The organism is Staphylococcus xylosus, from assembly GCF_002732165.1.
Classification (GTDB): domain Bacteria; phylum Bacillota; class Bacilli; order Staphylococcales; family Staphylococcaceae; genus Staphylococcus; species Staphylococcus xylosus.
Genome location: NZ_MRZO01000002.1, coordinates 346030 through 403700, shown reverse-complemented (window position 1 = coordinate 403700; position 57671 = coordinate 346030). Strand labels below are relative to the sequence as shown.

51 protein-coding genes and 1 pseudogene (2 of these 52 only partly in view) are annotated in these 57671 nt (G+C 32.3%); 24 read left to right on the top strand and 28 right to left on the bottom strand.

Features of this window, described 5'->3' with window-relative positions; translation table 11 throughout:
• Positions 1–3195 carry the 5' portion of a GA-like domain-containing protein gene (locus tag BTM19_RS05105; RefSeq protein WP_099265770.1) on the bottom strand. It extends 1983 nt beyond the left edge of the window, so 3195 of the gene's 5178 nt are visible here — the first part of the coding sequence; it begins with the start codon at positions 3193–3195; the stop codon falls past the left edge of the window.
• A 319-nt stretch (positions 3196–3514) separates the two neighbouring features.
• Between BTM19_RS05105 and BTM19_RS05100 the strand changes: the two genes are divergently transcribed.
• Positions 3515–4336 (top strand): helix-turn-helix transcriptional regulator, encoded by an 822-nt coding sequence (locus BTM19_RS05100; protein WP_029378553.1) that lies wholly within the window; start codon positions 3515–3517, stop codon positions 4334–4336.
• 91 nt (positions 4337–4427) lie between these two features.
• Here the strand turns inward: BTM19_RS05100 and BTM19_RS05095 are convergent, their stop codons facing one another.
• The 3 genes from BTM19_RS05095 to BTM19_RS05085 all read right to left on the bottom strand — a co-directional run bounded on the left by BTM19_RS05095 (position 4428) and on the right by BTM19_RS05085 (position 7205).
• Positions 4428–4994: a DUF4064 domain-containing protein gene (locus BTM19_RS05095; RefSeq protein WP_038679257.1), complete on the bottom strand. Its 567-nt coding sequence runs from the start codon at positions 4992–4994 to the stop codon at positions 4428–4430.
• Positions 4995–5296: 302 nt separating this feature from the next.
• On the bottom strand, positions 5297–5749 hold the full coding sequence (locus tag BTM19_RS05090; RefSeq protein WP_029378555.1) for a MarR family winged helix-turn-helix transcriptional regulator: 453 nt from the start codon (positions 5747–5749) through the stop codon (positions 5297–5299).
• 22 nt (positions 5750–5771) lie between these two features.
• Positions 5772–7205 (bottom strand): YhgE/Pip family protein, encoded by a 1434-nt coding sequence (locus BTM19_RS05085; protein ID WP_058625904.1) that lies wholly within the window; start codon positions 7203–7205, stop codon positions 5772–5774.
• 604 nt (positions 7206–7809) lie between these two features.
• On the opposite strand from BTM19_RS05085, the gene xylR reads away from it, so the two are divergent.
• The 4 genes from xylR (at position 7810) to xylE (ending at position 13459) form a co-directional block, all read left to right on the top strand.
• Complete coding sequence (gene xylR / locus BTM19_RS05080) at positions 7810–8961, top strand: transcriptional repressor XylR (protein WP_029378557.1); 1152 nt, start codon at positions 7810–7812, stop codon at positions 8959–8961.
• A gap of 210 nt (positions 8962–9171) precedes the next feature.
• Positions 9172–10494, top strand: coding sequence for a xylose isomerase (xylA, locus tag BTM19_RS05075; protein ID WP_029378558.1), 1323 nt, complete (start codon positions 9172–9174; stop codon positions 10492–10494).
• Between the two features lie 5 nt (positions 10495–10499).
• Positions 10500–11990, top strand: coding sequence for a xylulokinase (gene xylB, locus BTM19_RS05070; RefSeq protein WP_029378559.1), 1491 nt, complete (start codon positions 10500–10502; stop codon positions 11988–11990).
• Positions 11991–12010: 20 nt separating this feature from the next.
• Positions 12011–13459 (top strand): D-xylose transporter XylE, encoded by a 1449-nt coding sequence (gene xylE / locus BTM19_RS05065; RefSeq protein ID WP_029378560.1) that lies wholly within the window; start codon positions 12011–12013, stop codon positions 13457–13459.
• A 70-nt stretch (positions 13460–13529) separates the two neighbouring features.
• Here the strand turns inward: xylE and BTM19_RS05060 are convergent, their stop codons facing one another.
• Positions 13530–14081: a phenolic acid decarboxylase gene (locus tag BTM19_RS05060; RefSeq protein ID WP_029378561.1), complete on the bottom strand. Its 552-nt coding sequence runs from the start codon at positions 14079–14081 to the stop codon at positions 13530–13532.
• Between the two features lie 93 nt (positions 14082–14174).
• Here BTM19_RS05060 and BTM19_RS05055 point away from each other — a divergent pair, with 93 nt between their 5' ends.
• Positions 14175–14720 (top strand): PadR family transcriptional regulator, encoded by a 546-nt coding sequence (locus tag BTM19_RS05055; protein WP_029378562.1) that lies wholly within the window; start codon positions 14175–14177, stop codon positions 14718–14720.
• A 67-nt stretch (positions 14721–14787) separates the two neighbouring features.
• On the opposite strand, the gene BTM19_RS05050 is transcribed toward BTM19_RS05055, so the two are convergent.
• Together BTM19_RS05050 and BTM19_RS05045 are read right to left on the bottom strand one after the other, a co-directional pair.
• Positions 14788–15882: an ABC transporter permease gene (locus BTM19_RS05050; protein ID WP_029378563.1), complete on the bottom strand. Its 1095-nt coding sequence runs from the start codon at positions 15880–15882 to the stop codon at positions 14788–14790.
• Positions 15879–16607 carry an ABC transporter ATP-binding protein gene (locus BTM19_RS05045; protein ID WP_029378564.1) on the bottom strand — a complete coding sequence of 243 codons (729 nt, stop codon included), beginning with the start codon at positions 16605–16607 and terminating at the stop codon, positions 15879–15881. Before BTM19_RS05045 ends, BTM19_RS05050 begins: the two co-directional genes overlap by 4 nt.
• Positions 16608–17088: 481 nt before the next feature.
• On the opposite strand from BTM19_RS05045, the gene BTM19_RS05040 reads away from it, so the two are divergent.
• Positions 17089–17220 carry a beta-class phenol-soluble modulin gene (locus tag BTM19_RS05040; RefSeq protein WP_029378565.1) on the top strand — a complete coding sequence of 44 codons (132 nt, stop codon included), beginning with the start codon at positions 17089–17091 and terminating at the stop codon, positions 17218–17220.
• 102 nt (positions 17221–17322) lie between these two features.
• Here BTM19_RS05040 and BTM19_RS05035 read toward each other — a convergent pair whose 3' ends face one another.
• The 6 genes and pseudogenes from BTM19_RS05035 to BTM19_RS05010 all read right to left on the bottom strand — a co-directional run bounded on the left by BTM19_RS05035 (position 17323) and on the right by BTM19_RS05010 (position 24407).
• Positions 17323–18726 carry a sugar porter family MFS transporter gene (locus tag BTM19_RS05035; RefSeq protein ID WP_029378566.1) on the bottom strand — a complete coding sequence of 468 codons (1404 nt, stop codon included), beginning with the start codon at positions 18724–18726 and terminating at the stop codon, positions 17323–17325.
• A 70-nt stretch (positions 18727–18796) separates the two neighbouring features.
• A pseudogene (gene araA / locus BTM19_RS05030) lies at positions 18797–20217 on the bottom strand (L-arabinose isomerase).
• Positions 20218–20229: 12 nt separating this feature from the next.
• Positions 20230–20925: an L-ribulose-5-phosphate 4-epimerase gene (locus tag BTM19_RS05025; RefSeq protein ID WP_029378568.1), complete on the bottom strand. Its 696-nt coding sequence runs from the start codon at positions 20923–20925 to the stop codon at positions 20230–20232.
• On the bottom strand, positions 20903–22525 hold the full coding sequence (locus tag BTM19_RS05020; protein ID WP_029378569.1) for a xylulokinase: 1623 nt from the start codon (positions 22523–22525) through the stop codon (positions 20903–20905). Before BTM19_RS05020 ends, BTM19_RS05025 begins: the two co-directional genes overlap by 23 nt.
• 139 nt (positions 22526–22664) lie before the next feature.
• Entirely contained in the window at positions 22665–23744 is a 1080-nt protein-coding gene (locus tag BTM19_RS05015; protein ID WP_029378570.1) for a GntR family transcriptional regulator, read from the bottom strand.
• A 192-nt stretch (positions 23745–23936) separates the two neighbouring features.
• A complete protein-coding gene (locus tag BTM19_RS05010) occupies positions 23937–24407 on the bottom strand; it encodes a peptide-methionine (S)-S-oxide reductase (RefSeq protein WP_029378571.1) in 471 nt (156 codons plus the stop codon).
• Between the two features lie 427 nt (positions 24408–24834).
• Between BTM19_RS05010 and trhO the strand changes: the two genes are divergently transcribed.
• Positions 24835–25788, top strand: coding sequence for an oxygen-dependent tRNA uridine(34) hydroxylase TrhO (trhO, locus tag BTM19_RS05005; protein ID WP_029378572.1), 954 nt, complete (start codon positions 24835–24837; stop codon positions 25786–25788).
• A 343-nt stretch (positions 25789–26131) separates the two neighbouring features.
• On the opposite strand, the gene BTM19_RS05000 is transcribed toward trhO, so the two are convergent.
• The 10 genes from BTM19_RS05000 to BTM19_RS04955 all read right to left on the bottom strand — a co-directional run bounded on the left by BTM19_RS05000 (position 26132) and on the right by BTM19_RS04955 (position 34620).
• A complete protein-coding gene (locus tag BTM19_RS05000; protein WP_029378573.1) occupies positions 26132–26710 on the bottom strand; it encodes a dihydrofolate reductase family protein in 579 nt (192 codons plus the stop codon).
• A gap of 211 nt (positions 26711–26921) precedes the next feature.
• The gene (locus tag BTM19_RS04995; RefSeq protein ID WP_099265764.1) at positions 26922–27650 is read right to left on the bottom strand and encodes a transglycosylase family protein; all 729 of its coding nucleotides are present in this window, start codon (positions 27648–27650) and stop codon (positions 26922–26924) included.
• A gap of 621 nt (positions 27651–28271) precedes the next feature.
• The gene (locus BTM19_RS04990; protein WP_029378575.1) at positions 28272–28973 is read right to left on the bottom strand and encodes a transglycosylase family protein; all 702 of its coding nucleotides are present in this window, start codon (positions 28971–28973) and stop codon (positions 28272–28274) included.
• 406 nt (positions 28974–29379) lie between these two features.
• Complete coding sequence (locus tag BTM19_RS04985) at positions 29380–30417, bottom strand: HAMP domain-containing sensor histidine kinase (RefSeq protein ID WP_029378576.1); 1038 nt, start codon at positions 30415–30417, stop codon at positions 29380–29382.
• Positions 30418–31101, bottom strand: coding sequence for a response regulator transcription factor (locus BTM19_RS04980; protein ID WP_029378577.1), 684 nt, complete (start codon positions 31099–31101; stop codon positions 30418–30420).
• Positions 31076–31528, bottom strand: coding sequence for a DoxX family protein (locus BTM19_RS04975; protein WP_225486929.1), 453 nt, complete (start codon positions 31526–31528; stop codon positions 31076–31078). Before BTM19_RS04975 ends, BTM19_RS04980 begins: the two co-directional genes overlap by 26 nt.
• A gap of 84 nt (positions 31529–31612) precedes the next feature.
• Positions 31613–32056, bottom strand: coding sequence for a DM13 domain-containing protein (locus tag BTM19_RS04970; protein WP_029378579.1), 444 nt, complete (start codon positions 32054–32056; stop codon positions 31613–31615).
• A 338-nt stretch (positions 32057–32394) separates the two neighbouring features.
• On the bottom strand, positions 32395–32904 hold the full coding sequence (locus tag BTM19_RS04965) for a YfiT family bacillithiol transferase (protein ID WP_029378580.1): 510 nt from the start codon (positions 32902–32904) through the stop codon (positions 32395–32397).
• Positions 32905–32993: 89 nt separating this feature from the next.
• Positions 32994–33437, bottom strand: coding sequence for a VOC family protein (locus BTM19_RS04960; protein WP_029378581.1), 444 nt, complete (start codon positions 33435–33437; stop codon positions 32994–32996).
• Positions 33438–33546: 109 nt separating this feature from the next.
• The gene (locus BTM19_RS04955) at positions 33547–34620 is read right to left on the bottom strand and encodes a M20 family metallopeptidase (RefSeq protein ID WP_038679271.1); all 1074 of its coding nucleotides are present in this window, start codon (positions 34618–34620) and stop codon (positions 33547–33549) included.
• Positions 34621–34843: 223 nt separating this feature from the next.
• Here BTM19_RS04955 and BTM19_RS04950 point away from each other — a divergent pair, with 223 nt between their 5' ends.
• From BTM19_RS04950 to BTM19_RS04940, 3 genes are read left to right on the top strand one after another with little or no spacing between them, the layout of a single operon-like run.
• Positions 34844–36292, top strand: coding sequence for an NAD-dependent succinate-semialdehyde dehydrogenase (locus tag BTM19_RS04950; RefSeq protein WP_029378583.1), 1449 nt, complete (start codon positions 34844–34846; stop codon positions 36290–36292).
• A 13-nt stretch (positions 36293–36305) separates the two neighbouring features.
• Complete coding sequence (locus BTM19_RS04945) at positions 36306–37697, top strand: glutamine synthetase family protein (protein WP_029378584.1); 1392 nt, start codon at positions 36306–36308, stop codon at positions 37695–37697.
• 37 nt (positions 37698–37734) lie between these two features.
• On the top strand, positions 37735–38502 hold the full coding sequence (locus tag BTM19_RS04940) for an SDR family NAD(P)-dependent oxidoreductase (protein ID WP_029378585.1): 768 nt from the start codon (positions 37735–37737) through the stop codon (positions 38500–38502).
• 312 nt (positions 38503–38814) lie between these two features.
• On the opposite strand, the gene eutH is transcribed toward BTM19_RS04940, so the two are convergent.
• The 3 genes from eutH to BTM19_RS04925 form a co-directional block, all read right to left on the bottom strand.
• Positions 38815–40053, bottom strand: a complete 1239-nt coding sequence (eutH, locus tag BTM19_RS04935) for an ethanolamine utilization protein EutH (protein WP_038679273.1) — start codon at positions 40051–40053, stop codon at positions 38815–38817.
• 97 nt (positions 40054–40150) lie between these two features.
• Positions 40151–40717: an ANTAR domain-containing response regulator gene (locus BTM19_RS04930; RefSeq protein ID WP_029378587.1), complete on the bottom strand. Its 567-nt coding sequence runs from the start codon at positions 40715–40717 to the stop codon at positions 40151–40153.
• 1 nt (position 40718) lies between these two features.
• Positions 40719–42137: a sensor histidine kinase gene (locus BTM19_RS04925; protein WP_265588639.1), complete on the bottom strand. Its 1419-nt coding sequence runs from the start codon at positions 42135–42137 to the stop codon at positions 40719–40721.
• A gap of 373 nt (positions 42138–42510) precedes the next feature.
• Here BTM19_RS04925 and icaA point away from each other — a divergent pair, with 373 nt between their 5' ends.
• From icaA to BTM19_RS04865, 11 genes are all read left to right on the top strand, one after another.
• Positions 42511–43740, top strand: coding sequence for a poly-beta-1,6 N-acetyl-D-glucosamine synthase IcaA (gene icaA, locus BTM19_RS04920; protein ID WP_099265763.1), 1230 nt, complete (start codon positions 42511–42513; stop codon positions 43738–43740).
• Between the two features lie 268 nt (positions 43741–44008).
• On the top strand, positions 44009–44860 hold the full coding sequence (gene icaB / locus BTM19_RS04910) for an intercellular adhesin biosynthesis polysaccharide N-deacetylase (RefSeq protein ID WP_231495842.1): 852 nt from the start codon (positions 44009–44011) through the stop codon (positions 44858–44860).
• Positions 44853–45920, top strand: a complete 1068-nt coding sequence (gene icaC, locus BTM19_RS04905; RefSeq protein ID WP_029378591.1) for a polysaccharide intercellular adhesin biosynthesis/export protein IcaC — start codon at positions 44853–44855, stop codon at positions 45918–45920. Before icaB ends, icaC begins: the two co-directional genes overlap by 8 nt.
• Positions 45921–46469: 549 nt before the next feature.
• Positions 46470–47045 (top strand): TetR/AcrR family transcriptional regulator, encoded by a 576-nt coding sequence (locus BTM19_RS04900; protein ID WP_029378592.1) that lies wholly within the window; start codon positions 46470–46472, stop codon positions 47043–47045.
• Positions 47046–47464: 419 nt separating this feature from the next.
• Positions 47465–49585 (top strand): BglG family transcription antiterminator, encoded by a 2121-nt coding sequence (locus tag BTM19_RS04895; protein ID WP_051283175.1) that lies wholly within the window; start codon positions 47465–47467, stop codon positions 49583–49585.
• Between the two features lie 19 nt (positions 49586–49604).
• A complete protein-coding gene (locus BTM19_RS04890; RefSeq protein WP_029378594.1) occupies positions 49605–50072 on the top strand; it encodes a PTS sugar transporter subunit IIA in 468 nt (155 codons plus the stop codon).
• A 75-nt stretch (positions 50073–50147) separates the two neighbouring features.
• Positions 50148–50426, top strand: a complete 279-nt coding sequence (locus BTM19_RS04885; protein WP_029378595.1) for a PTS sugar transporter subunit IIB — start codon at positions 50148–50150, stop codon at positions 50424–50426.
• A 126-nt stretch (positions 50427–50552) separates the two neighbouring features.
• A complete protein-coding gene (locus BTM19_RS04880; RefSeq protein ID WP_029378596.1) occupies positions 50553–51812 on the top strand; it encodes a PTS galactitol transporter subunit IIC in 1260 nt (419 codons plus the stop codon).
• A 20-nt stretch (positions 51813–51832) separates the two neighbouring features.
• Positions 51833–52864: a zinc-binding dehydrogenase gene (locus BTM19_RS04875; RefSeq protein WP_038679275.1), complete on the top strand. Its 1032-nt coding sequence runs from the start codon at positions 51833–51835 to the stop codon at positions 52862–52864.
• A 51-nt stretch (positions 52865–52915) separates the two neighbouring features.
• On the top strand, positions 52916–53071 hold the full coding sequence (locus BTM19_RS13050) for a hypothetical protein (RefSeq protein WP_099265762.1): 156 nt from the start codon (positions 52916–52918) through the stop codon (positions 53069–53071).
• 36 nt (positions 53072–53107) lie between these two features.
• Positions 53108–54145, top strand: coding sequence for a galactitol-1-phosphate 5-dehydrogenase (locus tag BTM19_RS04865; protein ID WP_029378598.1), 1038 nt, complete (start codon positions 53108–53110; stop codon positions 54143–54145).
• 193 nt (positions 54146–54338) lie between these two features.
• On the opposite strand, the gene BTM19_RS04860 is transcribed toward BTM19_RS04865, so the two are convergent.
• Both BTM19_RS04860 and fadH read right to left on the bottom strand, forming a co-directional pair.
• Positions 54339–55178 carry a YitT family protein gene (locus BTM19_RS04860; RefSeq protein WP_029378599.1) on the bottom strand — a complete coding sequence of 280 codons (840 nt, stop codon included), beginning with the start codon at positions 55176–55178 and terminating at the stop codon, positions 54339–54341.
• A gap of 330 nt (positions 55179–55508) precedes the next feature.
• Positions 55509–56279 carry a 2,4-dienoyl-CoA reductase gene (gene fadH / locus BTM19_RS04855; protein ID WP_172606465.1) on the bottom strand — a complete coding sequence of 257 codons (771 nt, stop codon included), beginning with the start codon at positions 56277–56279 and terminating at the stop codon, positions 55509–55511.
• A gap of 263 nt (positions 56280–56542) precedes the next feature.
• On the opposite strand from fadH, the gene BTM19_RS04850 reads away from it, so the two are divergent.
• Entirely contained in the window at positions 56543–56845 is a 303-nt protein-coding gene (locus BTM19_RS04850; RefSeq protein WP_029378601.1) for a PadR family transcriptional regulator, read from the top strand.
• 19 nt (positions 56846–56864) lie between these two features.
• Positions 56865–57671 carry the 5' portion of a chromate efflux transporter gene (gene chrA, locus BTM19_RS04845; RefSeq protein ID WP_029378602.1) on the top strand. The gene runs 348 nt beyond the window's last position, so only the first 807 of its 1155 coding nucleotides appear in the window; the start codon lies at positions 56865–56867; its stop codon lies beyond the right edge, outside the window.

Below are 57671 nucleotides of genomic sequence, written 5' to 3'. Positions count from 1 at the left end.
TACTAATTTTTGTGCTTCTCTTTTTACTTTTTCAGCTAATACTATCAATTCTTCTATTTCTTCTCTTTCTGTTAGTGTAATTAGGCCATCTTGTTGATATTCTGATAATTTTACTTTCGCTGCTTGATATGATGCTTCGGCTTCAGTTACTTTACTTTCTGCTTGAGCTTTCGCTTGGTCTACATCGTCTGCGATACCGTTGCCATCGGCATCATTTACTGCTGGCACTTGGATACCTGTTAAGTTATTTAGACGTGTTACTAAGTCGTTCTTTAATCCATCTGGCAATGCATCCACTAATCCTTGTGCTTCAGCTTTCTTACTTTGTGCTGTCGCCGCCAAACTATCTAAGTCTGCTTTCTCTGATGCTGTAATTAATCCATCTTGTTGGTACTCTGTTAATTTTGTTTTTGCCGCTTGATCCGCTGCTTCGGCTTCAGACACTTTACTTTCTGCTTGAGCTTTCGCTTGGTCTACATCATCTGCGATACCATTGCCATCGGCATCATTTACTGCTGGCACTTGGATACCTGTTAAGTTATTCAGACGTGTTGCTAAGTCATTCTTTAATCCATCTGGCAATGCATCCACTAATCCTTGTGCTTCAGTTTTCTTACTTTGTGCCGTTGTCACTAAGTTATCTAAGTCTGCTTTCTCTGATGCTGTGATTAATCCATCTTGTTGGTACTCTGTTAATTTTGTTTTTGCCGCTTGATCCGCTGCTTCGGCTTCAGACACTTTACTTTCTGCTTGAGCTTTTGCTTGGTCTACATCATCTGCGATGCCGTTGCCATCGGCATCATTTACTGCTGGCACTTGGATACCTGTTAAATTATTTAGACGTGTTACTAAGTCGTTCTTTAATCCATCTGGCAATGCATCCACTAATCCTTGTGCTTCAGTTTTCTTACTTTGTGCCGTTGTCGCTAAGTTTTCTAAGTCTGCTTTCTCTGATGCTGTGATTAATCCATCTTGTTGGTACTCTGTTAATTTTGTTTTCGCGGCTTGATCCGCTGCTTCGGCTTCAGTCACTTTGTTTTCTGCTCGAGCTTTCGCTTGGTCTACATCGTCTGCGATACCATTGCCGTCGGCATCATTTACTTCTGGTATAGAAATAGTTGGCAAACTATCTATTCTGTTTTGGAACGGTGCTTTTTTGCTATCAGGTAATAAATTAATTTTATCTTGAGCTTCAGCTTTTTTATTATTTGCGCTATTTACTAATTCAGTTAACGTATTATTTTCATTATTACTAAATATTCCATCCGTCAATGCCGTTACTACCATATTTGAGGCATTTCTATTTTTCTCTTCTGCTTCATTCACAAGGGTCTCTACATCTTGTAATAAGTTTTTAACCTGTAATCTTTCTCTTAATGCATTATTAATATTTGTTGTTACAGTATCCACAACATCTTGTGGCGTATTCTCGTTTCCCACTGTATTTTCGCCAACTTCAAGTGCTAATATAATTGCTTGATCTTCTTCTATATTATTATCAAATGGTCCTTGGTTTTTTGCGTTACTTATTGCATTTTGTAACTCTGTCACGTTCGCTCGTCTAACCAATGATTTAATCGCATAATCTAAGCGATTTGTTGCTGAAATTATATCTGGTATGGTATTTATCTCAGGATCATAACTATCACGAATAACAATTGAAGTATAGTCTAATTCTCTCTGTAAGAAATTGATACTAGCAGGCGTATATAAGCTCTCATCTAATAATTTAGTATTTTCAACCAAACTAATTAATGTATCTAATTTTTCTTTTTTCTCTATAAATATTTTATCTATAATTACTGTATTAGCATTTAAGTCTGCTGAATCCACAATTTCTCCAGAGCTATTTAAAGCCTGTGCAAATACAGTACCGTTATAGCTAACATTGATATTAACAAAATTAATATTACTATTTGCCTTTCTTATTGCGCTTTTAATTTCTTCTTTTTCATTATCACTAACAGCCCAAGTATTATCTACACCAATCTTTTCAAAAGGAGGTTTTAAAGTAAAACCAAAATCAATATCTGAACTAGTTATGGTTGTATTATTAACATCGTCACTATCTGAAGGTGTGAAGTTTCTAGTATCTCCGAAATTTATAATACCTCTATCAAATCCTTTATTGTCACTCAAAATGATGTTATTAGCACTTATAATCATTTCATTTCTTCTACCTAAATTCATCGTGCCTTGTTTAGGTATAATATTGCCCTTCTTAGCTTCCTCAAGCCATTTATATACATCGTCTCCAAACAAAGGGCTGTTTAAATCTTGTATTTTAAAACTCTGTCTTTGTTCTTTAGTAAAATCAAAGTTAGATATTAACCAAAGCATTGTAGCTTTCTTACGCGCCCTATTTTCATTATCGCCGTAACCGTTTGTTATCAAAAATCTTTCTTGGCTAGATAACCCTCCAATCACCGGATACCACTGATAAGTCATTGTTCCATCACTAGAGACATCTGTATTCATTTGATTAGCATTTTTGTTATAATCATCGTTTGTTAAATTATTATCATTCGATGGATTCACGACATTTCTTTTTCTTCTTACTTTTTGTCGATTTTCATTTTGACTTATTACTACTTTGTTAGTATCATCTGTTCCATCTACTTTTAAATTATCTTCCTTATTAATGAGTTCAGTTTCATGATAGTTTGAAACTTCTCCTGTCTTAGAATCTTTAATTTGATTGTTATTTTTGTTACTGTGTTCCTCAACTTGATTGTCTTTATTTTCTTGTATAACTTGCTTTGGCGACTCACCAGAATTTATTTGATCATTTAATTGCTTATCTGCTTTATTGACCTCTTTCTCTTGAGTATCATTTTTTGAATTACCTTTTTCTAATAAAGGTGCTGAAATTGGCAGTTCTGTAACTAGTGATACCTCTTTTTTCAGTTCACTTTTTTGGTTTTCTGGATTATTATTTTGATTTTCAATCGTACTATTAGCTTTATTATCTTCTTTCTCTTGAACTGCTGTGTCTATATTACTTATTCTTTCTTTATTAGTATGTATTTCATTTTCAACTATTTCAGAAGCTTTATTATCAACTTCTGAAGCGTAACTTAAGGAACCGGTATTCATAAAAACAACCGATCCAATGATAATTGATGCTGCACCTATATGGTACTTTCTGATAGAATATCTTTGTTTTTCATTAAATAAAGAATTCACTTTTTTCATTCTTATATTTAATCCTCCTTCTTCAATTTGAAAATTATTTCCATGTTTTATTTCTTTATTAATCAAAAGATATCATAAGCTTCCATGATAGAATTCAAATCAAAAACCAGAGTAAAATAATGGTATTTCTAAGCAAAAAACATGAGAAAAGACTGACTAAATCGAATGTTTTTATATTATTAAGTTATTTTTATTTAACTTTAGTTTATTAATTGACCATAATATAAATTAGTTGTAATATTTTCAATATAATATATGCTTTTGTGGCTGAAATTAATTCAAGAATTCATTCCACTATAAAAAAGTCGGAGGGAGCATAGTGAATTACAACCTAGTTATTTATAAACAACACGACAAAATCAACTATTTAAATACACCTAACTTCGCAAATTTATATTTAGTTATCGCAGGTGAAGTCTCTTTTCAAAAATTGGCTTCAACGTATACGTTCCAACAAGGTGAAGTTTTTATAGTTTATGACTTCGAAGAAAATTTAATAATTAGTAGGCAAGCTATCATTGCCTGTATTTCTATAAACAACATAACCTATCACCGCTTTTCATTAGTCTATCGGGAAGGTGCTTCAGACAACTATCCACCACCAAAAAAGATAACTGAAACTTATATTGAGACACTTAAAGGGATTCTAGAGGAAGATTTTTTTAATGCAGATATTGGGGTAATAAAACTTATTAACTACCTCAATCATTCAAAAGATAATTTGTATGTAAATATGTCATACTCACATAACTTAATTAAAAATGTTGTTGAATATATCAATACAAATTATAAAAAGCCTTTATCTTTATCTTATATTTCAAAGAAATTTTTTGTGAACAGTAGTTACCTCTCACGTGAATTTTCAAAGAAAATGAATATATCTTTATTAAAGTATATTAAAAAAGTGAAGATTTATAGTTTGTCGAGGGAACTTTTATTACATGGTAATTGGGAATCTACCTGGAGAGAATATGGATTTCGTTCTTACAATACTTATTTACGTGATTTCAAAAATATAATGCACATGTCACCTAAAGAATTTATCAATCAAAATTCTATTAATCAGGTAAATGAAACAATTGAGCAGCATGAGTTATACAAATATTTACAACAAATATTAGATTTAATAAAATCTGAATAATTTCAAATCTTATCTTGTATATAAAAAAACACCAAGTTTCGCATACATTAAGGCGACTTGGTGTTTAAAATGATGTTATTACAATTGTAATTTAGTACTTATATTTATTCTCTTCATCTGATTTTGTATATTCATCTTTTATAGCTTCTTTTTCGTTTTCTTTTTGCTCTTCTGATAAAACAAAAGAATTATTGTGTTCATTGACTTGTGAACCATCTTTAATATATGGATTTATATCCTCATCATTGTCTTTACTATAAACAGGCGCTTTTGGCTTTCTCACTAATAACATGATACCCGCAACAATCCACAGTACAGCATTAATCCAATTACCTAATAAAGAAATCACACCTGCAATAATTAGTAAAACACCTGCTATTTTAGCTTTTTTACCAATTAAGAATGCTGCTATCAATGCAATAATTAAGATTATAATACCTATTACTAAACCTGTAGTTACAATTCCGCTTAATGAACTAAAGAATGCATTAGCATCACCATACGTAAGGCTAGACTCTTCTTGCATCATTTGATTAATAAAAGTATCTTTGATTTCATTATTTCCTAACATCGGAATTAAAATAGCCAATAATATTACAGCAATTAATTGTAGCGTAATGCCAATCCACGTTAGAACGCGTTCTATTGTTCTTTTCATAACAATGTTCCTCCTATTTATATAATTAAATTTATTAAAACAATAATCTTTACCAACATAATATAAAAAATACTTAATTACAATGTTAATTATACTAATTGCGAATATCTAAGTCCACATTATATAAATATTAACTTTTTTCAAATTATAGTTATACATCTTTTAATATTAGCTAGAAAATTTAGAGCACCAGACAGAGAATCTGCTTGCTTATAATGATTTGCTGTATTAATTTTTCGACAAGCATATTTATAAAAAAGGTCCGAAACATTTCTCCATGTCTCGAACCTTTATTTTGTAATTTATTTGTGTTCTCTAAAAGCATTATCAATATGTGTAAGTTGATCTACGAAATGATGAACTTCTTCGGCTGTAAATTTATTTCCAAGGCGATCTTTCACTGCTTCTGTCATAACAGACGTTGCTTTCTTCAAAAATGCTTCACCTTCATCACTCAATTTAATGAGTTTGATACGTTTGTTATCTGAATGTGCACGTTGCACATATCCCATCTCTTCTAATTTCGCTATACGCTTTGATGCAGCCGTTTTAAAAATGTTTTGTAAACGAGCTAATTCATTAATCGTTACCTTACCTTCTGTTTTTATAATTCTCATTGCTTCAATTTGTTCTCTTGAAAGCAAATTACTTAGCCCGGTCTCTTTAACGATATCTACAATCTCTTTATTTAAATGCAACATTACTATTTGAAATTTAATAATCGCTTCTTCAATTGTCTTATCTACATTTTCCAAATAAGCCACCTCCGAATAACACTTATTTAAACTCTATTGAGAAAGGTACTCTTTGTCTCTTGTTAAACCATAATATTACTATATATTGTAAAATAATCATTACTGCAATAATGCCAATGAGTAAGGCTACAACAAAACCAAAGTTAAAATGTCCCGCATGAGTAAAGATTGCTTCTCTGTATCCTTGTATTGCATATGACATTGGTGAGAATGGGTGGATCCATCTAAAGAATTGTGCTGATAATTCTATTGGGAACATCCCTTCACTTGAACTTAATTGTAGTATTAGTAAAACCATCGATATAAAGAGCCCAATTCTATCTAGCAACAGGCTTAAGAACGTAGTGATGGTAATTGCTGCGATGGCCCACAATAATCCTACTAAGATAAATTTGCCAATATTATCGATAGACATGTTCAGAGCAAATATCGCCCAACTACTCATTAAGAGTGCTGATATTGTACCTTGTACAAGATACAGTAATAGTTTGCCGAATACTTGTTTGATTGATGTTATCTCTTTACTTAACACTTTTCTTAAAGGATAAATTGCGCTAAATGAAACTGCGCCTACAAATAAGCTAACACTTGCCATATATGGGACGATTGTTTCACCATATTTATCTGCTTCTGTAGCATTATTTTCATTCACTTTCGTCACATTATTTAGAGCTTTTTCGTTGTCTCCTTCAAATGCAACTCCCTCTTGTTGAGAAACTGATTGGTCAATTTTTTCTTTTAATTGATTATTATTTTGTTGTAATTGAGTTAAACCATCTGTAACTTGTTGATTTCCTGAAATCAACTGTTGTGCAGGCTGTCCTACTGCAGGTTCTAGCTGTTTCAAACCATCTGTAACTTGTTGATTTCCATCAATAAGCTGAGATTCAGCGCCTGACATTTTGCCTAAAGCTTCAGAAGTATCTTGGAAGCCAGATTTTGATTTTTTAGCACTATCAAATAATTGGTCTAAATAATTAGAACGGATATTTTCTTTGATTGAGTCTGTCACTGTATTAATTGCTTTCTGAGCTGATTGACTACCAGTATAACTTGAACCTGGATTTACTTGTGTTTCTAAATTTATTTTTTTAGGGTTTTTATCTAATAATGTTGTTGCGTTACTTGATGCATCTTCAGGGATAATGATTGTTCCAACACTTTTACCTCTTTCAAGTTGGTCATATGCTTCTTTTTTAGAAACTTCTTGGAAGTCAAACTTATCATTATCTTTTAATTTGTCTACTACATCATCACCGATTGTGACTTTTTCACCATTCAACTTTGCGGTCTTGTCTTGGTTAACAATAGAAATCTTTAATTGATCTGTCTTATCATAAGGATTCCACATAGAACCAACAAATAATGCTACATATAGCAACGGGATAGCTGCGATGGCTATAAGCGCTATAATTAACATTTTGTTTCTAAAAATAAATTTAAATTCATTAAACATCTTTTCTTACCTTCCTTTTTACAATTGTACACCGTGTGTACTATTAGATTTTTGAAAACCGAAACATGCTAAAATGCTTATTCCGGAGGCGTTTATAGCTATTCAAATTTATGGGGATATATAAATTTCTAGAATAGTACACCCCTTATACATTTTTATATCATACTCGCTTCAAAAACAGTTGTCAATCAAGTTACTATATTTAAATAAATTATACTATTGTGAAATCGATAATTTATTATATCTATTTTATTTCCATTACATAACAATCAGTTCGTAAATCAATTTTGAATTTATGCTTAGCCACTTAAATTCACGTGAATATAATTATGAGAAATCGAATCATAATTATTGTTTATTCTGTAATTTTATCGACTTGCTTCATTTAGTTATTAATTTTTATGGTACATTAATTAATCTATGCTCATTCGGCATTCTACGACTATAACTTAAATTTATATTTTCTACTTTATAATATATAATTGATTATAGAATAATGTTGCTCATATCGTTTGCCAACATCTAGTACTCAAATCACACTATGTTACACTTGGTAATATTAACCGAACTTCCCCTGTCCAAATTAGATAAGAGGTAATAATAAATGGAAAATAATTTTATAGTAAATGAAAATGAGAAGCGTGTATTAAAACAAATTTTCAATAACAGTAATATTTCACGAACACAAATATCGAAGAATTTAGAACTTAATAAAGCTACTATTTCTAACATTCTGAACAACTTAAAACATAAGAGTTTAGTTAATGAAGTAGGAGAAGGCAATAGTACTAAAAGTGGTGGACGAAAGCCTATTTTACTCGAAATTAACCAAAAATATGGCTACTATATTTCTATGGATTTAACATATGATTACGTTGAATTAATGTACAACTACTTTGATGCTGCTATATTAAAGCAAGATTCCTATGAATTAAATGATAAAAATGTAAGCAGTATATTACAAATTTTAAAATCTAATATAAACGTCTCAGAAAAATATGATACGTTACATGGGTTACTTGGTATATCTATATCCATACATGGTATCGTTGACGATGAGCAAAACATAATCAATCTTCCTTTTCATAAAAATGAGAAACGTACATTTACTGATGAATTAAAGTCATTCACAAATGTTCCTGTCGTTATAGAAAATGAAGCAAATTTATCAGCGCTATATGAAAAAAGTTTATATATTAATTCAAACATAAATAATTTGATTACTTTAAGTATTCACAAGGGTATTGGCGCTGGCATCATAATAAATAAAAAACTTTATCGTGGCTCAAATGGAGAGGCTGGAGAGATAGGTAAGACATTGGTTTTGGAATCTATAAATAACAATGACAACGAATATTACAAAATTGAAGATATATGCTCTCAAGACGCTTTAATACAGAAAATAAATAATAAATTGGGCATCACACTGACGTTTACAGAACTAATCCAATATTACAACGATGGAAATTCAATTGTTGCTCATGAAATTAAACAATTTATTAATAGAATGACAGTTCTGATTCATAATTTGAATACACAATTTAACCCAGACGCTATTTATATTAACTGTCCTTTAATTAATGAATTACCAAATATTTTAAATGAAATTAAAGAGCAATTCTCCTATTTTTCTCAAGGCAGTCCATTTCAATTACATTTAACCACTAATGTAAAACAAGCTACTTTATTGGGTGGCACTTTAGCAATAATGCAAAAAACATTAAATATAAATAACATTCAAATGAATATTAAATAATTACAGCAGTCTGAGTTATAAAATAGATATCTCGGACCGTCTATTCTTCCTTATTTGAGTGGGTCAATGAGATCTTTCGAGCTAAATTGATTTCTGACCCACTCTTTTTTATTTTTTAGTAAGCGTTTACAAAAAATGAACGATGTGCTATATTACCTCTAAAGTTAGTTTGTTTATTAAATTAACCAACTAAAATGTAGGAGGAATATTATGTCTTATTTTGATATCAATAAAGTAAATTACGAAGGTCCTAAGTCAAATAACGCTTTTAGTTTTAAGTATTACAATCCTGAAGAAAAACTTGGTAATCACTCTATGTCAGAACTTTTAAGATTCAGTGTCGCTTATTGGCACACTTTTACTGCTGACCTTTCCGATCCATTCGGTGTGGGTGCTGCGGAACGTGATTGGGATTCATTAGACGAGATGGAAAAAGCAAAAGCAAGAGTAGACGCAATTTTTGAATTTATGGAAAAAACACGTATTGATTACTTTTGTTTTCACGATGTAGACATTGCTCCAGAAGGCGCGTCTTTAAAAGAATCTAATGAAAATTTAGATATCATTGTAGAACTTATTAAAGAAAAAATGGATCAAACTGGTAAGAAATTGCTTTGGAATACAACCAACAACTTTACTCACGAGCGTTTTGTTCATGGTGCAGCCACGTCTTCAAATGCTGAAGTATTTGCATATGCAGCTGCAAAAGTAAAAAAATCATTAGAAATTGCTAAAAAACTTGGTTCTGAAAACTTTGTTTTTTGGGGCGGTCGTGAAGGATATGAAAGTTTATTAAATACTAATATGAAATTAGAGTTAGATAACTTAGCTACTTTCTTTAAAATGGCAAAAAGTTACGCAGATGAAATTGGCTATACGGGTCAATTTTTAATAGAACCAAAACCTAAAGAACCTACCACACATCAATATGATACTGATGTTGCAACTGCACACGCTTTCTTACAAAAATATGATTTAGATAAAGACTTTAAATTTAATATTGAAGCTAACCACGCGACGCTGGCTGGCCACACATTCCAACATGAATTAAGATATGCACGTGATAACAATATGTTGGGTTCAGTAGATGCTAACCAAGGACATCCCCTTTTAGGATGGGATACAGATGAATTTCCAACTGATGTATACGATACTACGTTAGCAATGTACGAAATACTTAAAAATGGCGGGTTGGCTCCAGGGGGATTAAACTTTGATGCTAAACCTAGAAGAACATCATTTAAACAAGAAGATTTAATTTTAACTCACATTGCGGGTATGGATACTTTCGCATTAGGCCTACGAGTTGCTTATAAGATGATTGAAGATAATTTCTTTGAAAATATTATGGATGAAAAATACAAATCATTTAATGAAGGCATTGGTAAGAAAATAGTTGAAGGAGAGACTTCATTTAAAGAATTAGAAGATTATGCTTTCAATATTAATACAATTAATAATACCTCTGATCATTTAGAAGTTATTAAATCACAAATTAATCAATATATCTTAAATATTAATAATAAGGATTGATAAAAATGGCCTATGTAATTGGTATAGATATTGGCACGAGTGCTTTAAAAACGCTCGTAGTAAATAAAAGTGGCGACGTTGTAGAATCTTACAGCGTCTCTTATAATACGGCACACCCTAAGTCAGGATACAGCGAAATTGATCCTGAAATTTGGTATGAAGCAACCTTGGAGAGTCTAAAACATATATTAAATCATTACACTCATAATGATATATCTGGCATTAGTTTTTCTGGACAAATGCATGGTCTAGTAGTCATTGATCAAGAGGGCAATCCAATTAGACCAGCCATTTTATGGAATGATACAAGAACTTCTCAAGAAGTTGAAGACATTAAACAAAACCTAGGACTTAATTCATTATTACAATTAACACAAAACACTGTTTTAGAAGGATTCACTTTACCTAAGCTTATGTGGTTAAAGAATAATGAGCAAGACAACTACAAGCGTATCTCTAAGTTTATGTTGCCTAAAGACTACATAGTGTATAAATTGACAGGTAATGTTTACACAGAACCTTCAGACGCTGCAGGTACAATCATGTTTAGTGTAAAAGATGAAAATTGGTCCACAGAATTATTGCATCGTTTAAATATTGATCCATCCATTTGCCCAGAAATTATTGCTTCACATCAAAAAAGTGGACAATTAACTGAAAAAGTAAAGAATTCTTTAGGTATTGATTCGAACATTAATGTGTACCAAGGTGGCGCAGATAATGCTTGTGGCGCTTTAGGTTCAGGTATTACCGACGAACAAAAGCAACTCGTAAGTATCGGAACTTCAGGCGTAGCATTGTCTATTGAAAATCGTACTGATTATGAAAATGATGGAAACGTACATTACTTTAACCATTGTGTTCCAAACCAAAAATACATTATGGGTGTGACTTTATCTGCTGGGTATAGCCTCGAATGGCTTAAGCAACTTATCTCTGCTGATGAAAATTTCACTACTTTTTTAAAAGATATTAATCAATCAGAAATTGGTGCTAATGGATTAATGTACACGCCTTATTTATTAGGTGAACGTACGCCACATAACGATGCTTCAGTACGAGGTAGTTTCATCGGTTTAGATGCAAATACGACACAGCTCGATATGAAACGTGCTGTTATCGAAGGCATTACTTACTCGATTAATGAAAGTATTCAAATTATGAAAAATAATGCTATTAACATTAATGAAATTGTATCAATTGGTGGTGGTGCTAAAAATAATCAATGGCTTCAAATTCAAGCAGATATTTTCAATACAACTATTACTACACGAATAGAAGAACAAGGTCCAGCTTATGGTGCAGCTATGATAGCAGCTATGGGAGAACAATGGTTTAATACTTTCAACGAAATGAGCGAAGCATGGATAGCATACCATCAAAAAGTATATCCCATTGAAACAAACACAAAATCTTATCAAGACTTATTTAATATTTATAAAACAATTTATGACGCTACGCAGCCAGTAACTCAAAAACTTAATAAATTTAAGTGATCTATCAAGGGGATGGATATATGTCAACTTATAATAATAAAAAATTTATTTTTAAAATAGCTTTAATCGCAACGCTCGGTGGTTTATTATTCGGCTATGACACAGCAGTTATTTCTGGAGCAGAACAATCTCTACAACAATATTTGACGAAAGATTATGGCAGTTTCATTCATGGCATCACTGTGTCTAGTGCGCTAATCGGCTGTATTATTGGCGGTCTATTGTCTTCAAGTTTTTCAAGTCGCTTAGGTAGAAAAAAATCATTACAAGTAGCTGCCATCTTATTTATCGTTTCTGCAATTTTGTCAGGATGTCCTGAATTTTTATTTTTCAATTCAACTGAACCAAACCTTGGTCTACTCATAGCATTTAATCTTTACCGTATTATTGGCGGTATCGGCGTAGGATTAGCTTCTGCAATTTCTCCTATGTACATTAGTGAAATAGCCCCTTCGTCAATTAGAGGTAAACTCGTTTCATGGAATCAATTTGCCATTATATTCGGTATGTTAGTAGTGTATTTTGTCAATTATGGTATTACATATGGCCAACCCCAAAGTTGGATTCAAGATATTGGATGGCGTTATATGTTTATTACTGAAGCGATTCCCGCAATAGCATTTTTCTTTTTATTATTTTTAGTACCTGAAACACCTAGGTTCTTATCATTAAGTAATAAAAATACAGAAGCCCTCTCGGTGCTTAATAGAATTTATTCTTCTAAGAATCATGCTCAAAATGTACTAAATGACATTTTAGCTACTAAAAATAAGTTAACAGATGTGAAAGCGCCACTTTTCAGTTTTGGTAAGACTGTTATTATAGTAGGTATTTTATTATCTGTTTTCCAACAATTTATTGGAATCAATGTTGCTTTATATTACGCACCTCGTATTTTTGAAAATTTAGGTTCAGGTAGCAACACATCTATGATACAAACCGTTGTCATGGGATTAGTAAACGTGATCTTCACAATCATCGCTATATTATATGTAGACAAATTTGGACGAAAACCTTTACTAATAATTGGATCAACTGGTATGGCAATCGGCATGATTGGTATGAGTGTCTTAGCTGCAAACGGTGCATTTGGTGTTATAACTTTAATATTTTTAGTCCTATATACTGCTTCATTTATGATGAGTTGGGGACCTATTATTTGGGTATTATTATCAGAAATCTTCCCTAATAGAATTAGAAGTAGTGCTATGGCAATAGCTGTGGCAGTACAATGGTTAGCTAACTTTACGATCACATCTACTTATCCAACTATGATGGATGTTAGCGGCGCCATGACTTATGGTTTTTATGCACTGATGAGTATTTTATCAGGACTATTCGTTTGGAAATTCATTCCTGAAACCAAAGGGAAAACACTTGAAGAACTAGAGAATGTTTGGAAAAAAGAAGACGTGACATCTATTTCAAATAAAGAGGAAAAAGTTCAAAGTAATTCTCATTCGATATAGTAACCATTAAGGTACTTTCACATATAATAAATGGTCAACGCTCTATGAAGGTTGACCATTTTCTATAAACTTATTTAATTAACGAATTACTATTTGTATGTTGATAATTTTCATCAAAAAACTTACCGCTTCTAATATCTTCTAAAATACCTTCATATGGCGCGACATTAACAACCGTTTCATTATTTTGTCCTGCGTTACCAATATATGAAATCTTCGCAAATTCAGGTACGACTAATTTAGGATAAGTATCATATTTTTCACGAGATGCTTCCATTAAATCAATGTGATCATTTTGGTAAGTCACTGTTATTTCTGGATGCTCTTCAACCCATTTAGGGAAGAAAATTGTACCGTGCATAATCTGATCATTAGGTAAAAAGTCTAATGCTACATCTGTACCTGTTGGTTCAGTCCAAGTTATTTTAAAAACTCCCTCAGTTAGTTTCACGATATTCGCTTCTTGATCTCTAACCCATCTACCAGCTACCATACCGCCATGTATACGATAATCAATCGTGTTCTCATTTTTCACATACATTTCATATTCCCAACCATTATCATAAGTGTAAATAAGATGTGTACCTAAAAAATCTTCTAATGTTTCAAAATTATTAGTCATAAAAAAAGCTCCTTCCAAACATGTAATTAATTACATGTTTTTGATTACATATAAATGCTATACTTTATTCGATAAAACGTCAAGGAGGATGTTATGGCACAAAAAAACATATTACAATATGTATTACTAGGCCTTTTAAAAAATGAACGTATGTCTGGTTATGATATAAAGAAAGCTTTTGAACGTGATATTGGTGAATTTTGGCAAGCAAATCACAGTCAAATTTATCCTGAATTAAAAAAATTGCATGGTCGTCTTTTAATTGATAAAACGATTGAAATAACAGGAGAAAAGTTAGAAAAAAAGATATATGCTATTACAGACACAGGACGACAATTACTGAATGAATGGTTAGTGTCCCCAACACCTGAGTTGTCAGTTCACAAAAATGAATTCAATTTAAAATTGTATTTTATTAATGATAGAAATGATCCTATATTACCAGTAATGTTTGACGAGCAAATTCATTTACACGAATTAAAGTTAGAACATTTAAAAGAAAGACGTACGGCATTATTTAGTAATGAAGCATCTCAAGAACAACATTTTGGGCATTATCTTGTATTAGATTATGCTATTGAAAGAGAAACACATAATATCAATTGGCTAAAATCTTGTCACCAAAATTTCAAAGATTAAAAAAGCGCCTTTCTAAACAGTAATACTGTTAAGAAAGGCGCTTTTAGTTTTTTAAGTTAATACAAAATCAAACTTTTCTATAACGTTTAAGCCCAATAATATTTAAAATAGTAAACACGATAATAAAGACAAATAATATACAAATATCGAACCAAATATATTCAAGCCCTTGTCCTTTTATCATAATGTGTGTCAATGCATCACCTGCATATCTTAAAGGAAATAGATAACCTATAAAACTTACCCAATTAGCAATATTCTCTAAAGGAATAATACCTGAGAAAAAAATTTGAGGAATTGCTACAATAGGTATAAACTGAATCATTTGGAACTCAGAATTAGCAAAAGTTGAAACAAATATTCCCATAGACAATGCGGCCAATGCGATTAAAATATTAACTAACAATACCCACCAAATACTACCCGCAAGTTCTATGTTTAAGATAATAATCGCATAAAACACGATGAGTAACGTTTGCAATATAGCAAATAAACCATAACCTGCTAAATAGCCAAACACAATATCACTTCTTTTAATCGACGTTGCTAACAAACGTTCAAGTGTACCGCTAGTACGCTCTCTAAGTAATCCGATACCAGATATTAAAAATACGAAGAGGAAAACAAAGAAACCAATTAAAATTGGGAACATTTTATCAAAGTACGTACTATCTGAATTACCATATAGATAATGATTATCCAACTCTAAATTCTCTGAGGATTGCTTATTGCCTTGCTGCATATTATCTGGAATTTTTTCTACAATTTTCATCATATCTTGCATTTTATTTTTCTGCAGTGCACTAGCAAGTAACTGTTTCGTAGCATCAGTTTTACTAGGGTCTTCATTAGCATATGTTACTTCTATTTTAGACCCATCTTTCGTAATATAACTATCTAGCTCTGAATCTACCATCGTATTTTTTACAGAATCTGATGAATCAACCTTCTCTATATCCACTTTATCTGAAGGTAATTCATTTACAATTTTGTTAGGCACATGGTCAGTAATACCAATTTTTAAATTTGTCTCTGAATTTGTATCAAAAACGAAATATAGCAATGTTAATACTAAAATCGGTGCGAACAACATTAAAGCCAATGTTCTTTTATCTCTCAATAATTCCTTGGCAACTCTTATAAAAACGGCTTTAAATCTCATGATTGCGCCTCCGTTTCAGCCTTTATAAACACTTCTTCTATAGAATTTACACCGAATTTCTCTTTCAGTTCTTTTGGTGTTCCCATAGTGAATAAACGGCCTTCCATAATTAACCCAATGTAATCACAGCGTTCGGCTTCTCCCATGACGTGTGTTGTCACAATTACTGACTTATTTTCCTCTGTTAGTAGGTTAAGTTGTTTCCATATATCTTTTCTAAGGCTCGGATCAATGCCCACTGTTGGCTCATCTAATATAATTAAATTAGGATTTGACAGTAATGTAATCGCTAAAGACAATCTGCGCTTCATACCACCTGAAAATGTATTCACAATTTGATGTAATTCATTCTCTAAATTAACTAGCTTCATATTCTTATCAATCGCTTGTTTTAGCTTATCACCGTCTAAACCCATCAAATTACCGAAGAACACTAAATTTTCTCGAGCAGTTAACGATTCATATAGCGCGTCAATTTGCCCCATATAACCAATTTCATTAAGAATTTTACGGTTGGGTATACTAGTATCGAATATTTGAGCATGACCTTCATCCAATTTCTCCATACCCATAAGGCACTTAATCGTTGTCGTTTTACCCGAACCACTTGGACCAATTACCCCTAAAATTTTCCCAAATGGTAATTCAATATTAATATGATCTAAAACTTTCTTTTTACCATAATATTTTGTCGCACTTGTTAGTTTAGCTGCAACTTCAGACATGCCCTTCCCCCTTATTAAACACACTGTCAATTATCATTCATAATGCGATTATATACCTATAAAATATAAAAACAAACAAACCTTAGCGTTACTGAAGACATTTAAAAATATGTCTAATAATATTAAGAAGTGAAATGAATAAAAAGAGATAATGAACAATTTTGCTAAAATGATCTCATTACCCTAATCCTATTTTTTCTTCGCTTCATTAAAATCACTCTGATCCATAATTAATTCAGCTTCATAACTTACCATCATGCCACAATTCTAATAAAAGCGTTATACAACATTAAAAATTTACAAAGAATTAAAATTTACACACTATACTTACAATTCCTATAAAAAAACTATTATTACACTTAGGCATAAAAAATGTTTAGTTAGGCATTTTTGTACAATTAATTAATAAAACAAGTTATATTGTATTTAACAAATTAAAGCAAATGTTTTAATTTTAAATTCAAAAAAAGGAGTGTTTCACATGGCAGAAATCGTAGAAGCAATTGGTAAAGCAGTAAGCGCAGGTTTATCACATGACTGGGCTACAATGGGCGTAAGCATCGCAGAGGTTTTAGGTAAAGGTGTAGACTTCGTTTTAGGTTTCTTTAAATAAACATATGCATTAAAAAGGCCTTTTCTAGAAACCCTTCTTAATTGAAGCGTTTCATAGAAAAGGTCTTTTTTTGATCTACCACATTGTTTTCTACTTAAATTATTATATATTTTTCACTTGTGCATTAACCTTATTCGAATTGTGTGACTCTCCAATTGCTTCAATCTCTTCAAGTGTACGACCTCTTGATTCTGGAACAAATTTTTTCACAAATAATACACCGAGTATACAAATAACACCAAAGATTGCAAAAACAATTTGTTGTGAGAAGTAAGCTGTCATAATTGGGAACAAAAGACCAACTAAGAAAGAACCAATCCAGTTCAATGATGACGCACTACCCGAAGCAAAACCTCTAATTGCTAACGGGAATATTTCACCAACAATAACCCATGTAAGTGGTGCCCATGTAAAGGAATAAAAGGCAACATAAATACTTAAAAAGATTACTATCAATATCGGATTCGCATTTGGTAAAAACATATGAATAATAGCAGGCAATATAAACGATAAGCCCATTACTGTACCACCTAGCATAAGCAATGTTCTTCTGTTAAATTTATCGGCTATCCAAATAAAGAGTAATGACCCTAATACAAGTATTACACCTTGAATAATAGGCCACATAAGCGCATCACTCGCAGAATTTCCAGTAGCTTGTTCTACAATTAATGGAATATAATAAAATATTGCGTTCGCCCCTTGAAACTGTTGAAATGCTGCTACACCTAATCCCGCAACTACTAAGTATTTATATTTACCATTAAATAATGTGGCTAATGATTGATTATTTTTCACGTTATTTTCTTTTTGAATTGTTTTTTTAATTTCTTCAAATTCTTCATCGACTTTACGATTATTTCTAAGATTACTTAATACCATTTTAGCTTCTTTAAACCGATTATTTTTAATTAAGAACCTTGGAGATTCTGGTAACCTTAAGACACCTAAGAATAAAATTAGTGCAGGAACAGCCGCAATACCCAACATTAATCTCCAACCAATCTCTATAGGTAGCCCTCTTAAATAATAATCAACAATATAAGATAATAGCATTCCTGATACGATCATAGTTTGATTCATACCTGATAATTGGCCACGATATTTCGCTGGCGCCATTTCAGACATATAAGCAGGCACTAATGCTGAAGCTGCACCTACTGCCAAACCAAGTATAACTCTAGATATAATCAAAAAGTAATTACCCTCATGGGGCGCAATCCCTGACAAGATTGAACCAATAACGAAAATAATTGCTGAAATTAATATCATTTTTCTTCTACCTAGCTTGTCCGACAGTTTACCAGCTAAAATACCTCCAAATATAGCCCCCAACATAACTGAAGATGTAATTAAACCTATAATAAATCCACTTTCGATACCCCAGTTTTCTCTTAAAAATGGTAGCGCTCCAGTCATAACCCCTATATCATAACCGAATAATATACCACCGAATGCTCCAAAGAAATAGATAAAACGATTTGAAACCTTACTGTTAACTTTCATCCCATTCACCCTCTTTTTAATGAAAAACTTAACCACATATGCATCAATTCACGACAAACGTTTTTGACAATCAATTAATTAGCGTGTATTCCGCGTCAAACATTTTCAACAATATTTCTATTTGTAATCGTGTTAATTTCAGAGAAAGTACCGTGTGATGTCCGCCGCCTTCTTCTATCCAATGTTTAACGCCTTTTTCTAATGATGGTTTCACTTCCCATAGCACTCTAGCTACCGGCAAATGAGGAGCAGGTTCATCAAGTCTTTTAGCTTCTATTTCATTAATAATAAATTTATAATGTGTCCCTAAATCAAGCATAGTTACGACAACACCCTCACCCGATTTACCATCAAACACTAACCTTGCTGGGTCATTTTTATCACCTATGCCTAGTGGATTCACAACAATTTTCGGTTTTGTTTCGGCAAGTGTCGGATCGACCTCTAACATATGTGATCCTAAAATATGTGAATGGCTGCTTCTTAAATCATACGTATAATCTTCCATAAATCCTGTTGATTCATTTTCTGCAGCAATTTTCAACAAACGGTCTAATGCTGCTGTCTTCCAGTCCCCTTCGCCGGCAAATCCATATCCTTGTTCATTTAATCTTTGTACTGCTAAACCTGGTAATTGTTGCATACCGTGTAGATCTTCAAAGTTTGAAGTGAAAGCAGTATAACCACCGGCATCCAAGAATTGTTTGATTGCGATTTCGTACTTAATTTGTTCTTTAACTGAACTATTAAATTCTTCTTCACTATAATTTCTATAATCAAATTCGTATAAATTTTCGTATGTTTTAAATAATTCATCTATGTTTTCATCAGAAACTTGATTAATGTATTCGACTAAATCACCGATACCATAGTAATCAACAGTCCAGCCATATTGAATTTGTGCTTCTATCTTATCTCCTTCTGTTACTGCCACATTACGCATATTGTCACCAAATCTAGCTACTTTTAAATTAAAACTTTCACTATAAGCATTGGCTATAAGCATCCAATCTCTTAATTGCTGTTGCACATTTGCGTCTTTCCAATGACCAAATATAACTTCATTATTTTTATTCAAGCGGCGATTAATATAACCATATTCTCTATCCCCATGTGCCGATTGATGTAGATTCATATAATCCATATCGATGTTTTCCCAAGAAATATCTTCGTTGTATTGTGTCGCTAAATGTAATAGTGGTTTTTGTAGTAATTTAGTACCTCTTATCCACATTTTTGCTGGTGAAAATGTATGCATCCAAGTAATAACACCTAAAATATCATCACGATAATTAGCTTCTTTCATAATTTCAGTAATGATATCTGCTGAGACTGCAATTTAGGCTGTAATTCAATCTCAAAAGGTAATATGTCGCTTTTATTCAACCCGTCAGCTATATTTTGAGCATTTTGTTTAACTTGATCTAATGCCTGTTCACCATATAGTGCTTGTGATCCAACTACAAACCAGAATTTCTTTATATTTGTCATTTTGTTTCCCCCTTATTGTTGGCCATAGTAGGCGTTCTTTCCGTGTTTTCTTTCAAAGTGCTTGTCGAGTATTGCTTTAGGTAATGTTTCAGCAAATGGATTTAACTGACGTGTAAATATATTCATTTTGCATATTTCTTCTAAAACAACTGCATTCATGACGGCCTTGTCACAACTTTCTCCCCATATAAACGGTGCATGTCCATGTAGTAAAACAGCAGGTACTTCATGTGGGTTTATCCCTTTTTCATCAAATGTTTCAACGATGACATTCCCTGTTTCATACTCATAATCCTTGTTTATTTCTTCTGTTGTTAAAAATCTTGCGCATGGAATATCCCCATAGAATGTATCCGCGTGTGTGGTACCCATCGCAGGAACTGACAGTCCAGATTGTGCCCAAGTAGTCGCCCAAGGTGAATGTGTATGCACTACACTTCCAATGTCGTCGAATTTTTTATATAGCACTGCATGTGTTGGCATATCTGAAGATGGTTTCAAATCCCCCTCAACAATTTCACAGTCTAAATTACAAACCACCATATCCTCAGGCCTCATTTCATCATAATCCACACCACTTGGTTTAATAACAAATAGCTGTGATTCTGAATCAAACGCACTGACATTACCCCATGTATACTTAATTAAGCCTCTATTAGGTAATTCTAAATTCGCTTTATATACTTCAGATTTTAACGCTTCGAGCATTCGTATCCCCTCCTAAATATTTAGATGCCGATTGTTCAATCGATAATCCATTTTTCATTTTTTCTACATAGTTATTAAAATTAACAACTTCTTGTTCTATTGGTTTTAATGTACTTTCTTTAGTGTTTATAAATACAGACTCATTAAGGAATACATCTAACGGTGCTTCAGTATCTAATGCGACATAATATGCTAAAACACTAATGCCCCATGCACCACCTTCACTTGCCGTTTCCATAACCGTTATAGGTTGTTCAAGTGCAGAAGCTAGCACTTGTTGAGCGATTTCTTCTGTTTTAAATATCCCACCATGAGCAATTAACTTATCTATGTCGATAGATTCATTTTCCTTTAGTAAATCCATACCAATTTTTAAAGTACTAAAGGCACTAAATAAATGCATTTTCATAAAATTTGCTAAATTGAACTGATAATTAGGTTCTCGTATAAATAACGGATAGCCAGTTTCTACATCTGTGATATTCTCTCCAGAGACATAATTATATGAAAGTAAACCACCTATGTTATCATCACTACTTAATGAATGCTTGAAAATATGTCCGTACAAATCATCAGATGAAAAATCAACGCCCATGACACTTAACACTTCACCAAATAAATTCATCCAATCATTAATATCTGAAGTACAATTATTAGTATGAATCATGGCTACTTCGCTGCCATCAGGAGTTGTCACAACATCAATCTCGGGGTACATGTCTTTTAAAGCATTTGATAGTACAACCATGGCAAACGCACTTGTGCCAGCGGATATATTACCTGTATTCTGAGCAACTGTATTTGTTGCAACCATACCTGTACCAGCGTCACCTTCTGGGGGACACATCAAAATGCCTGCTTCAAGATTGCCGGAAGAATCTAGTAATGTCGCCCCGTCTTCTGTGAGCAGTCCCCCATTTTCACCAGCTAATTTAATTTCAGGTAATATCTTTTCAACTGAATTTTCAAAATGCTCTGTTTTAAAAATATGATTTGCTTCCTCTAGCAAATCTTTTCTATAACTTTTTGTATCAACGTCTATAGGAAACATACCTGAAGCATCACCTATACCTAAAACCTTTTCGCCAGTTAAGTACCAATGTACATATCCAGCTAATGTAGTTAAATAAGTTATTCGATTTATATGGGGTTCCTTATCCAATATAGCCTGATACAAATGTGCAATACTCCAGCGTTCAGGTATGTTAAATTGAAATGCTTCGCTAAGTAACTTTGCCGCTTCAGCTGTGTTGCCATTTCTCCAAGTCCTAAATGGTACGAGCAAGTCTTCGTTTTTATCAAATGCTAAATAGCCGTGCATCATACCACTCACCCCAATGGATCTCACTTTTCTTAGGGTTAAATCATATTTTTCTTTGATTTCTACTGTCATTGCGCTATAACTTTTCTGCAAACCAACCCAAATATCATTAATAGAATATGTCCAATATCCATCGATGAATTGGTTCTCCCATTCAAAATTCCCTGTAGCTACAGTGTTTAAATCCTGATCTATAGCTACAGTTTTAATTCTCGTGGAGCCTAGTTCAATTCCTATTGAAATATCTTCACTCTTTAAATTCCTATTCAAATCATACATATTTTAACGCCCCTTTGAAAACTGTCAAATATACCTTATATCATTTGTCCGTACATGTCAATTGTTAATATATTTTGTCCGTACATGTCAGATAATAAAAAAGACTCAAACCAACATAATAATTAGTTTGAGTCAGTATTTATATTTTTTTCACTGAATTACGCTCTATAATATATGTATCTATGAGTTGTGATGTTTGTTGTTTATCTGTATCTATTGCACTAATCATCCACTCAGCCGCTCTACTACCTAGTAATTCTTGAGGATGGGAAGTTGTAGTTAAATCCATCTCACTCAACTTACTTAACACTGAATTGTCTTGTCCTACAACCGATAAGTCATTCGGTATTTGCATATTTCTTTTTTTTAATTCTTGCATGACTTCATATGCAATAGCATCGTTATAGCAAACCAAACCAGTAATGTTAATCTTTTTATTACAAATATGTTCTACAATTTGTTCGATTACTTGTGGTTTACTTTCAGTATCAAAGGTATAAATATGTTCACCTTTAAACAGAATATGATTACTTTCAAAGGCATTAAAATAACCCTTCATCCTTAGTTTACCTTGGTTGTCATCAATTTTCGTAATCAGCGCAATATGCTCATGCCCATGATCAATCAAATACTTAGTCGCTAAGTAACCTGACTTCACATCATCAATAGCTGTATACGGTAAATTCAATTCATCATATTTTGCATTTATCATTAAAATCGGAATATCACGTTGTTTGAACAGTGAATAATAAGATAGATTTGGATTATAAACATTACTTTTAGTAGGTTCTATAATTAATCCTGTCACACCTTGGTTTAACATCATTTCTAAGCATTTACGTTCTTCTTCATGATTATTATTCGTACTTGCTAGTATCAAGGAATAGCCATTTTTTCTTAACACGTTTTCTATACCTCTAATGATACTTGGAAAAATATAATCCGATAAATATGTCACGATAACACCTATTTTTTTAGTTTCATGCGTTTGGCGCGCGTTCAAATAACTATAGCTAACATAAGAACCTGAACCCTTTTTCTTTTTTATAAATCCCTCTTGAACAAGTACATCCATCGCCTGTCTTATCGTATAGCGACTCACATTATATCTATCCTGAAATTGTTTTTCTGTTGGTAACAACATGCCGACTTGATATGTTTTATTTATTATTTTTTCCTTTATTTCATTCGCTACAATTTGATATTTGGGCTTATTCATAATTGAAAATCTCCTAATCGCACCAATATTTAGTAATAACGTATATTATAGCATACGTCTAATTTATTCTCTGAATCATTCGCTATAAAAAATTATAATTGTGCAACTTTTTTATATAGATAGATTAAATAAACTCCACATGCAGTAATATTGCCACTTAAGTCACTAAAAGTGATCTTGATAACTACTCAATTATTTATATTTTTCAACAAGCTTTTTAGGTATATGACAATAATCATTTGGAAATTTGGATAATCGGTCTTGATGCTCTCTCGCACTTTTAACATAATTTGTTAAAGGTAACACTTCCGTTGCAATAAGGTGATGATTTTCATATAAATCTATAAAAGATTGAGCTTCTTTCAAATGTTCAGGGTTTTCACTATATAAACCAGTTCTATATTTCAAACCAATATCTTCCCCTTGTTGATTTACACTGTATGGATCAATAATTTCAAATAAATACCCCATCAACTTTGTTATTGTCACCTTTTTAGGATCAAAGTCTGTCTTAACAACTTCCACATAACCATCATATTCGCCCTCTAAAGTATTCGAAATACCATTAGCTCTGCCCGCCTCAGTATTAATCACACCAGGAAGTGTTTTGACGAAGGCTTGCACACCCCATAAACACCCGCCTGCTAAATAAACTGTTTCCATTATTATCACTCCTATTGCTTCTTATATTTAATAAAGTATAGTAATTCCCGCAGGATATCTCAATAACTTCTATTTATAGTAAACTCATCTTTTACGAAAAATGAAATTAATTCATATTAGGCAATTTAAAAATAGTAGTAGCAGAGTAAATAATTTCTACCAATATTTGTATTTAACATATTTCCCATCGAATAATTATATCGCTCTATTAATCGTTTAATTAAAATATTGAATTTAGCCAAATTTATAAATTGAATATTATCCCTTTTTTGTTACAATGTAATAAGGAGAATTTTGTGCTTTTATCCAAAGTATAAACTGTTCTTATATTAAATATAACGTGATGTATACTTTTTACGCGAACCACTATAACCCAACATTAATATAAATGAATAACTATAAAAATCAATTAGAGGAGAATAGAATTATGGATTACAGAGTATTATTATATTATAACTATACAACTATTGAAGACCCCGAAACTTTTGCCACAGAACATTTAGACTTTTGTAAAGAATTAGATCTTAAAGGTCGTATTTTAGTATCGACAGAAGGCATTAATGGTACAGTCTCTGGTACGATTGAAGCTACCGATAAATATATGGCTGCATTAAAAGCTGATGAAAGATTTCAAGATATCACTTTTAAAGTTGATGAAGCTGAAGGACATGCTTTCAAGAAAATGCACGTTCGCCCAAGAAAAGAAATCGTAGCTTTAGACCTTGAAGACGACGTAAATCCTAGAGAATTAACTGGTAACTACTTATCTCCAAAAGAATTTAGAGAAGCATTACTAGACGACGATACAATCGTTATCGATGCGAGAAACGATTATGAATATGACCTTGGTCATTTCCGTGGCGCAGTTCGTCCTGATATTACAAGATTCAGAGATTTACCTGACTGGATAAAAGAAAACAAAGATCAATTTATGGATAAAAAAATTGTAACTTACTGTACTGGCGGTATACGTTGCGAAAAATTCTCAGGTTATTTATTAAAAGAAGGCTTCGAAAATGTGAGTCAACTTGAAGGTGGCATAGCTACTTACGGTAAAGATCCAGAAACAAAAGGTGAATTCTGGGACGGTAAAATGTATGTTTTTGATGAACGTATCAGCGTAGAAGTGAACCATGTAGATAAGACAGTTGTAGGTAAAGAGTGGTTTGATGGTACGCCTTGTGAACGTTATATCAACTGTAGTAATCCTGAGTGTAATAAACAAATTCTAGTATCAGAAGAAAATGAAGCACGTTATTTAGGTGCTTGCTCTCACGAATGTGCAGCTCATGAAAATAATCGCTACGTTAAAAAACATGACATTAGTGAAGAAGAAAAAGCTAATCGCTTAGAAAATTTCAAAGAACTAGTAAATCAATAAACTGTGTTAAGCACATATTAAATATCGATTGAACTGACAGACTAACTATAAATGTACTTCAACTTAATCGATGTTTCTAAAAGTATATTTAGAGCTGGGACATACAAATGTCTCAGCTTTTTTCTGTTATAAATTAATTATTCCATCATTATTTCTTCAATCTATTTAAAACGGGTATATAATATGTATTCAATTAAAAATGGAAGATGAAGCTATGACTCACCAAAAAATTGTGCCACATTTATGGTTTGATACCGAAGCAGAAAAAGCTTTCACAACGATTGATGTTAAAGTACTGTTCAAAAAATAGAGGTCGGTAACTTAGCCAACCTCTACTTTCTGTTTACTCTTTATTTTTTTGATAAATAAGTCCTAAAGCACCCGATTCAAACGTTTGGCTATCAATTAATTTTAAATCTACTTGTTCGTGTATATTTTGAAATAATGGCAACCCTTTACCAATCAGTATAGGCGAAACAGTAATTTTATATTCATCCACTACATCTAATTGCATCAAATAATGTGCGAACCGAGGGCTTCCCAATACTACAATATCTTTACCTTCTTGTTGCTTCATAAGAATGATTTCATCTTTAACATTCTTTTTAACTAATCGTGAATTATGCCAATCGACACTATTCAAAGCTTTTGAAAATATAACTTTTTCAACATTTTCAATCCATTTCGCGTGGTTAAGTTCATGCTCAGAAGCATTTTCATTTGATGGTACTGTTGGCCAATAATCATACATCATTTCATATGTTTTGCGGCCCCAAACAATTGTGTCTGCCGTTTGTAACACTTCATTAGCAAAACCTTCTAATTCATGATTATAAGTAATCCATCCAATATCCATAGCGCCTTGAGGGCCTTCAACAAAACCATCCAAAGAACTGTGCAAAAACACTACAAGTTTTCTCATAATAATTACCCCTATCTAAATGCTACAAATTTATTTTTCGCTTACAAATTTCATTAAAAGTTACGAGTCGTATTATTTTATGTATACCCATATTTAAATCGATAATTTATTGAGTTTAAAGAAAATAAAAAATAACGGCTGAGACATTTGTGTGCCCCAACCGTTATCTTATAATTAAAGTTTATGCTATTTTTGATACTGAATATCTATATTATGCAGTTACCCATTGTGAAGGGCCAACTTCATCATATAATTTTTGAGCTGCAGCGTCTTGTACTGCTTCTGGTGCATTACCAGCTGGTTGACCTTGATATTGAGCTGGTGCTACTGAATCCCATGTACTTTGTAAGAATTGGAACTTACCTGAAGCACCTGATGATGGGTTTGTAGCATGAATATCGCCACCTGATTCACGTTGTGCAATTTGTTGTAAGTGTGCATTTACACCTGATGAACCTTCTGAAGCTTCACTTGAGCTTGATTCATTTGAAGTAGCTGAAGATTGAGTAGCTGTTTCTTGTTGTGGTTGTTGAGCTGACTCTTGTTGTGGTGCACTTTGTTGAGTTGATTGTTGTGCTTGTGAAGATTGTTCACTTGGAGCTTGTTCTGTTTGTGCTCCTTGTTCACTTTGTTGTCCACTATTATCTGTATTTTGTGCTGATGAGCTAGTTGAACCTTCTCCTGATCCTTCACCATAGCTCCAGCTAAAGTTTTCGCCATCTGAAGTAAAGTTGTAGTTTACTCCGTCTTGATTAAAGCTATAGTTATATGAACCATCATGTAATGCTGATTCATTTAATTGTTCTGGGTTATTTTGAGCTTGTTGTGCTAAATTTGCTTGATCAATATTTTGTTCTGATGCATCCGCTGAATTTCCTGCTGCTAATCCTGTTACACCTAATCCTACTGCTAATGTTGATGCAATTACTGTTTTTTTCATTATTAATAATCCTCCTAAGAGATAATTTCTATATTTTTGATTTAAAAATTAGATTGCAATTCCAACAATCGAAAATGTTTACTTTTTACAACTAATTTGTAATTACTACTATAACACCCATAAAAAGCGTGTAGGTTACAGCCAAGTTAAAAAAACAATCGATTTTTTACGTCCTCATTACGTTAAAAAGTACGATAAACATACGTATATGACTACTTAAAAACTTTCACAAAGGCAAAAGTGTATTTATACACTTTTTTGGTTATGTAACATGCTTGTAATTAGTGTGAAAATAATACCTACATTGCTCTTATTTTTCACACATTTAAAAGAGTAACCTAGAATACATCAATAGCTAAAATATTCCATTTAAGCTATTACAAAATTATATTTATATATGACTACCTAACAAATTATACCTTTATCTAATTTCCAATCTCCAAATGAAAACAATTTTCCATAAAGAATCATCTTATTTCGAACAACCTAAATTATATTAATATTAGATGACTTACTAACTTCACATAAAAGAATTAAGCATAAACAAATAAGAGGCTAGAACATTTATTAATGTCCTAGCCTCTTAAAATTCATATAATTAAAATTTGAACTTCTATTATATTATGCAGTTACCCATTGTGAAGGGCCTACTTCGTTATAAAGTTTAACTGCTGCAGCATCTTGTACTGATTCAGGCGCTTCTGTTGGAGATACACCTTTATATTGAGATGGTGCTACTGAATCCCATGTGCTTTGTAAGAATTGATATTTACCTGCTGCACCTGATGATGGGTTAACAGCTTTTAAGTCGCCGCCTGATTCACGTTGCGCGATTGCTTGTAAATGAGAGTTAACATTTACTGATGAACCTTCTGAAGCTTCACTTGAGCTTGATTCATTTGAAGTAGTTGAAGCTTGTTCAGTTGTTTCTTGTTTTGGTTGCTGAGTTTGCTCAGTTTGTGGAGCAGCTTGTTGAGCTGGTTGCTCAGTTGATGCTTGCTCTGTTTGTTGTGGTTGAGTTTGTTGAGTTGGTTGCTCAGCTTGTGCTGGTTGCTCTGCTGAAGCATTACCTTGTCCATAGCTCCAAGTCCAATATTGGCCGTCTGATTGGAAGCTATAGTCTAAATTATTATAATTAAAGTTAATGTTATAAGCACCTTCTTGTACTGGCGCTTCGTTTAATGATTCTGGATTAGTTTGTGCTTGTTGAGCTAATTGTGCTTTATCTACACCTTGCTCTGAAGCGTCTGCTGAATTTCCTGCTGCTAATCCTGTTACACCTAATCCTACTGCTAATGTTGATGCTACTACTGTTTTTTTCATTATTAATAATCCTCCCAGAAGATAATTTTCGTTTTTATTTTTAAAATTGTTATTGAATTTCAATTATCTAACACAGAGATAATTTACTGCTTCAATTAATTCACAAATAGTACTATAACATCCATAAAACTCTTGTAGGTTACAATGAAATTAAAATAAACGACCTCTTTTTTACATCCCAATTACATACAATCTAGTTATTTTTATTACAAAATCCTTTTTGAAAACTGTCATGAAAGTTCCTATAGTTTATCTACCAATTTGTGTCTTTGTAACATTAATGTAATAAGTGCGAAAACTTCACTCTTTTACTGCTAATTATTGACTTATATTTGAACAAACGTAATAAAAGGTACATTAATTTGGATTATCCAAACAACATACCTTTATACAATAATCATATGAATTAAACTGTTAAATTTCTCGGGAAATATACTGTCATTGTCGTACCTTGTCCAAATGTACTATCAACAGAAATTTCACCACCTATTTGTTTGGCTAACGTCGATGCAATATACAACCCTAATCCAGACCCTCCAGTTTTTTTATTTCTTGAGTTATCTACTCTATAAGTTCTATCAAAAATATATCTTAAATGTTGTTGCTTTATACCTATACCTTCATCTTTCACTGAAATGCCTAACATGTTACCTTCATGCTCAAATACAGTAATTGCCACTACTTTATCAGTATCTGAAAATTTCAATGCGTTATCTATAAAGTTCGTAACAATGCGTTCCAATGCAATCTTATCTTGGTAGAAAGACTTTATATTAGGTGGTATATTAACTTCTAATTGTCTCTTGTCTTTTTTCAAACATTGTTGATATGACTCCAAAATAGGCATCAATAATTGATCAATATTTATGCGCGTATTAGAGCGTTTATTATTTACAGACATGACATCTGTTAAGTCATCAAACATTTGATTTAAACGGTCTGCTTGTCTAATAAGTACTTGATAAGCGTCTTGCTTAGCTAATTCAGTATGAATCATGCCATCATTAAGTCCTTCTGAATATGACTTAATACTAGCTAACGGTGTTTTTAGATCATGCGCTAAATTCTGAACCATAGCTAATTTTTCATCTTGTTCTGCTTTAATTTGAGTCATTTGGTTGTCGATTCTTATAGTCATTTGGTTAAAGGCATCACTTAATTCTTTTAATTCTTTCGGTGATTGTATATTTAAATCCTCTACTTTATAATTCCCTTTGGCAATTTGGTCAGTACAATCATTTAATCTCTCAATTTTATGAATCGTTGGGACAGAGAAGAATATCGCTATAGCCATCGTCATCATGCTTGATACAAAAGAGCAAAGTGTAAGTAATATAGTTTGATGAACATCGAACCACATTAATTTGTATAATATAAAAACCAAAAGTGTCGTTATAAATAATGACCCCATAAATGAATAAATTAATTGTTTACGAATTGTCATTTAAACACTCCTTTGAAACTTATAACCGAGTCCCCAAACTGTTGAAATTGTATATTCATTAAACCGATTATTTTCCAATTTCTCTCTAATACGATGAACGTGAACATTAAGTGAATTAACATCTTCGTAAAATTCATATCCCCAAACTTCTTCTATTAATGAGGTTTTTGAAATAGCTTCATCTTCATGTGTCATAAAATACCAAAGTAACTCAAACTCTTTAATGCGAAATGGTACAGCTTCACCATTAATTTCTACTGTTTTAGTCACATTATTCAATTTAAGATCACCACAACTGATAACTTCATGTTTTTTAGGTTTTGTTGCTAATCTATCCAATAAATTTTTCGCTCGTATCACAAGTTCTCTTGGGCTAAATGGTTTTTTCACATAATCATCCGCGCCTAACATTAGTCCAAAAATTGTATCTGACTCACTTGTTTTAGCCGTTAAATAAATGTATGGAATATCCAATTGTTGTGCTTTCATTTCTTTGACCACGTCATAGCCATCCACTTCAGGCATCATAATGTCTAACACCATTAAATCTATAGATTCATCTAAGAACCCAAGTGCTTCTTTACCATTTTCGGCAAGGGTTACTTGATAACCCTCAAATTCAAAGTAGGTTTTACAGATTTCTCTGATATCTTTTTCATCATCCGCTATAAGTATGTGGGGCATTTTCATCATTCCTTAATTGTTTTCTTTTTATAAAATGATTTAAGCTTATTGAATTTATTATCTCTTTATTCATTAATATAATTATAAAGAAAAACAATTGAATTGGGTATGTGAAAATCATATCTGCAAGAATATAATTTAACATTATAAAAACACCAAAAAAGCTTGCTGTATATGAAAGCACACCAAGAATCAAACTAAGCCCTATAGCAATCTCTCCAAGTTGCACCATCCATTTAAATATCTCTAGATGATTCGCCACAACTGCTTCAAAGAAAAATTTAAACCAAGCTGGGGAATCCTGGTTTTCTTTAATTACTGATACTAAACCATCTATCGCGAAACCACCTGTTAATTTTTCATAGCCTTGAAATAGCATATAAAAACCAGACCCTAATCGAATGATTAGCAATATAATTTTCGATATCATCTCATTAATCCACTCCTTGATAATATAGTGTGGATTGACCTAACCTATAATCTAGAAGTCAATCCACAAATCAATTAATTATTATTTTAGTTCTGCTGAACCAAAGGTTACATGAGCTTTGTCGCAGTATATTGTTACGGTGTTATATTCATCGGTATTTATGCCTTTTAAATCAAATGTTTGCTCTGATTTATCATAATCAACTTTATCTATTTTCTTTCCTTTTTTAATATCGCCATCTTTAGTGAGATATACATGTAAATCTGGTCCTTTAGATGATTTGAAATCTTTTAACATCAGTTTATTATCATGAATCATTGCCTTACCTTCTACTTTTTCTTTATTTTCTCCTTTAAACATACCTTCTGTCATATTTTTACTTTCACTCATGTCTTTGTTATCCATTTTTGTCTCGGATTTAGTTTCTTCTTTCATATCTTCTTTCTTAGTGTTCATATTATTACATGCTCCTAGCAATAATGATGTCGCTACCGTTCCTGAAATAAATAATGTTTTAATGTTCATAATATATACCTACTTTCAATTTATTTTTTTCATATCTTTATAATACTGAGAAGATATATTATTTAACATTAACTGATTATTAACGTTTCTTAACTCATTCTTAAATATAAAAAATTCCAATTAAGATTTAAATAACATCATAAGTATCTATATTTCTAATAAATTAAGTAAAAACCATTTATATCTAATCGTGTTCAAACAAATGCACACAAAAAAGCTACGAAATCAACTTTGCTAATTGATTCCGTAGCGCTTTTTCATGCTAAATGTAACAATATTAAAAACTAAGTAATAGCTAGTTTATCCACCGATAATCAGCTTAAAATTAAAAGTGATATTTATCTCGATAATGCAATTTCAATATGGGCTAAATGATGGTTTTCATGCCATGCCAATTTAGCTAATTTTGTAGCAACTGTGATTTCTCCGCTATCTTTAAGGGTGAATTTACGTTCTAATTGATCTTTATCAATATGATTCCCTAATGCTACAATACGGGCATTAATCCCCTCTAACATTTGCAGAGAATATTCGATAGGAGCTAAACTATCTTCTAATTCTACCCATTCTTCTTGATTAAATGGTGGGACGGTTGGATTATTATCTGTTAATGCTAATTTCAACCTTTGATACATATTGAGTTGTGAGTCCGCAATATGGTGGACTAATTGACGTACATTCCAACTTCCATTACGATACGTTTTATTTAATTCTTCTTCTGTGATATTTTCAACTACATCTCTTAAACGTCGTGTATAATTGTCGATTTCTGCTAGCCATTTTTGAACATCATCCAATGTTACATTTTCAGGCGTGTCTAATTTACCAATTGGAAACCTTACATCCATATTAAATCACCTAATCATTAGTTATTTTTTCGATTGTGACTGTTATATCATTGCTATCACCAATAGTTGTATTACCAAATATCATAAATTTAATCAGGAATAATCAGCATATTTTGTTCATCAAATTCCCACATATCGCCATATGCGACTTCCCAATAGTAACCATTGATATCTGTAAAATAACCACCATAACCACCCCACTCTAATGCTTGGGCTGGTTTAACAACTGTTGCGCCAAATGTCTCAACTTGCTCTAAAATTGAATCAACTTCCTCTTTAGATTTGGCATTGTAAGCTAAAGTAATACCTATAAAACCACCTGTAGCTATGGTAGGAGGACTTTCTGCATTTATATCTTTTGCTAATTCTTCAACAGGGAAAATTTCTAATTTTGTACCGTCATTATTAAAAAACACGATTGCTAAATTGTCATCTGTTACCTCGGCAGTTGTTTTAAAACCAATATTTTTATAAAACTGGAGCGATGCCTTCAAATCTTTAACACCTAATGTGATTAAATTAATTCTATTCATTAAATCTCCTCATTCATTATTGGAATTGAATTGCATATTATTTCCAAGGTTATAATTAATTTTTGTTATAGTAATCCTTTACCCTCATGATGAATGAGTTATTCTTTTTTTAATGAGCAAAATTCTTACTAAATGAAATAATAATATCTTTATATGTCTCTAAAGACTCAATAACTGCATACTCACCATCACCATGCCATTCCCCACCTGATGGACCGAATTCAATGGCCGGGACATCATACCTTGAAAAATATCTTGTATCTGCAAAACCATGTTGCCCGAACACATCAACATGCTCTTTATTTCCAACCTTTTTAATATGTTGTATCAAATTTTGGATATAAGGATTGGTTATTTCATTTTTAACGCTTGAACCAGTCAAATTCAAAGTAATTTCACCATCAGTAATCTCTTTAATTTGCGCTAAAATATCTTCTTTATCTTGGTTGGGTAAATAGCGAATATCAAATGAAATCAAACATTCATCAGGCACTTTATTGTATACTTCGCCACCTTTAATCTTGGCAAGGTTAATTGAAGGTGACTCAAATATATCTGTAGACTCTTTAGCAAAGGGCAAATCAAGTATCTTATGATAAACATCCATCGCTTTAGCAATTGCATTTTCCCCTTCCCAAGGCCTACTACCATGAGCTGTTTTCCCTTTTAATTGAATATCAAATTGCAAAATACCTTTAGCTTGAAAGCCAATTCCTATTTGTGTTGGTTCAGCGCAAATTACAAAATCCCCTAAATAACCTTGATCTGTTAAATATGAAGCACAATTATATCCTCCAATTTCTTCGTCCGTTACCAATTGAAGTTGAACACATACATCTCCTAAGTCAATATTATTCAAATCACGCATCGCTACCATAAATGAAGCGACGCCTGCTTTCATATCTGCCGAACCTCGCCCATAAATCTTGCCGTCTTCAATTTGTGGTGTGAATTGGTGCTTCTTACCACTAACAACATCAACATGACCATTTAATACAAGTTTTTTATTGCCTTCTCCTACGTTACAAACAAGCATCTTATAACCATTATTTATTATTATTTCTGACGCCAAACCTTCTTTTTGTAACCAATCCGCACAATAATCTATCGTTTCGTTTGCAGTGTGTTGACTAGAGCTATCAAATTGAATCAAATGTTCTAATAAATCTAATGTATCTTGCATAAACCATACCCCCTGCCTTTAATTGTGAAAAAGTATAATATATTATCTGAATATTGACAAGATTTAAAAATTTTAGTAATCTTTGTTTATATCAATATATAAAAGAAACAAGTAATATTATTTTGAATTTTCACAAGTAAATATAAATTAAGCAAAGGCGCTTATATCACAATCCCGTTGATTGTGTATATAAGCGCCTTTTTGCATGTTAAGGGGCGATTTTATGACACGAAATTTAAATTACAATTGGATAAATGGTGAGCAAATTCAAACTGAAAAAACTTTATCAGTTGTCGATCCTGCAAGTGGTAAAACTATTGGAGAAGTTCCTAGTGTAGATGGTCCGATCGTTCAAAAAGCAATTGATAGCGCTGCTAATGCTTTTGAAAGTTGGTCTAATTATACAGCTGAAACTAGACAAGCATTTTTAGAAAAGTGGGCAGTGAACTTACTTAATAAACAGGAAGAACTTGCAACTATTATGAGTGAAGAACAAGGCAAACCATATAACGAAGCATTTGGTGAGATTGGTGTTTGTGCTAAGTTCATTCGCTGGTTTGCCGAAGAAGGCAAGCGTATATATGGGGAAATCATTCCACCATCATCTGAAAACCAACGTATTTCAGTAATTAAGCAACCCGTAGGTGTTTGTGGTCTAATTACACCTTGGAACTTCCCAGGTGCAATGGTTGCACGTAAAGTTGCACCAGCACTAGCTGCAGGATGTACAGTTATTGTTAAACCGTCTAGTGAGACACCTAGAATTGCGATTGCTATTTTTGAAGAATTAATAGCTACTGGCATCGATAAAGGCGTTGCTAATATTGTTACAGGTAGCTCTTCATTAATATCTGACAAACTATTTAACGATAAACGCGTTAAAAAAATGTCCTTCACTGGTTCTACTAAAATTGGAAAAACCTTAATGAGTGAGGCCTCCAAACAAATAAAACGTATTTCTCTAGAACTTGGAGGTAACGCACCTGCAATCGTATTACCTGACGCCGATTTAGATAACGCAGCTGACGCTATAGTCGATAATAAATTTGAGAATAGTGGTCAAATGTGTAATGGAATTAACGTCATACTCGTACACAAAGATATCGAATCAGAGATTACCCAAAAAATCATTAGTAGAGTTAATAAGCTAAAAGTAGCTCCTGGCAATGAATCCGGTGCACAAGTTGGTCCATTAATTAACCAACAAGCCATTGAAAAAGTTGAAAAATTAGTAGCAGAATCCCAAGAAAATGGTGCAACTATTAAAACAGGTGGGCACAAAGCTGATATAGCAGGCTCTGAACTTTTTTATCAACCTACAGTTATAACTGATGTCACGCCAACTATGTCGATTGCTCAAGAAGAAATCTTTGGACCAGTAGCACCAATTATTACTTTTGAATCTACTAAAGAAGCAATAGAAATAGCAAATGCCTCACCTTATGGACTAGCTGCTTACTTTTTCTCTAATAATATCAACACAGTATATCAAATTAGTGAACAATTAGAGTTTGGAATGATTGGCGTTAACGGAACTCAATTAAGTGTACCTCAAGCACCATTTGGCGGTATTAAAGAAAGCGGGATGGGACGCGAAGGCAGTCACTTCGGCCTAGATGGCTTCCTAGAATTAAAATATATTTCACTATCTTTATTTAAACAAAATAGCTAAGGGGATGTCACATATGCAAAACAAAAATAGAGTAACTGGAAATATAACAAAAGATAAATTAATTGAATTAGTCAAATCAGATGAAATTGACACTATCATCATGGGATTTTGTGATATGCAAGGAAGACTCATGGGTAAGCGAATTACAGGAGACTTTATTTTAGAAAATGATATTTCAGAAGGCACACATTTTTGTAACTACTTACTAGGTACAAATTTTGAAATGGATACAAATGAAAACTTTGAATTTATGAATTGGAATAAAGGCTATGGCGACTATTTAGCAGTACCTGATTTAGATACGTTAAAAGTTGTGCCGTGGTTAGAAAAAACTGCCATGGTCTTTTGTGATGTTTACTCCGTAGACGGTAGTGAGCCTATATGTATTGCACCAAGAAATATATTAAAACACCAAATCCAAAAGGCTGAATCACATGGTTTATCACCACATATGGCTAGTGAATTAGAATTCTACTTATTTAATAATTCTTTCGAAGAAATTTCAAAGCAAGGTTACAATAATTTGGAAGCTGCTGGACATTTAAATGAAGATTACAATTTACTACAAGGCAGTAAAAACGAGCCTATTTATCAAGAAATAAGACACCAAATGCATCTTATGGGAATTACTGTTGAATCTTCAAAAGGTGAGGCCTACAAAGGGCAGCATGAAATCAATTTAAAATATTCGGATGCTTTAAATGCTGCAGATCAACACATCATGTTCAAACATGGAATGAAAGAAATTTGTATACAAAATGATAAATCCGTAACTTTTATGGCTAAACCTTACGAAGAGTGGACTGGATCAAGTGGTCATATACATCTCAGCATGATGGAAAAAGGAACAAAAACGAATGCCTTCTATGCTGGTGATGACGCAGAAGAACCTAAATCTGAAACTATGCAACATTTCTTAGCTGGCATTTTAAAATATACCAAAGATTTCGCCTTAATGTTTGCACCTTACGTCAATTCATATAAACGTTTCGCACCAAACTCTTGGGCGCCTGTTAGCATAGCATGGAGCAGAGATAATCGTTCAGCAGGTTACCGTGTAGTTGGTGATGGCAATTCATTACGCTTTGAATCACGTATTTCAGGTGCAGATATGAACCCTTACTTAGCATATTCCGCACTTATAGGTGCAGGACTATATGGTATCGATAACAAGATTCCTTTAAGTGACGAATTGGTTGGTAATGCCTACGAACAAGATAGTATCACTCGAATTCCATCGTCATTACATGAAGCTATTTTGCAATGGAGAAATAGTGAAGTTGTCACAGAAGTATTAGGTAAAGATGTCGCAAATCACTATTTAGAAGCAGCACAATCAGAGCAAAATGATTTCGACTCTTACGTTACGACTTGGGAACGTTCACGTTATTTCGAACAGAGCTAATACAATACTGAACTATTATTATAAGGAGGAACAATTTATGAGACTAAAAGATAAAGTATGTATTATTACCGGCGCAGGTGGCGGTATGGGGAAAATTGCAGCACAAACCTTTGCCAATGAAGGTGCTAAAGTTGCGGTCTTTGAAAGAGATGAGCAAGCTGGACTTGAAACTGTGCAATTAATTAAAGACAATGGTGGCGAAGCCTCCTTGTTCAAAGTAGATATTGCAAACGAAGAGAATGTTAAAAATGCAGTTGCAGAGACTGTTCAATCTTATGGAAAAATTGATGTACTATATAACAATGCCGGTGTTATGCCTGAAGCGGATAATTCTGTAGTAAATACAAGTGAAGATGTCTGGGACTTAGTCATGAATATCAATGTTAAAGGAATTTTCTTTATGACAAAATATGTAATTCCTGAAATGGAGAAACATAATTCTGGTTCTATTATTAATATTGCATCATTTGTCGCTGAAATGGGTTGTTCTGTACCACAAGATGCCTATACCGCATCAAAAGGCGCTGTTGTTTCTTTAACTAAATCCTTAGCTATACAATTTAGACCTAAAGGTATTAGAACTAACGCAATAAGTCCAGGACCAATCGAAACACCATTACTAATGGAGTGGTTAGTCTCAGATGAAGATGCTAAAAATACTAGATTAAACAGACAGCCAACTGGCCGCTTCGGTAAACCAGAAGATATTGTAAACTGTGCGTTATATTTGGCGTCAGATGAATCAGATTGGACAAACGGCGCAAACATTAACGTAGATGGCGGTATCACTGCAAACTACTTCTAAGTGATCACACATATATTTAAAAAGCTTTAGAGAATTGTAGCAAAACCTTATATATTTTATGGTCACTTTTAGCACATAATTTAAAAATACACATGCACCAATACTTTAACTTAACTACTAACTTAAATAATTTCATTCAGATTTTCTTAATAAAATATAAATTAATCCCGAGACATTATCAGTCTCGGGATTTTTTAATTCTATGAACAATAATTGATACATCTCATTTTCCATCAACTTTGTACAAATTATATTTGAAACAGTCGTTTTGAATAGTTTAAATACTGAATTTGTAGCCTCGAACTATTACTATTACTTATTTTCTAAATATTCATTTTCGCCAATAATGCCTGCACGTCTATCAATTTCTTCTAATTTTTTCGCTTTTGGAATACATAATATATATGCAAATATAATCGCAATAATACCTGCACTCAACTTACCAATCATTACAGCAGGTATCAGTGTAGGCTGAAAATTTGCTGTATAAGAAAGATGATCACCTAATAAGAATGCTGAACATACACCAAATGCAATATTGAGCACCTTATCTTTCGGAGGCATATCCCTTACAAGTTTAAGCATTGCTAAAATGTTCGCAATTGTTGCAATAAAACCTGCGCTCCCTACCTCACTTAGCCCTACTTTACTTCCAACTTTGTGTAACCCCGTAGAAAAGTATTTACGAATTAAATATACCATTGGAAAAGCACCTGATAACATAATAGCTATATTACCTGCATTTTCTAATGCTCTAAAATTATCGTGCTTGTCAGCCATAATTGGATCAAATCCCCAACTACCAAATATAGTGGTAAACAAACCTGTAAATATTTCCACTACAGAAAAGACAAATACTAATTTAATACATGTATCTAGAACCTTACCAAAAACAATAAATATCTTAATCATAATGTCGGAAAAGAAATACAACCCTATTGCTGTGATTAACACAAATATAATTAATGGTAAAAGATTGATAAATACCGTAGACATGCTAATTTGAAATATATGTGTTGCAGCACTTGTTGTATCAATGACTGTTCTAACTTTTGTATGGCTTAATAGGATTATTACCGTGGAAATAAAAACGCCAAATGGTATAGCCAATAACCCTGACAATATTCCTAACGCCATATACTTATGATCTCGTTTATCCAGCATTGGCAACCCTAGTGGTATTGTAAACACAATGGTAGCCCCCGCCATAAAACCAACAATCATCGCCATTATCCATCCTTCATAACTTTGCTTTAAAACATCTGCAAGTTGATATCCTCCCATATCTGTTGCAAGTATAGAAGTAGCTGCGATTGCTGGATCAGCACCAATCTTGTCAAATAGCGGTCCAAAAACTTGTTCTATGAATTTTGAAATAAAAGGAATTGATGCCATGATACCTGCTGAATTAGCAAAAATAGGTCCAATAGTATAAATCCCTTCCATAAACTCTTTACCTATACCTTTATCTGCATTACGAATCGCACCAAATGCACCTAAAACTGCGCACGCCATAATAATATAAATAATTACCGTTCCAATATGTTCCATAATGATTCCCCCATTGTTAAAGGCTATAAAAAAACAAAAAAGTGCCTATTTGATTAATTCAAATAAGCACCTTTGCTTTTTATATTCACTTGTTTTGTTATCTCAATTTTTCTATGATTTTCGAAGCTTCAATTTCAATACCCACTTGCTCATCCATACTCTTTCGCCTGAGTTTCTGATAAGCTGCTTCTTCCGTTAAATTTAATTGCTTCATCAATATGCCTTTTGCTTTTTCAACAAGTTTCCTATCGTTCATTTGTTTTTTAGTATGATCCACTTCATATCTTAATTCAGCAATATTTTGAGCTTGCCTCATTGCAATCTCAACAGCTGGTAATAATTGCGCTTCGGAAATAGGTTTCACAATATAGCCCACTATATTAGCTTGTTTCGCCTCTTCTACATATTCACAATGACTATATGCCGTCAGTAACAATATTGGGATATTGTATTTTTTCGAAATAATTTTGCTTGCTTTTAAACCATCCATTTTTGGCATTTTAATATCCATAATGATTAAATCTGGTCGAAACTTATCAGTAACTTCTAATGCTTTTTCTCCATTACCGACTTCAGCAACTACATTATAATTAGCTTCTTCTAACATTTCTACGATATCCATCCTAACGATTGACTCGTCTTCAACAACTATAATAGATGTCATATTAATTCTCCCCTTTGTATTGAAACTCCACTCTCGCAATCGTTCCAACACTGTTACGTTCAATTTTAAAAGTCCCGTCCAAGTCATTTTCCGTAATTGTGTTTACAATTTTCAAACCAAATGATTGTTTGAATTCACACACAGTCTTTCCCGTGTCTTGTACATTTAAATTAATTAATTCAGATTGAGCATTATACGATAGACAAACAGTAATTACCCCTTCTGTTTGTCCATTAAATGCATGTGTTAAGCAATTCGTTATAAGTTCATTTGCAATTAATGCGATAGACACTGCTATATTTGAAATTAAGTGGATATTTTCATCTGTTTTATAATTAATATGTATCTTTTTATTAGGAGTTTCGTTATAAACTATCATATTCCCAATTTTTTTAATTAATTTATCAATATTCACAGAATCTGTAGATGATTCATCTAGTATAACTTCGTAAACAGATGCGATACTTAAAATTCTGTTAAGACTTTCTTGGAAATACTTTTCACTTCCATTGGGTAAACCTCGTCTCATCTGTAAACGCAATAAACTGGCAACAGTCTGCAAATTATTTTTCACACGATGATGAATTTCGCCTATAGCAACTGATTTAGATATTAATGCACGTTCTTTTTCTTTTAAATCTGTAATATCTTTTAACAGAATTAAATGACCGGTCATCACACCATCTTCAAGCAACTGTATACATTTAATTTGAAAATAATGCCCCTGTAGCGCACGCTCTTCAATTGTGATAACTCGTCCATCTGTCAGCATATTTTCGATAGATGGAAACAACTCTATGAAATTCAAACCTGCTTCACAGTCCAAATGTAAAAGCTCACTTACCATTGCTTCTCCTGCTAAATTAAAATAACGTATGTTCAAATCATTATCTAAATCAAACAAGCTTTCTTCAATCATGTCTGGTACAAAAATTGGATTATTCTCCGAATTCGATACCAAATCACTTAGAGTACTAGTTGCTTGTGTTAATGCTTTCAATCTTTTTTCTTCCATAATTTTATTACTGACGTCTATTTCCATTATTAGAATACCAATAATTTCATTAGCTAATTTAATTGGCGTAGCGCTCTGCTCTACAACTTTACCTTCTTGTGAAATTGCCCGATGTTGTGCAAATTCACTACCTGAAAGCACTTCAAATACAGCAGGCTCAAACTTTTCATAAACATTAGCTTCTACTACAGATCCTTGATACAAACTTTTACAATTCACCGGAACTGCTTCTGCAACAACAATAACTTCACCATGCTCTTCTATTGGGCAATCAATAAAAACATTTGCCTGATTCAAATTGGCAATCATTTGTAATTGTCCTGATACCTCAGAAATTTTATTTATTGCTGCCTCTGACAACATTGTCCTTGCTTTACATCTTATACTTACTTCATCGATATGCATCATTCCAAACATATTTATGTGAATATTTAGATTTTTATATTCATTTACTATTATGAAATTTTGTCAAAAATATGTCAATTCAAAACGCAATAATTCAAAATTTTATAGTAATTTCACACTATCATGGCAAGTACACCTAAAAATGATCACTTACATTTATTTATTTTTAAGATAAATTATATTTCTATTTATAGAAATATAATTTTGTCAAATTTTATTCAAAATTACTATACATGCCATCATAAAGGTTTCGCACGATTAGATTAATGACAATTAATAATTACTTAATTTTTAAAAAAATAAAATTACAGTTGCATAATTGTGAATAAAGTTATAAGATTTAAACACTAACTAACGGAAGGTAGGTAAAAATTTGAAAATATTTAACTTATTACTAATTTATCCTTTGTTTATGTCTATTTTCTGGATTGTTGGTACACTTTTCTACTCCCTTTCGCATGAACTGCGACTTAAACGTAGACCTAATAAGCAAATTGATGAACAAGGTATTTCTTTTCTAATACCTTGCTATAACGAAGAAGAGACGATTAAAGAAACTATTGAAAATGTTTTACAACTAGAATTTCCTAATAAAGAAGTAATTGTAATTAACGATGGTAGTAGTGACCTCACTGCAAAAGTAGTAAACGAACTAAAAGAATCGCTTAATTTCATCTTTATTGATTTAAAAGAAAATAAAGGGAAAGCAAATGCTTTAAATGAGGGAATCAAGTACGCAACTTATGAATTTATAATGGGAATTGATGCAGATACTGTTATAAATAACGACGCGCCTTATTATATGTTAGATAACTTCCGTAAGAACCCACATTTAGCAGCAGTGACTGGAAATCCTAGGATTAGAAATAAAAGTTCTATATTAGGAAAAATTCAAGCTGTTGAATATGCAAGTATGGTAGGAAGTATTAAAAGAGCTCAATCTATAACTGGTAAAATTAATACAATTTCAGGTGTGTTCACATTATTTAGAAAATCAGCAGTAATCCAAGTGAATAAATGGGACATCGATATGATAACTGAAGATATTGCTATTTCATGGAAATTCCATCTTTCCAAATTGAATATTAAATATGAACCTCGTGCATTATGTTGGATGCTCGTTCCTGAAACTGTAGGTGGTTTATGGAAACAGAGAGTACGATGGGCACAAGGTGGCCAAGAAGTTTTGATACGTGATTTTAAGCGTACACTCAAATCTAAAAATCCAGCATTATATTTATTATTATTTGAGCAAATTTTCTCACTTATATGGGTTTATTTAGTTTTATTTATATTAATGTTGACGCTGATTAACGCAAACTTCTTTGATTACTATTATATGGAATATCAATTTACAATTGTCATACTCTCTGCGCTAATTTTAACGTTTATCAATATAATCCAATTCACTATATCTTTAATTATCGATAGTCGCTACGAAAAGATAAACGTTTTAACTATATTTTTTCTAAGTTGGTATCCAACAATTTACTGGATTATTAACGCGCTTGTAGCAATTATTGCTTTCCCTAAAGCATTGAAGAGGAAGAAAGGAGCGTTTGCAACATGGAGCAGTCCAGACAGGGGCAATATCAAACAGTAAAATCAAAATTAAATGTCATTCGTGAATCTATTATAATATTATTCAGTTTTATATTTTGGTGCTATTGCAGTATTTCATTTGTAGTCATTGGGGGTTCACTTCTACAGATTAACAGTTATCCAGTATTGTTGATCCGTACAGTTTTAAATATTGAACTATCCAGCATGAATATTTTATTTAGAATCATATTATTATTTATAATAATTTCAATATTTATTTTTACTATAAGCCTTTTAGTTAATATGCTTAAAAATAAGGAGCGTTTAAATTGATTAACATAAGAAAATCATTTTTTGTGCTATTGGTTATTTTTATAATTCTTTCAAACTATTCTCCATCTGAGATTCACGCAAAACAAAAGGAATTAAAATTTGCAGAAAATAGTGCGCTTGCTTTAAATTATCATCGTGTAAGAAGTGATAACTTTTTTGATAAACTATTATATTACAGCTCAAACAGTAAAGAGCTAAAGTCTTATAGTATTAGCAAATCAAAATTTGAAAATCAAATTAAATGGTTAAAAGCACATGATGCACATTTTTTAACTGAGAAAGAATTAATTAAATATAAAGAAAGCGGAAATTTTCCTAAAAAGAGTGTTTGGATTAATTTTGATGATATGGATGCATCTATTTATAAGAATGCTTATCCCATTTTAAAAAAGCATAATGTTCCAGCTACTGGTTTTGTTATAACTAATCGTGTTGGTACAAAAAACTTCCATAATTTAAATCTCATAACGCTCGATCAATTAAATGAAATGAAAGCATCCGGGTTTTGGGAATTTAATTCACATACGCATGATTTACATAGTTTAAAAAAGAATAAATCATTAATGGTTTCAGCATCCAATATTAAATTAGAAAATGATATTAAAAATAGTAATAGCTATTTAAAGAAACATTTTAGTAACCAAAACGATTCGATCGCTTATCCATATGGCCAAATATCTGATGAAAATATAACGAGCCTTAACAATGCTGGCATTAAATATGGTTACACACTTGAAGATAAAGCTATTACACCAAATGATAACAATTATTATATTCCTAGAATACTTATGAATGACGACACTTTTAACAAACTAATCCAAAATTGGAAAGGGTTTAAAGATGACTAAATCAAAAATTGAACTCATTTATTTTAGAGCTTTTGTATGCATGTTGATTATATTAACACATATTATTACACAATATATGCAAGGTATAGCTGATTCGGAACTAAGCGAACTTAAATTAATTTATTATATACAAAATATTTTCATTTTCGGTACGCCTTGTTTCATTATCCTATCTCAATTACTAACAACACTAAATTACAAAGAACTTAAATTTGATTATCTATGGTCTAGATTTAAATATATATTTATCCCCTATTTATGCATCGGTTCTTTTTACTGTTATAGTGAGACTTTAAATACAAATACTAGTTTTGGTCATCAATTTATTGAAAATGTTCTATTAGGTTATTGGTACGGTTATTTTATTATTGTAATAATGCAGTTTTTTATATTAAGTTATATTATTTTTAAAATAACTCCTAAATTATTTAATAGTAAAACCTTATTAGGCTTAAGCTTTATCATACAAACAACGTTTCTATATTTTTTACAAAATTCTTCTGAATTTTCCAGTATATTCCATAAAGTTTATCCATTAAGTGAAAATACCTTTATATTAGGTTGGATCTTTTTCTTTTTTGTTGGTGGTTATGTAGGACTTCATTATGACAAAATTATACGATTTTTAGAACAATATCTATTTATCATTATATCTTTATCTATTATTTCATACGTTGGTTTTGTAATATTTTCAAAACATGATTATTGGCAAGTCACAAGTTTCACATACTCACTCACACTTTACCATATGTCTATGTTTTTACTTTTACTGGGAGTATGCTTACATTTTAAAACATTGATGTTAGGTTCCATTAATTTAATTAGCACTTTTTCATTTTTCATATATCTATTACACCCTATTATTTTAGATACACTATACAAATATACAGCTACTTTTGAAAATACAACTATTATTTTTATCGCAATTTCACTATTATTTATCCTTGGCTTATGTGTCGGTGTAGGAATTTTCTTACGAGAATTTTATATTTTTAGATTTCTCATCGGTAAACAGCCTTATAAATTGAAAATATTTTTAAAAGATCAAACTTTAATGTAGTTATAAAAATTAATAATGATTGACAAGAGCACAAATATACTTATACCAAGCTTTCTACTCTTGCTATTTACTACCTATAAGTAAAAAAGATCCGAGACATCGATGATGTCTCGGATCTTTTTTGTCTTAATTGTTCACATTATTTGTTATTTACAATTTTTTTAACTAATTCATTAAGTATTTACTTTAAATAGTTATTTTTTTATGGAATAATTCAGTTATAATCATCAACGATCTTTATGCCCTCTTTAATTTACTTTGTGCCAGCTTCTTGGCATCTATTTTCCTTTTGAATACAATATTTTAAAAACTATGATTGATTTTAAGGCTTATGTTTAGTTCGATTAAACAAATTATTCGCTATCATTTTTCATATTATATATGTAGATAATAATTAATTAAATAAATAACATAGCAAACACATTACACACTATATAAATACAATTGCTTTCAATTCATGTACAATCACTGTTATAATAGAAATAATTTATTTTTTGAATTTATTTTTTTCATATGATTAAATTTGATATATGGAGGCTCTATTTTAAATTGAAACTAGGAGTAAAAGAACAAATTATTGAAAATGCCATCTCCTTATTTTCAGAAAATGGCTATGAAGGCACTACGTTAAACCAAATTGCAAGTAGCGTTGATATTAAAAAAGCAAGTTTATATTATCACTATAACAACAAAGACGAAATTTATCGCTCATGTATAGAAGTGTGTATAAATTATTTTATAGATTTTATAGAAGAGGCACATAAAGATTCCAATTATTCAGTTGATGATTTACATCATTTCCTATTTAATTTCATATTTAATGTTGATGTAAATTATATTAGATTATACCTACAACTATCATTTGCACCTCAACAATTTAAAGATGAATTTTTATTACTTATCAGAAATGCGCATCATGTTTTAGATAACCATGTTACTAGATATTATAATGATTCTGATTTTGTAATAAACGAAGACGATTTCCGAAATATGATATTGATGTTTTTAGAAAGTTGGTATTTAAAATGTTGTTTCGTGCAAAGGTACGGTGTAGTACAAGATGTTAAAAACTCTTTCAAAAATGAAATGTTTTCACTACTCAATGTTATTCTAATAAGTAAATAAGTATTAGTATTTTATAGATTATATTTTCGAAAAGTTTTTTAAATATATACATCAATAGTAAATAGGGAGTATTTAAGACAGAACTCAGTCTCCCCTCTTTGTACTCCCCATTCTCTTGCCTTTAACTACAGGGATTAAACACCATTTAAAGCTGGTTTCCATAAACGGAAATCAGCTTTTTCTATTTTACTTATTGTTTTATCATAAGTTTTTCTTCTTAATATCAGTATCTTTGTGAATACTCTATTCTAATAACAAAATTGAAACCCCACTCTCCCTTTTCATAAATAAACAAAATCTCTTTATATGTTCAGTGATTTCACAATCTAATGAAAGTCTTAGAACAATGATGTTCATTGTATATTACAGCGTTCATCACAATGATGTACATAATATAAAATTGAATTTGTGTCTGATGAATGTACAACGCTTTGATGCTATGTGCTAAATTAGAGTCAACAACAAAGGAGGGATTCAGTATACAGACAGAAAACTTGAGCGTCATTACAGAATTGATTAAAAACCCTAAGCTTAAAGGCAAAGATCTCGAATTAATGTTCAATATATCTCGTAGACAACTTGGCTATAGAATCCAAAAGATCAATACATGGTTAACTGAACAAAATTTACCTACGATAGAGCGTACTAGCCAAGGCTTCTTCATCGTTGATGACGCAATAAAACATTTTCTTAATGTATATATTGAACCTTTACCACAGGAAAATGAGCAAGTATATACTGCTTGTCAGCGCGCGCACCTCATTTTACTGATGTTGTTTAAAGAAGATGAAATGCTATCGTTAAACCACTTTTCTATCGATTTAAAAATTAGTAAGAACACTGTATTAAACGATTTAAAGCAATTAAAGTCACTACTTGAACCATATAATATTATGCTGAAATACTCGCGACAAAAAGGCTATCATTTAAAAGGTAATGAATTTGAAATCAGAAAACTTTTAACTAACTTAATTGATAAAGCATATACACTAAACATTTTAAACCATGATGTTTTTGATATTTTAGGTTTACGCAAAGAAAAACTTCAAATCATAGATAGACAAATTAATAAAATCGAAAAATATTTACAAAACAATTTTATAGATCAAAGTACACAAACGTTACGTTATAAACTCTATTTTATTATTAGAAGAATTCAACATAACAAAATTATCTCACCCTTTTCCATTGGCTATGATGATCTCTCAGACACTGAGGAATATCGAGCAACAGAAATACTCACTACAAATTACTCTGATATACCTAGACAAGAAAAACTGTTTATAACATTACAACTTTTATCAACAAGTGTGCAATGGTCAGAACTAGATGATTCAACATTTTTACCTGAATTAAAAGTAGCTCTTCAGTCTATGCTTGATCAATTTGAAAAAATCACTTTCATCACATTTAAAGAGCGTGAAACACTACTTAATCAATTAATGTTTCATATGAAGCCAGCTTTTTACAGAATTAGATATCAATTATCTGACATCGAAAGTTTACAGAATACTCTGGAAGATGACTATAAAGAATTATTTCACCTTGTAAAACTCTCTTCTAAACCAATGGAAAAAATATTAAGACAACCTCTGCCCGACAATGAAACTGCATACTTAACCATTATTATCGGCGGGATTTTAAGAAGACAAGATGAAGACATTGATAAAAAAGTGAAAGCAGTGGTTGTCTGTACACAAGGAACATCAATTTCTCAATTAATGTTGCAAGAACTACGAAGCGTATTTCCTGAATTTATATTTTTAGATGCGTTATCACTACGCGAGTTTAATCAATATAATCTCGATTTTGATGTAGTCTTCTCACCAATGCACATCATGACAAATAAGAGATTATACATCACTAAAGCGATACTAACTGCTAAAGAAAAACATCATCTACGCCAACACGTATTCGGACAACTTAACAACACATTTGATACTGATATACACGCTCAAAAAATGTTAGCGATGATACGTGAACACGCTGATATTCATAATGAGGACAGTCTATTAAATGAAATTAAACAACAGTTCAATGAAATTCATGCCTATACATCAATCGAATCGTCTTCAATATCATTGGATTATCACTTAAATTTGCAGGATTTGCTACCTATCAATCATATTCAATTAATCTCTCACGTTAAAAATATAGACGAGGCCATACGCGTAGCTGCTAAACCACTTTATAAGCAAAATTATATAGATGCTAATTACATTGATTCTATGATTCAATATTTTGACGAAACGTATATGGTTATTAATCAAAATATCGCAATACCACATGCAGAAAACGAACAAAATGTGAATCGTACTTCTATGAGTATGTTGGTATTAGATAAACCATTAACACTAAAAACAGGACTTGATGTAAATTTATTTGTGATTATTGCAGCTACAGATAAATTCAAACATTTAAGACCTCTATTACAATTACGAGACTTGGCTCAAGACGCCGAAATGGTACAAAACATTATACGAACAGATTCAAAATCACAAGTGTTCGAAGTTATTAAACACTTTTCAATAATAGAGTAAAACAAAGGGGTTGAGCCATATGGAAAGTTTAAAATTGGATACATCTAACATCATTATTGGTTTAGAGGCAGCCACAAAAGATGAGGCATTAAGTCAATTAGCAAAACGCATGTACAACAATGGTTATGTCAAATCATCTTATGAAAATGCAGTCATTGAAAGAGAAGCATCTTTTGCTACAGGCTTACCTACAGTGTATTGTTCGGTAGCAATTCCACACACAGACATTCAACACGTTAATTCAAAATCTATCGGCGTGGCTGTGCTTAAAGAAACCGTACCTTTTGTGATTATGGGAGAACTTGAAGCAACAACAGATGTAAAATTAATTTTCATGCTCGCAATGGATAAAGAAGATACACAATTATCATTACTCCAAAAACTAATGGGTATTTTTCAAAACAATCAAATACTTGAAGCCATTGCAACTTCAACAAACAGTACTCACATCGTAGATATTATCGAAAATGAACTTAGAGAAGCATAAACAGCTTTTCGGAATCATGAATCTTTGAAGCAATATATCTTAAATATACAGATCAAAAATTAGGAGGAATTTATTATGAAACAAGTATTAGTAGCATGTGGTGCAGGTATTGCAACATCAACGGTAGTGAACAGTGCAATTGAAGAAATGGCGAAAGAACACAACATCAAAGTAGATTTAAAACAAATAAAAATTTCTGAGGTAGGCTCTTATGTTGATACAGCAGACTTATTAGTTACAACTGCTATGACGCAAAAAAAATACGACTTTCCTGTTATTAATGCACGTAACTTTTTAACCGGTATCGGGGTTGAAGACACTAAAAAAGAAATTTTAGATGCGTTACAAAGCTAATGAACCATTTATTAAAATGATCGTACGAACTGTTGGGATAAATGCCGAAACAATTTTTTTAGTTATAACAAAGTGACATCTTAATTTATACCAATAGTACTTTATATAAAGAGGATGGTGTAAGGGATGAGTGGATTTGTAGATTTTATTCAAGCTTTTTTAGATTTAGGGGCAACAGTTATACTTCCTATCGTTATATTTCTATTAGGATTATTCTTTAGGCAAAAAGTGGGCGCAGCATTCAGATCAGGTCTGACAATTGGTGTTGCATTCGTTGGGATTTTCTTAGTTATTGATTTACTAGTTAACAACCTTGGTCCTGCTGCTCAAGCTATGGTTAAAAACTTAGGGGTTAGTTTAAATGTCATTGATGTGGGTTGGCCAGCAACGTCTTCTATTGCATGGGCCTCTACAATTGCTGCATTTATTATTCCTTTAGGCATTGTCGTTAACATTGCAATGTTATTAACAAAAACAACACGTACTATGAACGTAGATATCTGGAATTTCTGGCACTATACCTTTATGGGTGCCATGGTTTATGCAATATCTGGCAGTATTTGGCAATCTTTAATAGCCGCTGCTGTATTCCAAATTGTTTGTCTAAAAGTGGCTGATTGGACTGCACCAATGATGAGTAAATTTTATGACTTACCTGGGGTGTCTATTGCAACAGGCAGTACAATTTCATATGCTCCAGGTATTTTCTTAGTAAAAGGATTGCAAAAAGTACCTGTAATTAAAAACTTAAATGCAGATCCTGAAACGATTCAAAAAAGGTTCGGCGCATTTGGTGAATCTATATTCGTCGGTTTAGTACTCGGTTTAGCAATTGGCTTATTAGCTGGTTACAACGCTGGTGACGTAATAAATCTTGGTATGTCAATGGCTGCAGTTATGGTATTGATGCCTCGTATGGTTAAGATTTTGATGGAAGGTTTAATGCCTGTTTCAGAATCCGCACGTACATGGCTAAACAAACGTTTTGGTGATCGCGAAATCTATATTGGCTTAGATGCTGCTGTTGCATTAGGACATCCAGCAGTTATCTCAACCGCTTTAATTTTAGTACCTATCACCGTATTGTTAGCTGTTATTTTGCCTGGTAACCAAGTGCTACCTTTTGGTGACTTAGCAACCATTCCGTTTATTGTCGCTTTTATTGTAGGTGCTGCTCGAGGAAACATTATACACTCAGTTATTGTTGGCACAATCATGATTGCAATTTCCTTATATATCGCAACTGATGTTGCACCGATATTCACAAGTATGGCAGAAGGTACAAATGTGAAAATGCCATCTGGATCATCACAGATTTCAAGTATAGACCAAGGAGGTAACATATTAAACTATATTATATTCAAATTCTTTGGCTTATTTAATTAATTTATAGGAGCTGACTAAACATGAAAGCACTCGTTAAAACTAAAGCAGGTTTTGGAAACCTAGAATTATTAGATACAGAAACGCCTTCACCGAATGAAGATGAAATAAAAATAAAAGTCCATTATGCAGGTATTTGTGGTACAGATATTCACACATATGAAGGACATTATAAAGTGAATTTTCCAGTTATACTCGGTCACGAATTCTCAGGAGAAGTTGTAGAAGTTGGTACAAATATTACAAATTTTAATATTGGGGATCGTGTTACTTCAGAAACAACATACTACATTTGTGGGGAATGTGACTATTGTCAAAACGGTGATTACAACTTATGTAATCATCGAAAAGGTTTGGGTACTCAACAAAACGGTGGTTTCACTCAATACTTAGTTACTCCAGCAAATAGCGCCCATCACATACCTGACAATGTTTCTTACAAAGCTGCTGCGATGACTGAACCCTTAGCATGCGCTCACCATGCCGTCTCTAAAATAGACATCCAACCTGAAGATGTTGTCGTTGTTATTGGCCCTGGTCCTATCGGACTGTTAGTCGCTCAAGTTGTTAAAAGTAAAGGCGCTAAAGTTATCATCACTGGATTGAATAATGATCAAGCAAGACTAAATAAAGCAAATGAACTTAACTTAGATCATGTAGTTAATATTCAAAATACTGATTTGAAATCATATGTAAATAAAGTCACTAATGGTTATGGTGCAAATATCGTATTAGAATGTTCTGGCGCAATACCGGCCGCCAAACAAGGATTAGATATTTTACGTAAAAAAGGGCAATATGTTCAAGTTGGTATCTTTAAAGATAGCGAAATTCCATTCAATTTAGAGCAAATAGTTCAAAAAGAATTACTTATTGTAGGTACTAGAAGCCAAAAGCCAGCAGATTGGGAACCTTCTTTACAACTGATCAGTTGTGGAGAAGTCGACGCAGAATCTCTTATTACAAACGAACTTGATATTACACAATGGACCGAAGGATACGACCATATAAAGAGTGGCGAAGGTATCAAAGTATTACTTAGCCCTATTGAATAATTTTCAAAATAGTCTTCGTTAATATACAAACGATATAAGGAGCGTAAAAATATGGTAGAACTAATGTTGGATTTCATGCTTGGACCCTTGAGAAACATTACAGATTTATATATGAACAACTTACTATATGCGAATACGATCGTCATTGTCGGTTACTTTGTTGCTAAATTTTTTAAAAAGAGAAAAACAACTTCTGAGCAAGGCTAATTCATTTCATATTTACAAGTTAAGAGGTGACAACATTTGAAAGCTTTAAACTTATATGGCATTGAAGATTTAAGATATGAAGAAACAACACCACCTGAAATTGACAACAGCAATGATGTTATTATCAAAGTAGTAGCAACAGGAATTTGCGGTTCCGACAACTCGCGTTATAAAAAACTAGGTCCTTACCGAGCAGGTACACCATTTGGCCATGAGTTCTCAGGTACTGTCTATAGTATAGGCAGTGATGTAAAACATTTATATGTTGGTGATGCCGTGACAGGATGTCCTGCGATCGCATGCCACAACTGTGAACAATGTGAAAAAGGTGCATATTCTAGATGTGAAAATTTATATGTCATAGGTTCTTATGAACCAGGATGTTTTGCAGAATACGTTAAACTCCCAGCTCATAACGTCTTAAAGTTACCTAATAATGTAGACTTTGATACGGCCGCTATGGTTGAACCATCTGCAGTGGTAGCACATGGGTTTTATAGAACTAATATGAAACCCGGTGCGACTGTAGCCGTCATTGGTTGCGGAAGTATTGGATTACTAGCCTTACAATGGGCTAAAATATTTGGTGCTGCTAAGACTATTGCTATAGATATAGATCCCAACAAACTAGAAATTGCTAAAACACTTGGTGTTGATTATACAATTAATTCTAAAGAGAAAAGTCTAAATGAAGTTATTAAGAAACTCCCGTATAATATAGATGTAGCCGTTGAATCTGCCGGATCACCATATACTATAGGGCAAGTCTTAACATTACCGTCTAAAGGCGGAGAAGTCTTACTACTTGGTATCCCTTATTCAGATATTGAAATCAATCGTGAACACTTTGAAAAGATATTACGTAATGAGCTCAATGTGATTGGTTCTTGGAATGGCTTATCTGCGCCATTTCCAGGTGAAGAATGGCATGCATCACTACATTATATGTCTACTGGGAAAATTAAAGTACATGCTATGATTTCAGATTATCTAGATTTGGCGCAAGGCCCTGAAACATTTGATGCAATAGTAAATAACAAGAAACATTTTAATAAGGTTATTTTTCATCCATAATTAACACATTAAATTCAGCTATAAAGAGATCTATATCAATAGGTTCATTTATAGCTCTTTTTAAATTTAAAAAGACCCCAAGCTTCAACATAAGCCACGGGTCTTCAAATCATCAACCATATAAACAGTAAATAACTAGTTGAAATTACGCAATCATTTTATAAAAAGTTGATTTCCTAACTACAATGCCAAATTATTGTAGTTTCATAAATCCATTACCTAAGACGTCACGCACGTCATGGATAACTAAAAATGCATTTTCATCATGTGCGTTAACAATTTTTTTAATTCTAGCTAATTGATTTTGTGGTACCACGACATAGAGTACATTTGTTTCTTTACGTTCATAGCCTCCTACACCATTTAATAGTGTGGAACCTCTACCTGTTTCATTATTAATATCTAAACTGATATCTTTATTATGATCTGAAATAATCGTAATCGCTTTTTTCGGATTAAAACCTTCTATAATAAATGTCATACTTTTTTCAACAATAAAAAGCATTACAATCGTATATAATACGTTTTGCACTGGTAGTACAATTAAGAAAGATAATACAATGATTGAATCTAAAATAAACAATGCTTGTGACGTCTTTATCTCGCTATATTTATTTATAATTTTAGCAATGACAGAAGTACCACCCAATGTGCTTCGTGCGGAAATCACTAGTCCACTTCCGATTCCTATCAACACACCCGAAAACACTGTATTGATAAAATCAGATTCTAAATGCATATTAAATGATTCAGTCAATCCTAAAAACGCTGAACTCGAGATAACTGTGATTAAAGTATAGACTGCAGTAGTCTTACTTAAGTATTTCCAACCTATCATAATTAATATCATATTTATAACCAAGGAAGTAAGCGCAGGTGATAAGCCAAGTGTATATTTCAAATTTAAAGAAATACCAACTGTGCCACCTTCCCCTAAATTTGAAGCAATGACAAACGCATTGATACCTATACTAATAAGAAACGTACCTAAAATACAAAAACATATATTTTTAAAATGGATTTTATACAACATCCCCCAAACACCTCTTTTCTTAATTATTTAAAATACACATATAAATTCCTCAATGTTAACAATTTCTTCCTTAAAAAATCAGACGACATAAAAAGAAACTTTCTAGTTATTGAACCAAAAAGTTTCGTAAATTAAAGTTTTTATTAATTTTTTAACACAAGTCTATATCATAGTAGAAAAGGACGATAATTTCAATTGAATGAGGTTAAATTAAAATTGTATCGGTTAACTAAATTATATTCTAGTTATGTGTACTAATTAAAGAACTGTTCGAACGACATTCGTCATTACTTTTTTAGGATATGTTAGTAAATTATTCCCATTCTTCAGTTAAAATGGATTTTGATTCAGCCATTGGCCGCCATCCATAGTCATACATGCACCATTTATATAGCTAGCTTCTTCTGATAATAAGAACTTAGCTAAACCAGCTATTTCTTCTGGTTGTCCCATTCTACCTAACGGAACACTATCAAGCGTTTGTTGCTTAGCTTCTTCTGATAAACTAAGTTTTCCTGAGCCTCCTGTATTATCAATCGGTCCTGGCGCAATTGCATTGACTGTAATGCCATATTTACTTCCCCACTCAACTGCTAATGTTCTAGTCATAGATAATACACCAGCTTTAGCACTTGCTGAATGCACCACCCCGATACCAGCTCTCCATGCATAGGTCGCTACCATATTAATAATACGTCCTTGTTGACCATTTTTTATCCATTCTTTACCTACAGCTTGTGTACAATACCAAGTTCCATTAAGGACAATATCTATTACAGAGTTCCAACCATTGAGTGATAAGTCTTCTGCCGGACATAGAAAATTACCTGCCGCGTTATTGACCAAGCCATCAATTTTTCCATATGTTTCTATTGTTTTATCTACTGTGTATTGAACCCTTTCAGGGTCTCTCACATCCATATCTATGCATAGCACTTGACCTTCAAACTTCTCCATTTCAGCTTTGGCCGCTTCTAATCGTTCTAATGAACGACCAGTAATTACAATGTTTGCACCTTCTTTGGCAAATTTTGTTGCCATTGCTTTACCCATACCACTACTACCGCCTGTCACAATAATTACTTTGTCTCTCATGTGCATTCTCCTTTTAACAACGATTTAAATTAACATGTCACACAATCATAGTAAGCGCTTACACACAATTGTAACTTACTTATCTATAATTAGTAAATTATCTTACTTATTGTTAATTGAGTATATTCAAATATATAAAGTGACAATTATTATAAGTTTTTAAACTTTTTGTAAATCCAGTCAAAAATACCGTGATATATGCTATATTGTCTATGATATCGGAAACCGATATCGATTTCCGTTATTAATGATTAAAGGGGCTGGATGATATCGATTCTAAATTAGAAAGACGTATGTTTCTCGGTTTTATTTATATCCATATTTTGCATCATGCTAATGAACATCCTATTTATGGTAGCTGGATGATGGATGAGTTAAGAACACATGGTTATGCAATGAGTGCTGGAACGCTATATCCTCTCTTACATCGAATGGAAGATGAGTCATTACTCGTTAGTGAAAAAACTGTCGTTGACGGTAAACAACGTAAGAACTACACAATCACTTCATTTGGCAAGAAAATGTTAGAAAAAAGTCACCAGAAATTAAAAGAAATTGTCGGAGAAATTTAAACTTGGGAGGTTATTTGTTATGAAATATCTTGAAGTATTTCTCGTAGCACTGAGGTTAGGCTGCACTTCATTTGGTGGTCCAACAGCTCACCTCGGCTACTTCTATGATGAATATGTAAAACGGAGGCAATGGTTAACAGAACAACAATACACCAATCTAGTCGCATTATGTCAATTTTTACCTGGACCAGCTAGTAGTCAAGTTGGATTTGGTATTGGTATAACTAAGGCAGGGTTGATTGGCGGAGTAATTTCATTTATTGGCTTTACTCTCCCCTCAGTGATTGTACTCATGCTTTGTGCCACTTTACTATTAGCTTATAGCAACGATTTAGGTTGGACGCATGGTCTGAAATTAGTCGCCGTTGCAATTGTATTAAATGCAATTATAGGTATGGGACAAAAATTATTACCCGATTTAAAAACAAAAATTTTAGCGTTGTTCACCTTAGTAGTAGCTATAACAGTCATTCATCCATTATCACAATTAGGTGCGTTGACTGTAGTGGCTATAGTTGGATTAGCGCTTTTTAGAGAAACAGATGAACAGAAGTCTTTGATAAAGATATTCAATATTCCACGAATAGTAGGCGCCATCTCTCTTATACTATTTTTTAGTCTTTTATTAATCTTACCTATATTGAATTTTGTCACTCACAATTCGTGGATTAACATGATCGACAACTTTTATCGTTCTGGTGCTCTTGTATTCGGCGGCGGACATGTTGTCTTACCTTTATTAGAACAATCATTTGTAGCAACTGATATGATTAGTGCCAATGACTTTTTATCAGGTTACGCATTAACACAAGCAGTTCCAGGGCCG

What these genes read in the sequence shown, in the direction of transcription:
- xylA (WP_029378558.1), top strand. Translation starts at nt 9,172, where the DNA reads ATGTCTTATTTTGATATCAATAAAGTAAATTACGAAGGTCCTAAGTCA.
- BTM19_RS04930 (WP_029378587.1), bottom strand. Translation starts at nt 40,717, where the DNA reads ATGACATCTATTATAGTTGTTGAAGACGAGTCAATCGTTAGGATGGAT.
- BTM19_RS04950 (WP_029378583.1), top strand. Translation starts at nt 34,844, where the DNA reads ATGACACGAAATTTAAATTACAATTGGATAAATGGTGAGCAAATTCAA.
- BTM19_RS04985 (WP_029378576.1), bottom strand. Translation starts at nt 30,417, where the DNA reads ATGACAATTCGTAAACAATTAATTTATTCATTTATGGGGTCATTATTT.
- BTM19_RS04945 (WP_029378584.1), top strand. Translation starts at nt 36,306, where the DNA reads ATGCAAAACAAAAATAGAGTAACTGGAAATATAACAAAAGATAAATTA.
- BTM19_RS05025 (WP_029378568.1), bottom strand. Translation starts at nt 20,925, where the DNA reads ATGCTCGAAGCGTTAAAATCTGAAGTATATAAAGCGAATTTAGAATTA.
- BTM19_RS05055 (WP_029378562.1), top strand. Translation starts at nt 14,175, where the DNA reads ATGGCACAAAAAAACATATTACAATATGTATTACTAGGCCTTTTAAAA.
- BTM19_RS04970 (WP_029378579.1), bottom strand. Translation starts at nt 32,056, where the DNA reads ATGAACATTAAAACATTATTTATTTCAGGAACGGTAGCGACATCATTA.
- BTM19_RS05035 (WP_029378566.1), bottom strand. Translation starts at nt 18,726, where the DNA reads ATGAAAGTTAACAGTAAGGTTTCAAATCGTTTTATCTATTTCTTTGGA.
- BTM19_RS04925 (WP_265588639.1), bottom strand. Translation starts at nt 42,137, where the DNA reads ATGCATATCGATGAAGTAAGTATAAGATGTAAAGCAAGGACAATGTTG.
- xylB (WP_029378559.1), top strand. Translation starts at nt 10,500, where the DNA reads ATGGCCTATGTAATTGGTATAGATATTGGCACGAGTGCTTTAAAAACG.
- fadH (WP_172606465.1), bottom strand. Translation starts at nt 56,279, where the DNA reads ATGCACATGAGAGACAAAGTAATTATTGTGACAGGCGGTAGTAGTGGT.
- BTM19_RS04875 (WP_038679275.1), top strand. Translation starts at nt 51,833, where the DNA reads ATGAAAGCACTCGTTAAAACTAAAGCAGGTTTTGGAAACCTAGAATTA.
- trhO (WP_029378572.1), top strand. Translation starts at nt 24,835, where the DNA reads ATGGATTACAGAGTATTATTATATTATAACTATACAACTATTGAAGAC.
- BTM19_RS05040 (WP_029378565.1), top strand. Translation starts at nt 17,089, where the DNA reads ATGGCAGAAATCGTAGAAGCAATTGGTAAAGCAGTAAGCGCAGGTTTA.
- xylR (WP_029378557.1), top strand. Translation starts at nt 7,810, where the DNA reads ATGGAAAATAATTTTATAGTAAATGAAAATGAGAAGCGTGTATTAAAA.
- BTM19_RS05015 (WP_029378570.1), bottom strand. Translation starts at nt 23,744, where the DNA reads ATGAATAAGCCCAAATATCAAATTGTAGCGAATGAAATAAAGGAAAAA.
- BTM19_RS04890 (WP_029378594.1), top strand. Translation starts at nt 49,605, where the DNA reads ATGGAAAGTTTAAAATTGGATACATCTAACATCATTATTGGTTTAGAG.
- icaC (WP_029378591.1), top strand. Translation starts at nt 44,853, where the DNA reads ATGACTAAATCAAAAATTGAACTCATTTATTTTAGAGCTTTTGTATGC.
- BTM19_RS04955 (WP_038679271.1), bottom strand. Translation starts at nt 34,620, where the DNA reads ATGCAAGATACATTAGATTTATTAGAACATTTGATTCAATTTGATAGC.
- BTM19_RS05085 (WP_058625904.1), bottom strand. Translation starts at nt 7,205, where the DNA reads ATGTTTAATGAATTTAAATTTATTTTTAGAAACAAAATGTTAATTATA.
- BTM19_RS05050 (WP_029378563.1), bottom strand. Translation starts at nt 15,882, where the DNA reads ATGAGATTTAAAGCCGTTTTTATAAGAGTTGCCAAGGAATTATTGAGA.
- BTM19_RS05095 (WP_038679257.1), bottom strand. Translation starts at nt 4,994, where the DNA reads ATGAAAAGAACAATAGAACGCGTTCTAACGTGGATTGGCATTACGCTA.
- xylE (WP_029378560.1), top strand. Translation starts at nt 12,011, where the DNA reads ATGTCAACTTATAATAATAAAAAATTTATTTTTAAAATAGCTTTAATC.
- BTM19_RS05000 (WP_029378573.1), bottom strand. Translation starts at nt 26,710, where the DNA reads ATGAGAAAACTTGTAGTGTTTTTGCACAGTTCTTTGGATGGTTTTGTT.
- BTM19_RS04895 (WP_051283175.1), top strand. Translation starts at nt 47,465, where the DNA reads ATGTACAACGCTTTGATGCTATGTGCTAAATTAGAGTCAACAACAAAG.
- BTM19_RS04990 (WP_029378575.1), bottom strand. Translation starts at nt 28,973, where the DNA reads ATGAAAAAAACAGTAGTAGCATCAACATTAGCAGTAGGATTAGGTGTA.
- BTM19_RS04860 (WP_029378599.1), bottom strand. Translation starts at nt 55,178, where the DNA reads ATGTTGTATAAAATCCATTTTAAAAATATATGTTTTTGTATTTTAGGT.
- BTM19_RS04980 (WP_029378577.1), bottom strand. Translation starts at nt 31,101, where the DNA reads ATGCCCCACATACTTATAGCGGATGATGAAAAAGATATCAGAGAAATC.
- BTM19_RS13050 (WP_099265762.1), top strand. Translation starts at nt 52,916, where the DNA reads ATGGTAGAACTAATGTTGGATTTCATGCTTGGACCCTTGAGAAACATT.
- BTM19_RS05045 (WP_029378564.1), bottom strand. Translation starts at nt 16,607, where the DNA reads ATGTCTGAAGTTGCAGCTAAACTAACAAGTGCGACAAAATATTATGGT.
- BTM19_RS04960 (WP_029378581.1), bottom strand. Translation starts at nt 33,437, where the DNA reads ATGAATAGAATTAATTTAATCACATTAGGTGTTAAAGATTTGAAGGCA.
- BTM19_RS05010 (WP_029378571.1), bottom strand. Translation starts at nt 24,407, where the DNA reads ATGGAAACAGTTTATTTAGCAGGCGGGTGTTTATGGGGTGTGCAAGCC.
- BTM19_RS04880 (WP_029378596.1), top strand. Translation starts at nt 50,553, where the DNA reads ATGAGTGGATTTGTAGATTTTATTCAAGCTTTTTTAGATTTAGGGGCA.
- BTM19_RS05060 (WP_029378561.1), bottom strand. Translation starts at nt 14,081, where the DNA reads ATGACTAATAATTTTGAAACATTAGAAGATTTTTTAGGTACACATCTT.
- BTM19_RS05020 (WP_029378569.1), bottom strand. Translation starts at nt 22,525, where the DNA reads ATGTATGATTTGAATAGGAATTTAAAGAGTGAAGATATTTCAATAGGA.
- BTM19_RS04940 (WP_029378585.1), top strand. Translation starts at nt 37,735, where the DNA reads ATGAGACTAAAAGATAAAGTATGTATTATTACCGGCGCAGGTGGCGGT.
- eutH (WP_038679273.1), bottom strand. Translation starts at nt 40,053, where the DNA reads ATGGAACATATTGGAACGGTAATTATTTATATTATTATGGCGTGCGCA.
- BTM19_RS04995 (WP_099265764.1), bottom strand. Translation starts at nt 27,650, where the DNA reads ATGAAAAAAACAGTAATTGCATCAACATTAGCAGTAGGATTAGGTGTA.
- BTM19_RS04885 (WP_029378595.1), top strand. Translation starts at nt 50,148, where the DNA reads ATGAAACAAGTATTAGTAGCATGTGGTGCAGGTATTGCAACATCAACG.
- BTM19_RS04965 (WP_029378580.1), bottom strand. Translation starts at nt 32,904, where the DNA reads ATGGATGTAAGGTTTCCAATTGGTAAATTAGACACGCCTGAAAATGTA.